The sequence below is a fragment of the Chryseobacterium hilariae genome, from assembly GCF_051400735.1.
Classification (GTDB): Bacteria; Bacteroidota; Bacteroidia; order Flavobacteriales; family Weeksellaceae; genus Chryseobacterium.
In genome coordinates this window covers 512,761-570,431 of the sequence record NZ_JBLFFJ010000001.1, presented here as the reverse complement: position 1 = coordinate 570,431, position 57,671 = coordinate 512,761, and the positions used below count along the sequence as shown (strand labels likewise).

At 37.2% G+C, this 57,671-nt stretch carries 58 protein-coding genes and 1 pseudogene (2 of these 59 only partly in view); 30 read left to right on the top strand and 29 right to left on the bottom strand.

What is annotated here, in order from left to right; genetic code table 11:
• Together ACMGDK_RS02765 and ACMGDK_RS02760 are read left to right on the top strand one after the other, a co-directional pair.
• A protein-coding gene (locus tag ACMGDK_RS02765) for a tetratricopeptide repeat-containing sensor histidine kinase (protein ID WP_436806525.1) crosses the window boundary here: on the top strand, positions 1-1,542 show its 3' portion. Its footprint begins 666 nt before the window's first position; 1,542 of the gene's 2,208 nt are visible here — the last part of the coding sequence; its start codon lies off the left edge, out of view; it ends in the stop codon at positions 1,540-1,542.
• A 1-nt stretch (position 1,543) separates the two neighbouring features.
• The gene (locus ACMGDK_RS02760) at positions 1,544-2,173 is read left to right on the top strand and encodes a response regulator (protein WP_436806524.1); all 630 of its coding nucleotides are present in this window, start codon (positions 1,544-1,546) and stop codon (positions 2,171-2,173) included.
• Between the two features lie 265 nt (positions 2,174-2,438).
• Here the strand turns inward: ACMGDK_RS02760 and ACMGDK_RS02755 are convergent, their stop codons facing one another.
• On the bottom strand, positions 2,439-3,005 hold the full coding sequence (locus ACMGDK_RS02755; protein ID WP_436806523.1) for a hypothetical protein: 567 nt from the start codon (positions 3,003-3,005) through the stop codon (positions 2,439-2,441).
• Positions 3,006-3,231: 226 nt separating this feature from the next.
• Between ACMGDK_RS02755 and ACMGDK_RS02750 the strand changes: the two genes are divergently transcribed.
• Entirely contained in the window at positions 3,232-3,792 is a 561-nt protein-coding gene (locus ACMGDK_RS02750; protein WP_436806522.1) for a hypothetical protein, read from the top strand.
• A gap of 325 nt (positions 3,793-4,117) precedes the next feature.
• Here ACMGDK_RS02750 and infC read toward each other — a convergent pair whose 3' ends face one another.
• A complete protein-coding gene (gene infC / locus ACMGDK_RS02745) occupies positions 4,118-4,618 on the bottom strand; it encodes a translation initiation factor IF-3 (protein WP_172617123.1) in 501 nt (166 codons plus the stop codon).
• A 140-nt stretch (positions 4,619-4,758) separates the two neighbouring features.
• Positions 4,759-6,678: a threonine--tRNA ligase gene (gene thrS, locus ACMGDK_RS02740; RefSeq protein ID WP_223559538.1), complete on the bottom strand. Its 1,920-nt coding sequence runs from the start codon at positions 6,676-6,678 to the stop codon at positions 4,759-4,761.
• A gap of 263 nt (positions 6,679-6,941) precedes the next feature.
• Between thrS and ACMGDK_RS02735 the strand changes: the two genes are divergently transcribed.
• Complete coding sequence (locus ACMGDK_RS02735; RefSeq protein ID WP_436806521.1) at positions 6,942-7,916, top strand: dipeptidase; 975 nt, start codon at positions 6,942-6,944, stop codon at positions 7,914-7,916.
• 186 nt (positions 7,917-8,102) lie between these two features.
• Here the strand turns inward: ACMGDK_RS02735 and ACMGDK_RS02730 are convergent, their stop codons facing one another.
• Positions 8,103-9,647: a hypothetical protein gene (locus tag ACMGDK_RS02730; RefSeq protein WP_436806520.1), complete on the bottom strand. Its 1,545-nt coding sequence runs from the start codon at positions 9,645-9,647 to the stop codon at positions 8,103-8,105.
• A 146-nt stretch (positions 9,648-9,793) separates the two neighbouring features.
• On the opposite strand from ACMGDK_RS02730, the gene ACMGDK_RS02725 reads away from it, so the two are divergent.
• From ACMGDK_RS02725 to leuB, 4 genes are read left to right on the top strand one after another with little or no spacing between them, the layout of a single operon-like run.
• Complete coding sequence (locus ACMGDK_RS02725; protein ID WP_436806519.1) at positions 9,794-10,957, top strand: 2-isopropylmalate synthase; 1,164 nt, start codon at positions 9,794-9,796, stop codon at positions 10,955-10,957.
• A gap of 29 nt (positions 10,958-10,986) precedes the next feature.
• Entirely contained in the window at positions 10,987-12,375 is a 1,389-nt protein-coding gene (gene leuC / locus ACMGDK_RS02720; RefSeq protein WP_436806518.1) for a 3-isopropylmalate dehydratase large subunit, read from the top strand.
• Positions 12,376-12,386: 11 nt separating this feature from the next.
• Positions 12,387-12,992 (top strand): 3-isopropylmalate dehydratase small subunit, encoded by a 606-nt coding sequence (leuD, locus tag ACMGDK_RS02715; RefSeq protein WP_436806517.1) that lies wholly within the window; start codon positions 12,387-12,389, stop codon positions 12,990-12,992.
• On the top strand, positions 12,973-14,097 hold the full coding sequence (gene leuB, locus ACMGDK_RS02710) for a 3-isopropylmalate dehydrogenase (protein WP_436806516.1): 1,125 nt from the start codon (positions 12,973-12,975) through the stop codon (positions 14,095-14,097). The genes leuD and leuB overlap by 20 nt, the downstream gene beginning before the upstream one ends.
• A 374-nt stretch (positions 14,098-14,471) precedes the next feature.
• Here leuB and ACMGDK_RS02705 read toward each other — a convergent pair whose 3' ends face one another.
• From ACMGDK_RS02705 to ACMGDK_RS02660, 10 genes are all read right to left on the bottom strand, one after another.
• Complete coding sequence (locus ACMGDK_RS02705) at positions 14,472-14,654, bottom strand: hypothetical protein (RefSeq protein ID WP_034730159.1); 183 nt, start codon at positions 14,652-14,654, stop codon at positions 14,472-14,474.
• A 12-nt stretch (positions 14,655-14,666) separates the two neighbouring features.
• Positions 14,667-15,272: a DUF4230 domain-containing protein gene (locus ACMGDK_RS02700; protein WP_436806515.1), complete on the bottom strand. Its 606-nt coding sequence runs from the start codon at positions 15,270-15,272 to the stop codon at positions 14,667-14,669.
• A 2-nt stretch (positions 15,273-15,274) separates the two neighbouring features.
• Complete coding sequence (locus ACMGDK_RS02695) at positions 15,275-15,841, bottom strand: TlpA family protein disulfide reductase (RefSeq protein ID WP_436806514.1); 567 nt, start codon at positions 15,839-15,841, stop codon at positions 15,275-15,277.
• Position 15,842: 1 nt separating this feature from the next.
• Positions 15,843-16,310, bottom strand: a complete 468-nt coding sequence (locus tag ACMGDK_RS02690) for a pyrophosphohydrolase domain-containing protein (protein WP_116011702.1) — start codon at positions 16,308-16,310, stop codon at positions 15,843-15,845.
• A gap of 329 nt (positions 16,311-16,639) precedes the next feature.
• The gene (locus ACMGDK_RS02685) at positions 16,640-17,059 is read right to left on the bottom strand and encodes a hypothetical protein (protein WP_436806513.1); all 420 of its coding nucleotides are present in this window, start codon (positions 17,057-17,059) and stop codon (positions 16,640-16,642) included.
• Positions 17,060-17,069: 10 nt separating this feature from the next.
• The gene (locus ACMGDK_RS02680) at positions 17,070-17,783 is read right to left on the bottom strand and encodes a hypothetical protein (RefSeq protein WP_436806512.1); all 714 of its coding nucleotides are present in this window, start codon (positions 17,781-17,783) and stop codon (positions 17,070-17,072) included.
• A 451-nt stretch (positions 17,784-18,234) separates the two neighbouring features.
• Positions 18,235-21,162 (bottom strand): reprolysin-like metallopeptidase, encoded by a 2,928-nt coding sequence (locus ACMGDK_RS02675; protein WP_436806511.1) that lies wholly within the window; start codon positions 21,160-21,162, stop codon positions 18,235-18,237.
• A gap of 192 nt (positions 21,163-21,354) precedes the next feature.
• On the bottom strand, positions 21,355-21,426 hold the full coding sequence (locus ACMGDK_RS02670) for a hypothetical protein (protein ID WP_436807245.1): 72 nt from the start codon (positions 21,424-21,426) through the stop codon (positions 21,355-21,357).
• Positions 21,414-21,851, bottom strand: a complete 438-nt coding sequence (locus tag ACMGDK_RS02665; RefSeq protein ID WP_436806510.1) for a DinB family protein — start codon at positions 21,849-21,851, stop codon at positions 21,414-21,416. The genes ACMGDK_RS02670 and ACMGDK_RS02665 overlap by 13 nt, the downstream gene beginning before the upstream one ends.
• 16 nt (positions 21,852-21,867) lie before the next feature.
• A complete protein-coding gene (locus tag ACMGDK_RS02660; protein ID WP_436806509.1) occupies positions 21,868-23,007 on the bottom strand; it encodes an acyl-CoA dehydrogenase family protein in 1,140 nt (379 codons plus the stop codon).
• A gap of 193 nt (positions 23,008-23,200) precedes the next feature.
• Here ACMGDK_RS02660 and ACMGDK_RS02655 point away from each other — a divergent pair, with 193 nt between their 5' ends.
• From ACMGDK_RS02655 to ACMGDK_RS02630, 6 genes are all read left to right on the top strand, one after another.
• On the top strand, positions 23,201-25,063 hold the full coding sequence (locus ACMGDK_RS02655) for an endonuclease (RefSeq protein WP_436806508.1): 1,863 nt from the start codon (positions 23,201-23,203) through the stop codon (positions 25,061-25,063).
• Between the two features lie 210 nt (positions 25,064-25,273).
• On the top strand, positions 25,274-25,879 hold the full coding sequence (locus ACMGDK_RS02650; protein WP_436806507.1) for a SatD family protein: 606 nt from the start codon (positions 25,274-25,276) through the stop codon (positions 25,877-25,879).
• 2 nt (positions 25,880-25,881) lie between these two features.
• Positions 25,882-26,577 carry a DUF3307 domain-containing protein gene (locus tag ACMGDK_RS02645; protein WP_436806506.1) on the top strand — a complete coding sequence of 232 codons (696 nt, stop codon included), beginning with the start codon at positions 25,882-25,884 and terminating at the stop codon, positions 26,575-26,577.
• Between the two features lie 33 nt (positions 26,578-26,610).
• Complete coding sequence (purC, locus tag ACMGDK_RS02640) at positions 26,611-27,330, top strand: phosphoribosylaminoimidazolesuccinocarboxamide synthase (RefSeq protein WP_223559523.1); 720 nt, start codon at positions 26,611-26,613, stop codon at positions 27,328-27,330.
• Positions 27,331-27,435: 105 nt separating this feature from the next.
• On the top strand, positions 27,436-28,935 hold the full coding sequence (gene purF, locus ACMGDK_RS02635) for an amidophosphoribosyltransferase (protein ID WP_436806505.1): 1,500 nt from the start codon (positions 27,436-27,438) through the stop codon (positions 28,933-28,935).
• Between the two features lie 139 nt (positions 28,936-29,074).
• Positions 29,075-30,022 carry a glycerophosphodiester phosphodiesterase family protein gene (locus ACMGDK_RS02630; RefSeq protein WP_436806504.1) on the top strand — a complete coding sequence of 316 codons (948 nt, stop codon included), beginning with the start codon at positions 29,075-29,077 and terminating at the stop codon, positions 30,020-30,022.
• Positions 30,023-30,224: 202 nt separating this feature from the next.
• Here ACMGDK_RS02630 and ACMGDK_RS02625 read toward each other — a convergent pair whose 3' ends face one another.
• From ACMGDK_RS02625 to aroB, 5 genes are all read right to left on the bottom strand, one after another.
• Positions 30,225-30,932 (bottom strand): porin family protein, encoded by a 708-nt coding sequence (locus ACMGDK_RS02625; protein WP_436806503.1) that lies wholly within the window; start codon positions 30,930-30,932, stop codon positions 30,225-30,227.
• Positions 30,933-31,297: 365 nt separating this feature from the next.
• Positions 31,298-31,990: a porin family protein gene (locus ACMGDK_RS02620; protein ID WP_436806502.1), complete on the bottom strand. Its 693-nt coding sequence runs from the start codon at positions 31,988-31,990 to the stop codon at positions 31,298-31,300.
• Between the two features lie 4 nt (positions 31,991-31,994).
• On the bottom strand, positions 31,995-32,678 hold the full coding sequence (locus ACMGDK_RS02615) for a porin family protein (protein ID WP_436806501.1): 684 nt from the start codon (positions 32,676-32,678) through the stop codon (positions 31,995-31,997).
• A 257-nt stretch (positions 32,679-32,935) separates the two neighbouring features.
• Positions 32,936-33,568: a porin family protein gene (locus ACMGDK_RS02610; protein WP_436806500.1), complete on the bottom strand. Its 633-nt coding sequence runs from the start codon at positions 33,566-33,568 to the stop codon at positions 32,936-32,938.
• A gap of 280 nt (positions 33,569-33,848) precedes the next feature.
• Positions 33,849-34,895 carry a 3-dehydroquinate synthase gene (gene aroB / locus ACMGDK_RS02605; protein ID WP_436806499.1) on the bottom strand — a complete coding sequence of 349 codons (1,047 nt, stop codon included), beginning with the start codon at positions 34,893-34,895 and terminating at the stop codon, positions 33,849-33,851.
• Between the two features lie 101 nt (positions 34,896-34,996).
• Between aroB and ACMGDK_RS02600 the strand changes: the two genes are divergently transcribed.
• Positions 34,997-36,181 (top strand): pseudouridine synthase, encoded by a 1,185-nt coding sequence (locus tag ACMGDK_RS02600; protein ID WP_436806498.1) that lies wholly within the window; start codon positions 34,997-34,999, stop codon positions 36,179-36,181.
• A gap of 204 nt (positions 36,182-36,385) precedes the next feature.
• On the opposite strand, the gene pncA is transcribed toward ACMGDK_RS02600, so the two are convergent.
• Positions 36,386-36,991: a bifunctional nicotinamidase/pyrazinamidase gene (gene pncA, locus ACMGDK_RS02595; protein WP_436806497.1), complete on the bottom strand. Its 606-nt coding sequence runs from the start codon at positions 36,989-36,991 to the stop codon at positions 36,386-36,388.
• Positions 36,992-37,193: 202 nt separating this feature from the next.
• On the opposite strand from pncA, the gene ACMGDK_RS02590 reads away from it, so the two are divergent.
• The 5 genes from ACMGDK_RS02590 (at position 37,194) to ACMGDK_RS02570 (ending at position 40,453) form a co-directional block, all read left to right on the top strand.
• The gene (locus ACMGDK_RS02590) at positions 37,194-38,336 is read left to right on the top strand and encodes a DEAD/DEAH box helicase (protein ID WP_436806496.1); all 1,143 of its coding nucleotides are present in this window, start codon (positions 37,194-37,196) and stop codon (positions 38,334-38,336) included.
• Between the two features lie 158 nt (positions 38,337-38,494).
• Positions 38,495-39,031 (top strand): YfiT family bacillithiol transferase, encoded by a 537-nt coding sequence (locus tag ACMGDK_RS02585; protein WP_436806495.1) that lies wholly within the window; start codon positions 38,495-38,497, stop codon positions 39,029-39,031.
• Positions 39,025-39,486 carry a DUF1569 domain-containing protein gene (locus ACMGDK_RS02580; RefSeq protein WP_436806494.1) on the top strand — a complete coding sequence of 154 codons (462 nt, stop codon included), beginning with the start codon at positions 39,025-39,027 and terminating at the stop codon, positions 39,484-39,486. The genes ACMGDK_RS02585 and ACMGDK_RS02580 overlap by 7 nt, the downstream gene beginning before the upstream one ends.
• Complete coding sequence (ytxJ, locus tag ACMGDK_RS02575) at positions 39,483-39,860, top strand: bacillithiol system redox-active protein YtxJ (RefSeq protein ID WP_436806493.1); 378 nt, start codon at positions 39,483-39,485, stop codon at positions 39,858-39,860. The genes ACMGDK_RS02580 and ytxJ overlap by 4 nt, the downstream gene beginning before the upstream one ends.
• Positions 39,860-40,453: a Crp/Fnr family transcriptional regulator gene (locus ACMGDK_RS02570; RefSeq protein ID WP_436806492.1), complete on the top strand. Its 594-nt coding sequence runs from the start codon at positions 39,860-39,862 to the stop codon at positions 40,451-40,453. The genes ytxJ and ACMGDK_RS02570 overlap by 1 nt, the downstream gene beginning before the upstream one ends.
• Before the next feature lies 1 nt (position 40,454).
• Here the strand turns inward: ACMGDK_RS02570 and ACMGDK_RS02565 are convergent, their stop codons facing one another.
• Positions 40,455-41,867, bottom strand: a complete 1,413-nt coding sequence (locus ACMGDK_RS02565) for an aminotransferase-like domain-containing protein (RefSeq protein WP_436806491.1) — start codon at positions 41,865-41,867, stop codon at positions 40,455-40,457.
• 93 nt (positions 41,868-41,960) lie between these two features.
• Between ACMGDK_RS02565 and ACMGDK_RS02560 the strand changes: the two genes are divergently transcribed.
• From ACMGDK_RS02560 to ACMGDK_RS02520, 9 genes are all read left to right on the top strand, one after another.
• Positions 41,961-42,845: a DMT family transporter gene (locus tag ACMGDK_RS02560; protein WP_436806490.1), complete on the top strand. Its 885-nt coding sequence runs from the start codon at positions 41,961-41,963 to the stop codon at positions 42,843-42,845.
• 85 nt (positions 42,846-42,930) lie between these two features.
• Positions 42,931-43,125, top strand: coding sequence for a hypothetical protein (locus ACMGDK_RS02555; RefSeq protein WP_436806489.1), 195 nt, complete (start codon positions 42,931-42,933; stop codon positions 43,123-43,125).
• 410 nt (positions 43,126-43,535) lie between these two features.
• Positions 43,536-44,150, top strand: coding sequence for a Crp/Fnr family transcriptional regulator (locus ACMGDK_RS02550; RefSeq protein ID WP_436806488.1), 615 nt, complete (start codon positions 43,536-43,538; stop codon positions 44,148-44,150).
• A gap of 283 nt (positions 44,151-44,433) precedes the next feature.
• Entirely contained in the window at positions 44,434-44,736 is a 303-nt protein-coding gene (locus tag ACMGDK_RS02545; protein ID WP_436806487.1) for a hypothetical protein, read from the top strand.
• 14 nt (positions 44,737-44,750) lie between these two features.
• Positions 44,751-45,137 carry a hypothetical protein gene (locus ACMGDK_RS02540; RefSeq protein WP_436806486.1) on the top strand — a complete coding sequence of 129 codons (387 nt, stop codon included), beginning with the start codon at positions 44,751-44,753 and terminating at the stop codon, positions 45,135-45,137.
• Between the two features lie 59 nt (positions 45,138-45,196).
• The gene (locus ACMGDK_RS02535) at positions 45,197-47,329 is read left to right on the top strand and encodes a catalase (RefSeq protein WP_436806485.1); all 2,133 of its coding nucleotides are present in this window, start codon (positions 45,197-45,199) and stop codon (positions 47,327-47,329) included.
• 41 nt (positions 47,330-47,370) lie between these two features.
• Positions 47,371-47,871 (top strand): CinA family protein, encoded by a 501-nt coding sequence (locus ACMGDK_RS02530; RefSeq protein WP_436806484.1) that lies wholly within the window; start codon positions 47,371-47,373, stop codon positions 47,869-47,871.
• Between the two features lie 7 nt (positions 47,872-47,878).
• Positions 47,879-48,625, top strand: coding sequence for an SDR family oxidoreductase (locus ACMGDK_RS02525; protein ID WP_436806483.1), 747 nt, complete (start codon positions 47,879-47,881; stop codon positions 48,623-48,625).
• 51 nt (positions 48,626-48,676) lie between these two features.
• Complete coding sequence (locus tag ACMGDK_RS02520; protein WP_436806482.1) at positions 48,677-49,333, top strand: DUF6766 family protein; 657 nt, start codon at positions 48,677-48,679, stop codon at positions 49,331-49,333.
• Here ACMGDK_RS02520 and ACMGDK_RS02515 read toward each other — a convergent pair.
• Positions 49,330-50,135 (bottom strand): annotated as a pseudogene (locus ACMGDK_RS02515) (helix-turn-helix domain-containing protein). The gene ACMGDK_RS02520 and the pseudogene ACMGDK_RS02515 sit on opposite strands and share 4 nt — an antisense overlap.
• Before the next feature lie 68 nt (positions 50,136-50,203).
• On the opposite strand from ACMGDK_RS02515, the gene ACMGDK_RS02510 reads away from it, so the two are divergent.
• Positions 50,204-51,349 carry an Atu1372/SO_1960 family protein gene (locus tag ACMGDK_RS02510; protein ID WP_436806481.1) on the top strand — a complete coding sequence of 382 codons (1,146 nt, stop codon included), beginning with the start codon at positions 50,204-50,206 and terminating at the stop codon, positions 51,347-51,349.
• Positions 51,350-51,572: 223 nt separating this feature from the next.
• Here ACMGDK_RS02510 and ACMGDK_RS02505 read toward each other — a convergent pair whose 3' ends face one another.
• The 7 genes from ACMGDK_RS02505 to ACMGDK_RS02475 form a co-directional block, all read right to left on the bottom strand.
• On the bottom strand, positions 51,573-52,079 hold the full coding sequence (locus ACMGDK_RS02505; RefSeq protein WP_436806480.1) for a pyridoxamine 5'-phosphate oxidase family protein: 507 nt from the start codon (positions 52,077-52,079) through the stop codon (positions 51,573-51,575).
• Between the two features lie 185 nt (positions 52,080-52,264).
• Entirely contained in the window at positions 52,265-52,567 is a 303-nt protein-coding gene (locus ACMGDK_RS02500; protein WP_436806479.1) for a DUF3817 domain-containing protein, read from the bottom strand.
• A 2-nt stretch (positions 52,568-52,569) separates the two neighbouring features.
• The gene (locus ACMGDK_RS02495; RefSeq protein ID WP_436806478.1) at positions 52,570-53,028 is read right to left on the bottom strand and encodes a hypothetical protein; all 459 of its coding nucleotides are present in this window, start codon (positions 53,026-53,028) and stop codon (positions 52,570-52,572) included.
• A 69-nt stretch (positions 53,029-53,097) separates the two neighbouring features.
• Positions 53,098-53,688 (bottom strand): TetR/AcrR family transcriptional regulator, encoded by a 591-nt coding sequence (locus ACMGDK_RS02490; protein ID WP_436806477.1) that lies wholly within the window; start codon positions 53,686-53,688, stop codon positions 53,098-53,100.
• Between the two features lie 294 nt (positions 53,689-53,982).
• On the bottom strand, positions 53,983-54,627 hold the full coding sequence (gene pdeM, locus ACMGDK_RS02485) for a ligase-associated DNA damage response endonuclease PdeM (RefSeq protein ID WP_436806476.1): 645 nt from the start codon (positions 54,625-54,627) through the stop codon (positions 53,983-53,985).
• Positions 54,628-54,752: 125 nt separating this feature from the next.
• The gene (locus tag ACMGDK_RS02480) at positions 54,753-57,200 is read right to left on the bottom strand and encodes a ligase-associated DNA damage response DEXH box helicase (protein WP_436806475.1); all 2,448 of its coding nucleotides are present in this window, start codon (positions 57,198-57,200) and stop codon (positions 54,753-54,755) included.
• Position 57,201: 1 nt separating this feature from the next.
• Positions 57,202-57,671, bottom strand: the final stretch of a protein-coding gene (locus tag ACMGDK_RS02475; protein WP_436806474.1) for an ATP-dependent DNA ligase. It continues 1,111 nt past the right edge of the window; 470 of the gene's 1,581 nt are visible here — the last part of the coding sequence; its start codon lies off the right edge, out of view; its stop codon occupies positions 57,202-57,204.

Here is a 57,671-nt window from a genome sequence, read left to right as displayed (position 1 = left end):
CCATCGGATACCGCGTTGAGAAATAAGGCAGAACAGTATTATTTACAGTCTATTGCAACTTTCAACAAAAATAAAGAGGCTATGCTCAACAGGAGCAGTCTTTCATATGCCGCCATCAATTTAGCAAATTTGTATACTGAGTTTGATAGAGATAAGGCGATGCAATATGCGCAATTAGCCAATAGTGTGAGCCTGGAAACCGGTGATGCCATTCATATTGCTTCTTCATTTGGGATTTTGGCAGAACTGGCCCTGCAGAGTAAAAATTATGATTTAGCCAAGTCTTACTTTCTAAAAGCCTCTATGGAAATTGAGAAAAGCCCGGTCAGAGATCATAATATAGAATTATCTATTCTTGAATCTTTATCCCGAATTAGCGAAGAGCAAGGCAATTACCAAGAAGCGCTGACATACTATAAAAGCTATGTAGATAAATACAAAAGTATTTACGATCAGGAAAAACTGGATATTACTAAAAGGCTGGAATCGCAGTTTGATAAAGAACGACAGGAACAGAAGTACATAAAGCTGCAGCTGGAAAGTGATAAAAAAGCACAAGAAATCAGGCTGATCAATATTCTTCGGGCACAGCGTGAACAGGTTTACAACAATTTAAAACTGGTGGAAGAAAATCAGCGGGAACGACTGAAGTTTTCAGAGCTTGAATCGGAGAAAAAAGAGCAGCAGCTCCGGTTGGCAAAATTAGAAACCAAGCAAAAAAACAATGACATCAGCAACTATAAAAAGCTTTTGACATTCAAGGAAAAGATCAATACCTATTACATTATTTTTATCTTTATTTTCATCGTTTTGATCATCTTATTGCTGTATGCCTATAAGCAACGTGCAAAATCGATGAAGCAAAGAGACGAGCTGCATGCCTTAGCCATGGAAAAAGAGAAACAGAATTCAAAAATATCTACGCTGACTGCATTGTTGGAAGGGCAGGAGCAGGAGAGAGGCCGTTTAGCCCGTGATCTTCATGACGGATTGGGTGGTCTGCTTTCTGGAACTAAACTTCAGCTGTCTTCTTTAGATCCCCATCAATCCAAAAATATAGAGGATGGAATTTCAAAATCAATTAACCAGATTGATGGTGCTGTGGAAGAGCTGAGACGTGTAGCACATAATTTAATGCCTGATTTATTAATAAAATACGGTTTAGAAGCAGCTATCCAGGAATTTGCCACCCGCATGCCCAACAGCGCATTAGACATCCATACCGAATTTATTAATTACAGTAACTCCATATCAGAAGACAAGCAACTGATCTTATACAGGATCATTCAGGAATTGGTCAATAATGCCATAAAACATGCCGATACTTCCGAAATTATTATTCAGATAAGTGAAGAAGAAAATGTATTACATCTTACGGTAGAGGATAACGGTAAAGGTTTTGACCCTGCAAGCTTAGACGTAAGAAAAACGGCAGGTTTTCATAATATAGAATCAAGGGTCCAGTTTTTAAAAGGAACGATGAACATCACCTCCGAATTGAATATCGGGACCAGTATAGAACTTCAAATTCCTATTCATTAACATGATAAAAGTAGCCATAACAGACGATCATCCACTTCTATTGGAAGGATTAAAGAATATTTTAGGAAACAGCGATACGATAGATGTAGTAGATTGTTTCAAAAGCGTTTCAGAAATGAATGCAGGCCTGGCAAAACAGGCTGTCGATATTTTGTTGCTGGATATTAACCTGGTAGATACCAACAGCATCGAACTCATAAAACCTTTAAAGAAAAAGTACGGCAATCTCCAGATTATTATGCTTAGCGTTCATAATGAGCTGCCTGTGATTAACAGTACTCTGGCTGAAGGCGCTTTGGGATACATCCAGAAGAATGCTTCGGTTTCCGAAATTCTTGAAGGTATTAATGCTGTATATGCAGGTAACCAGTTTTTATGCTCGCAAACCAAGTCTGTTTTGGAGAAAAAATCCCCGGATGGGCTACATCAGGTTCCGAAACTCACGAGAAGAGAAAAAGAAATTTTAGCCGAAGCGGCGAAAGGACTTACGACCAATCAAATGGCAGAAAAGCTTTTCATCAGCCCGCACACCGTAGAAAGTCACCGGAAAAACCTTATTGAAAAATTTCAGACTTCTAATCTTAGTTCAGCCATTAAACTGGCCATAGAATACGGCTTGATTATCGAATAGATAAGGCTCTTGTGAACTGCAATCCGGAATTTTTATAAAAACGCAAGATAAGGTTCGATCAATTATTAATATGGGAGCTAAGAAAACGACAAAGTCGCTGATGAAGCTGTAAGGATATGCGTACGCTTAGAAATCAATGAAGTTGATATCGTCATTGTTTCCTTAAAAATATAACATCAGTTACTGAAATACTTATCAAAAAGGCCTGCTTACATCGTAAAAGCAGACCTTTTTTATATAAATCAAATAATTAGGTGTGTAATAATTAATCTTTGAATCTCAATACAGCTTGAAATAGGTTTTTCTTTCCTGTTAGGTCATATTCATCATTATATATAGGCTCATACATAAATAGATAAGCATTTCCGTCAAAATCTTTTAAATTGATTGCCTGGTCCGCCATAATGTCATAAAACCTTGTAATGGTACGCGTAGCCGTCCATTGTTTTAAATTGCCTTTAGGGTTTTTATCGAATCTATGATCTTTAGCATCGGTATAATACCAATAGGATGGCGCCGTATCCATCAAAAACAGTTCTTTGTCTTTGTTATATAATTCCTCCGCCATTCCCGTATTCTGAAACCATGAAACCTCGGGGTTATAAAGACCTGCAGCAGCCGTATAGATATCCTTATCCGTAGTGGCTCCAATTAAAAAACCTTCCAGATTGGCAGAGGTAATTTCGAACAGGAAAGCAGTTTTTTTCAGTTCGTAAACATCATTTACAGGTTCAATTACTTTGCCGTCCTGTTTAATAACTACTTTTAACGCTTGTGCAAAAACCAAACAGCTTAGTAAACAAAAAAGGAGGGCTAAACTTACTTTTTTCATTATATCTCTTTAAATAACTGCAGCAAAGATATTGGACTTCAGCTCCATAAACACTGGCTGGTTTCAGGGGTTTTTATCTTATCTTTTACCTTTTAATATTCAAAACATCGGCCGGCAAAACGGCTTAAGATAGAGTATAAATGGCTGAAAGCAGGGATATGTTAAATGGTATATTTTAGAGAATTTTACAAAAGATAAACTAAGTATTGTAAATTATTGTAGACACATGAAAAATGTAATAATCAACTTTTCACTTGTGATAGCTTTGCTGGCTTCTTGTTCACCTTCTACGGAAAAAAAAATAGACCACGTAGCTTCTACAACGGTAAAAAAAGATACTGTTCAGACGTCCGGTCCGGTAAAGGATCCTATTTCAAAAGCTGATATGCCGGCTGATTTTTCAGCGTTGGTTCCTATTGATGTATTAAACAGCAAAAGTACAAATACATATGAAAAATATGGTATAGAATTCTCCGGCAATTGTTATTCATGCGATTTGGCAAGCTTATCCATCACTAAGGATAAAATGATATGGACCAATGTCTGTGATGAGAATGATACTTTTAAAATTAATGAGTTCTCATTCTCTATCGAAGGAAGCAAAACTATTTTAAAAACATCAGAAAGAACATATATTTTAACCCAGGTAGATAAAGCACCTGTTTACGAGCTGATTATAGAAGGTCAAAAGCTGGAATTAAATAATAAAAGAATATCCAGATATTTTACAACCCACAAAGCTTTGTCTCTTTTCAAAGAGCATGATTGTGGGGATTTTGAAGGATAATACAATCTTATAAATTATTTTGAAAATAAGCGGTTGACTCATACAGTACAGTGTATGGATCAACAGATCAGTCTTAAAAGTTGAGGGAGAATCTTTAGTTATTCAAAGAAATTTACATTAAAATGATCTACTTATATAAAAACACAATACTATATAATCATTTTATTCGTAAGTAAATTTAGCTTCCTCAACTTTAACGATTGATCCGGATCAACTATTTTTTCTATATCTTTTAAAACTTTTCCCTGAAAACTTTAATATAAAAAAACCTCAAAGTAATTTGAGGTTTTTATATGATAGAAGACAGACATTCAGTCTGTTAAAACTATTTGGCTGGTTTTTTAGGACTCATCATCATAATCATTCTTTTTCCTTCAAGTTTTGGAAGCTGGTCTACTTTTCCAACGTGCTCCAATTCCTGAGCAAGTTTTAGAAGCAAAATTTCTCCCTGGTCTTTAAAGATAATTGAACGTCCTTTAAAAAATACGTAGGTTTTTAATTTTGAACCTTCTTCAAGAAACTTTTCAGCATGCTTCTTCTTAAATTCATAATCGTGATCATCAGTCTGAGGTCCGAAACGGATCTCTTTTACAACCACTTTTACCTGCTTAGCTTTTAGTTCCTTCTGCTTTTTCTTTTGCTCGTATAAAAACTTTTTATAGTCTAATATCCTTGCAATGAAAGGCTCAGCCTTATCGGAGATTACTACCAGATCAAGTTCCTGCTCTGTGGCAAGTTGTCTTGCTTTGTCAATCGGATAAACTCCCGGCTCTACGTTATCGCCCACTAAACGAAGCTCTCTCACACGAATTTTATCGTTGATCAAGTGTAAGTCCTCCTGTACCGGACGTCTCTGTGGGCCCCTGTTGTTAAATCTTTGTGCTATTGTATTATAATTTTATTGGTTAATTACTAATTTTAATTGAAACATTTTAAATCTTTAAATCTTTAATATTTAAATGTTTCTTAGATTGCCGCCTCCTTTTTAAAGTAAGAAACAAAATCTTCCATATTCATGACTCCAAGATCACCTTCGCCACGTCTTCTTACAGAAATTGTGCCGTCATTCTCCTCATTTTCACCTACAACCAGCATGAATGGAATCTTTTTCAATTCTGCATCACGGATCTTTTTCCCTGTCTTCTCATTCCTGTCGTCAATCAGACCGCTAATATCGTGATTTTCCAAAAATTGTGAAACTTTTTTTGCATAATCTACATATTTTTCACTGATCGGCAGAATAATGAACTGATCAGGACTTAGCCACAACGGGAAATCACCTGCAGTATTCTCTAAAAGGATCGCGATAAAACGTTCCATGGAACCGAATGGCGCTCTATGAATCATCACCGGTCTGTGCTTCTCATTATCGTTTCCGATGTAGTGAAGATCAAATCTTTCCGGTAAGTTATAATCCACCTGAATGGTTCCCAGCTGCCATTTTCTTCCTAAGGCATCCTTTACCATGAAATCCAGCTTTGGACCGTAAAATGCAGCTTCACCATATTCTACAATCGTTTTCAAACCTTTTTTCTCTGCTGCATTGATGATTGCGTTTTCGGCCTTTTCCCAATTTTCATCAGAGCCGATATATTTTTCTCTGTTATCAGGATCTCTTAAAGATACCTGAGTTACAAAATCTTCAAAACCTAATGATTTGAACACATAAAGTGTTAAATCAATTACTTTTTCAAACTCTTCTGAAAGCTGATCCGGAGTACAGAAAAGGTGGGCATCATCCTGAGTAAATCCACGAACTCTTGTCAACCCGTGAAGCTCTCCACTTTGCTCATATCTGTAAACAGTCCCGAATTCTGCATATCTCTTCGGAAGATCCCTGTAGCTCCATTGCGAAGTTTTGTAGATCTCACAGTGGTGAGGGCAGTTCATAGGCTTCAGCATGAATTCCTCTCCTTCATTTGGAGTTTTGATCGGCTGGAAGCTGTCTGCACCATATTTATCCCAGTGTCCGGAAGTTACATACAGTTCTTTTGATCCGATATGCGGTGACATTACGAACTCATAACCTCCTTTTTTCTGAGCATCAGAAAGGAAATTTTCCAATTTTCTTCTTAAAGCAGTCCCTTTTGGCAACCATAACGGAAGACCTGCACCCACTTTTTCAGAGAATGCAAAAATGCCAAGCTCTTTACCTAGTTTTCTGTGGTCTCTTCTCTTGGCTTCTTCCAGTTTTTCAAGATACTCAGTAAGCTCTTTCTGTTTAGGGAAAGAAATACCATAAACTCTTGTTAATTGAGGATTTTTTTCATTTCCTCTCCAGTAAGCTCCCGCTGCATTTAAAATCTTAACAGCTTTTACAATACTTGTATTGGGAATATGTCCTCCACGACATAAATCTGTGAAATCATCGTGTGTTACAAAAGTGATTTCTCCGTCATTAAGATTCGTAATAAGCTCAACTTTGTAAGGGTTATCTGCATATGTTTTTAATGCTTCCTCTTTGGAAACAGGATATAAAGAGAATGTTGAACCTTTCTTGGCATTTTCCAAAACTTTCTTTTCAATCTTCTCAAAATCCTTTTCAGATAAACTCTCGTCCCCGAAATCCACATCATAATAGAATCCGCTTTCAATGGCAGGTCCGATCGTTAGCTTAGCATCAGGATAAAATTCAAGGATAGCCTGCGCCAATAGGTGGGCAGAAGAATGCCAGAATGCTTTCTTTCCGAGATCATCATTCCAAGTCAACAATTGTACCGTTGAATCCGTGGTTATAGGTGTGGTTGTTTCTACTTGTTTGCCATTTACAACTGCGGAGATGGTATTTCTAGCCAATCCCTCGCTTATAGATTTTGCCACATCTAAAGGAGTAACTTCTCCTTCGAATTCTTTGACACTATTGTCTGGAAGTGTAATTTTTATCATTGTTTACTAAGAAATTTTAAGTTGCAAAAATACGCATTTTTTAAATAATATGCTATTTTTAAAGTATATTTGAAATAAGAATTACTATTGAATCTTTAAATTCTCACTCGTGATTTTAAATGTATTGATTCCCGACCTAAATATTCCGTATAAAAAGACTCTGGTAATTTCAGTTATTTTCGGTAATAATGCTGTGGAAATGAGGTTTCTCTCTTATAATCTCATCTAAATTCGAGTGAAACAATTAATAATATTACAATAAAATGAAAAACTTTACGATTGACCTACACTGTGATTTACTATGCTATTTATTAAAAGCAGGGTCAGCAATTGATGACAAAGAATTGGGCTGTTCCCTTCCTTATTTACAAGAAGGCAATGTAAAACTTCAGGTGATGGCCATCTACTCAGCTACAGGAGCCAACAGCACCGCTGAAGGGGCCAAACAGAGCGAACTGTTTTCTGACCTGATTAAAAATGAAAATTTCTTCTTATTTAATGGTGAAAACTATAAAAATCCTGAGAATGAAAACAGGGTGGGAGTTATTGCATCTATTGAGAATGCATCAGGGTTTTGCAGTGAAGATGATACCTTAGAATCCGGATTTAAAAATCTGGAAGCAATTATTGAGAAGACCCAGAAAATTCTTTATTTAGGAATAACCCATCATACTGAAAACCGTTTTGGAGGCGGGAATAATTCTGAAGCCGGACTGAAAGAGGATGGAAAAGTCCTTATCGATTATATTGCAGACAGAAAAATTGCCATTGATTTCTCCCATACAAGTGACCAGCTGGCATATGGCATTCTTAATTATATCGACCAAAAGAACTATAGCATTCCTATTCTGGCGAGCCATTCCAACTACCGGAATATTCAGGATAAAAACAGAAATCTTCCGGATGAACTTGCAAAAGAAATAATTAAGAGAAAAGGCCTGATCGGACTTAATTTTATCCGAAACTGTGTTGATGAAACAAACCCTGAAAAATTATATGAGCACATTCAGTATGGACTTGATTTAGGTGCAGAAAATGCAATTGCCTATGGTGCAGACTTCTTCTATTGTAAAGACCATCCGGATAAATCCCGCTTTCCTTTTTTCTTTGAAGGATATGATGATGCATCAGCTTTTAATGCTATCAACAGCAGAATTGAAAAAGATTTCTCTTCTGAAATTATGGAAAAGATCAGTTATAAGAATGCGTTGAATTTTATAGAAAGAATCGAGGGATAAGGTGGCTTTGAGTTCCTCAGCTACCAATTGTCATATTGGTTATCAGTTGAAATATTCAATGAAGGATCGCATCACATAGGCTGAGGAACTTGAAGCAACATCTACAATAACCAACCTATAAGATTGATCAAAAATAGAAAAATCAGGGTCGGTGACTGAGGCTTCCAGAGTCACCGACCCTGATTTTTAATTTTTTCTCTTATACCTTACTTTCTGCTTGATAATTTCTATCACATCCACATTTCTCACTTTAGATTGTACCCAACCATGGATATCAATGTAAAGCAAAGATCTTCTGTAATATTCATTCTTGGAAAAACCTTCCAATATCTCATCAAAAGCTTTAAATGATTCCTGTTGTTTATTTAAAACCAGGTTATTAATGTTTTTAAAAAACTCTATACTTTCAAAATGAAACGCTTCCGGTTTTTTCATTTTGCGGGCAAATTTTAAAGTAGAGTTTATAAACTCATCATAATCTTCATCGTTTCCGGATTCATATTTGGCCATTAAGATCAAGATCCTTGTGTGGAAAAGAAGATCCTCCTGGACATTTCCTTTACACTCGACGACCTTCATAGCATATTCAATAGATTTTTTAAACTTTTTGCTTCCGAAAAACATCGCGGCCATTTTCAGATACAGAATCATAAAATGGTGTTCATCAATCTTTTCCCTGAGCCTTTCCATTTTCAGCTCAATTTCAGGAATAAGCTTTGTTCCTGTAAAAAACTCACCTTTTACAAAATGAATATTCATTAAAGTGTTATAATGGGTAAGAAAAATTAAAGCCTGCAGATTTTCATTCTGGATAAAATTCTGGGAATTCACCATCGTATTGAAATGCTCAAAATGTTCTTCCAGAATATCAATATTTCCGTACAGGAATAAAATTTTAAGCAGATAAGTATTTCCTTTGATGTACCACACCGGATGGCTGATGATCATCTCCGGGTTTTTATGAAAAAGGTCAACCCACTGATAGGCATATTTCAGGGTATATTTATAATCCTGCAGCAACTGGTTTTTCCATACATGAGCTTTGAAATACCATAATTTCTCTGTAAAGTTCAGTTTCTCCAACTTTTTATTTTGAATCTGCTCATTGAAAAGTTTCATCACTTTTTCCCGGTCTGTATCATTTTTAACATACCCGTGTGTCAGCATTTCACTGTATAATTTCAGTGACAGATTAGAAAGTTCCGTTGCATATTGATTCTGCCTGCTGATTTCTGTGGACTGTTTTATAAGTTCATCTGCACGCCCTTCAATACTTCTTGTAATAAACTGTGACTCAATTACTTTTTCAAGGTCAATAATTTCAGAGACAATAATTTTTTCATCCAGTTCCAGCGCAGACTGTTTGGTTTTATCCAATATTTTCAAAGCTTGCTTATAAAGCCCTTTTTGATATAGAATATTAGCAAAGATTAGCTGTTCACGAAGCTGTATCCTATAATTCTGATGGATTGGGTTTGTACGGAGGCTCACCAGAATTTGTTTATAAAGATTGGCTTTCATATTGGAAAGCTGCTGTTTTGTAGAAATTTTTTTCTCGATGATGATCTGCTCATCGTATTCCTTCATCTTATCCAGCTCCGAAAAAAGGAGCAGAAATTTAGCATCAACATTAATTCCGAGGCGGTTCACATACAGCTTGAACTGACGTTTTTCAGAAGTGGTTAATGACTTAATCAGTACAAACAAAAAATCTTTCTGCAATTCTGCCATTGTAAATTTATAAAATGTAATAAATTGATTAGTAGGTAAATGTGGTTATTTTTCCGGCTGTTGAATATTGTAATTTTCATAAAAGATGAAAATGTAAAAATATCGTAAGCAGTAGTTTTGATCAAAATTAAGTAAAAAACTTCATTATGAATTCCGAAAAGATTGAAATTTTTGATACGACGCTGAGGGATGGGGAACAGGTTCCCGGATGTAAACTGAATACGAAACAAAAGCTGATCATCGCTGAAAAGCTCGATAAGCTAGGGATTGACGTAATTGAGGCTGGTTTTCCGATTTCAAGCCCCGGAGATTTTGAATCGGTTTCCGAAATTTCAAAACTGGTAAAAAATGCCAAAGTCTGCGGATTGACAAGAGCCAATAAAAAAGATATTGACACCGCCGCTGAAGCTTTAAAATATGCAAAAAGGCCCCGTATTCATACCGGAATCGGAACTTCTGATTCTCATATTAAGTATAAATTCAATTCAAACCGGGAAGATATTCTTGAAAGAGCCTCAGAGGCCGTAAAATACGCTAAAAGCTATGTAGAAGATGTAGAATTTTATGCAGAAGATGCCGGAAGAACAGACAATGCCTTCCTGGCAAGAGTCTGTGAAGAAGTAATTAAGGCGGGTGCTACTGTTTTGAATATCCCGGATACAACAGGCTACTGCCTTCCTGAAGAATACGGTCAGAAAATAAAATACCTGAAAGAGAATGTAAAAGGTATTGAAAAAGCAATTCTGTCTTGCCATTGCCATAATGATTTAGGTCTTGCTACAGCCAATTCAATTGCCGGAGCTATCAACGGGGCTCGCCAGATTGAATGTACAATCAACGGATTGGGAGAAAGAGCCGGAAATACAGCTTTGGAAGAAGTAGTCATGATCTTAAAACAGCATAAAGACTTAAATTTTCATACAGATATCAATTCAACAATGCTTAATGAAATGAGTTTAATGGTTTCAGATCTTATGGGAATGCCGGTACAGCCGAATAAAGCTATTGTAGGAGCTAATGCTTTTGCGCACAGTTCAGGAATCCATCAGGATGGAGTCATTAAAAACCGTGAAACATATGAGATTATAGACCCTGCAGAAGTAGGCGTTAATGCTTCATCCATTATTCTTACAGCGAGAAGCGGACGTTCCGCATTGGCATACAGATTTAAACATATCGGTTATGATATCACTAAGAATGAACTTGACTTCCTGTATCAGGAATTTTTAAAAATTGCCGACCGAAAGAAGGAAGTAAAAAATGATGATCTGTACATGATCATGGAAACATGCAGCAGAAAAATAGGATAGTGCTGATTTAAAATCAAGGAAAATTGAATATGGACAACAATAAAAAGACTCTTTTTGACAAAGTTTGGGATGCTCACGTGGTAGAAACTATTCCCGACGGCCCTCAAATCATTTATATAGATAAACATCTGATCCATGAGGTAACCAGCCCTCAGGCTTTTGCAGAACTTGAAACCAGAAATCTTGAAGTTTTCAGGCCAAAGCAGATTGTAGCTACGGCAGATCACAATGTTCCTACCCTTAACCAGGAACAGCCTATTCGGGACAAACTGTCCAGAAACCAGGTAGAACAGCTTACTGAGAACTGTAAGAAAAATAATATCGAATTATTCGGATTGGGACATCAGTATCAGGGAATTGTACACATCATAGCCCCGGAATTAGGGATTACCCAACCGGGAATGAGCATTGTATGTGGCGATAGTCATACCTCTACACACGGTGCTTTTGGTGCCATCGCCTTCGGGATCGGAACCAGCCAGGTTGCACAGGTTTTTGCCAGCCAGTGCCTGCTGCTCAATAAACCCAAATCAATGAGGATTACAGTCAATGGAAAACTCAATGATAATGTTCAGGCAAAAGATGTCATCCTTTATATTATTTCCAAAATCGGGACTGATGGAGGAACAGGATATTTCTGTGAATATGCCGGAAATGTTTTTGAAGAAATGTCCATGGAGGGAAGAATGACCGTCTGCAATATGAGCATTGAAATGGGAGCCCGGGGAGGAATGATCGCACCTGATCAAACCACTTTCGATTATGTAAAAGGAAAAACATTTGCCCCTGAAGGAGAAGAATGGAAAGATAAACAGGCCTATTGGGAAACCTTGAAAACGGATGAAGGTGCTGTTTTCGATAAAGAGCTGGCATTTGATGCTTCAGATATTTCCCCAATGATCACTTATGGAACTAATCCTGGGATGGGAATTCCTGTGCATGAAGTCATTCCGGTTCCTCAGACTGAATCTGAAGAAAAAGCTCTGAAATACATGGGATTGAAAGCCGGACAGGAAGTATCGGGAATTAAAGTACAGCATGTATTTATTGGAAGCTGCACCAATGCAAGAATAGAAGATTTCCGTTCAGCAGCAGCGTATATCAAAGGAAAAAATAAGTCCAAAAATGTAAAAGCCTTAATTGTTCCCGGTTCTCAGCAGGTTGTAAAGCAGATCTATGAAGAAGGTCTGGATAAGATTTTCAATGATGCGGGATTCCAGATCCGCCAGCCGGGATGTTCTGCCTGTCTGGCAATGAATGATGATAAAATTCCTGAAGGAGAATACTGCGTTTCAACTTCAAACAGAAATTTTGAAGGCAGGCAGGGACAGGGTGCCAGAACTATTCTGGCAAGTCCGCTCACTGCTGCCAAAGCGGCTATAGAAGGAAGAATTTTAGCTTTTGAGAATTTAAATTAAACAGATTAACGATGCAAAAATTAACCTATATACAATCAACTGCAGTACCATTGCCTGCAGAGAATATAGATACAGACCAGATCATTCCTGCCAGATTTCTTAAAAGTATTGATAGGAAAGGTTTTGGAGACAACCTGTTCCGAGACTGGAGATTTAATGCTCACACAGGAGAACCTAATCCAGATTTTGTGCTGAATAATACTAAATATAAAGGTGAGATCTTAGTAGCCGGGAATAATTTCGGATGTGGAAGCAGCAGGGAACATGCCGCATGGTCTTTGACGGATTATGGCTTTAAAGTGATCGTATCCAGCTATTTCGCTGATATTTTTAAAGGAAATGCCCTGAACAACGGACTTCTTCCTGTCAAAGTTTCTGAAGATTTTTTGAAAGATATTTTAATAAATATTACGGAAAATCCTGGTTTGGAAATTGCTGTAGATGTAGAGGAACAGACCATCAGTTTTAATGGAAAAAAAGAAACTTTTGAACTCGATTCTTATAAAAAAATATGCCTCATCAATGGCTATGATGATATTGATTTTTTAATCAGCAAAAAACAGGTGATAAAACAATTTGAACTAAAAACACAAAAGTATGAGCAACAGTTATTTTAAAATAGCAGTTCTTCCCGGAGACGGGATTGGGCCGGAAGTGGTCGGTGAAAGTATAAAAGTATTGGATGCTGTGGCGGAAACCTTCAAATGCAAGTTCCAGTATTCCTATGGATTAATGGGCGCTGAAGCCATTTTTAAAACTGGCGATCCTCTTCCCGAAGAAACATTAAAAATATGCAAAGATTCGGATGCCGTTCTTTTTGGAGCAATCGGAGATCCGGTTTTCGATAACAATCCTGAAGCAAAAGTAAGACCTGAGCAAGGGTTGTTGAAGCTCCGTAAAGAATTGGGATTATATGCCAATATCAGACCTCTGAAAACCTATGCCTCACTGATTGATAAAAGCCCTTTGAAAAGAGAAATTATTGAAGGAACGGATATTCAGATCTTCAGAGAGCTGGTGAGTGGTATTTATTTCGGTGAAAAATTTACAGATCCAGATGGCAAATATGCCTACGATGTCTGTAAGTACAGCACGGAGGATATTATTCCTATTGCCCATATGGCATTTAAAGAAGCTGAAAAAAGAAAAAAGAAGCTTACACTGATCGATAAGGCCAATGTTTTGGATACTTCAAGACTTTGGAGAAAGACCTGCCAGAAAATTGCCACTCAATACCCTGATGTGCAGCTGGATTATATATTTGTTGATAATGCAGCCATGCAGTTGGTCCTGAACCCCAAACAGTTTGACGTTATTCTTACCGAAAATATGTTCGGAGATATTATTTCCGATGAGGCCAGCGTTATTGGCGGTTCCATCGGGCTTTTGCCATCGGCATCGATTGGTGAAGAAAACGCATTGTTTGAGCCTATACATGGCTCTTATCCGCGGGCGAAAGGGAAAGGCATTGCCAATCCTGTGGCCTCTATCCTGAGTACAGCCATGATGCTTGATTATCTTGATCTTCCTGAAGCGGCTGACAAATTGAGAAGGGCAGTGGAGCATGCCATTGAGAACAGGTATGTTACGGTAGACCTTAATGCTGAGCAGCATTATTCCACAAGTGAGGTTGGAAGCTTTATTGCGGATTATATCAAGTATTCTGAGAAATCGTATTACAATTTTGAAAATATTAAGATCGGAAAATCTACAATCGTATAGTTTACATAGTTCACATAAATAATAGATTAGTTAGAAAGGTTCTGTCCCGTTAGGGCGGAATCTTTCGTTTTTATTTTAGTTTAACCTGAATCGGGGTAAGGATTAAATTAAACGAAGGATAGACAAAGCTTTCAAAGCATTCATTAAATTTTAAGATAGACTGAGCCGTTTACTTATTGGTAAGCAATACAGGAAAATAAATTGGTCTTACTTTGCTGAATGTAATTCCCTTGTTTTCCTTATTAGCATGTCAAAAAAATCTACTTTGTTTGCCTTTGCGATAAACTTTGAATTTTAAGTATAATTTCTTTTGTGACTAGAAACTTTTAATTCAATAAAAAAGGTTCCACTCAAGCGAGCAGAACCTTTCGGTTTTATTTTTTAGTGTTATCCGTTTTTCCCGATTTGTTTTTGGAAGATTTCTGAACATCTTCTTTATCAATATCTGGTGGATTGCTTTTTTCTGATGAAGCAGGAATGTTTTGAAAATCCTGGTTCTGTTTTTTCGTTTCTGCTGAATTGGCAGATTCCTTTTTTTTGTTGTCTTCTGAATTCATAGCTTTACATTTTTAGAGTCCTAAAACACCGAGCTTGCCGGTTTCATCTTCTATGGTATAATCCAAAGCTTTTGCCAAAACGAAAATATTATTGAGATTTTCCATTAATTGTTTGCGGCCTTCCGTTCTCAACTGATTCTCATTAATAGATTTAACCGCAGCTTCCTTAGCTTTCTGGGTCACATTTTTAATATCTTTTTCGGAAATCCTGTTGAAAAAAGAATCGTCCAGCGACTGGATCTCAACGCTTGGTGTAATTCTTATTTCCGCATCAGGAAGTTCAGTAATAACCAGCTTTTTGTTGATAGAATCTACTTCTATCTTCATTTTGTTAAGATCATAAGAAACCTGTGCATTGGTTTTGGTGTAGGTAATAATGCTGTTGTTTGACACTTCTTTTCCAAACACCTCATAGCCCATCTTGGTTTTCTGCATGCTGGATACATTCTGCTCCATGACTACCATTTTATTCATTTTGGAAATCTGGTTGGTCAGAATATAATAATCCGACTTCTCCGTCTTTTCACCAAGATTAAAACACGATTTAAGCCCGAAGAACAGGATCAGCATAACGAGAATTCCCGCTGCAAATGATATGATTACTTTGTAATTTCTCAATTTTATTTGTTAAAAATTTCTTTAATTACAGAACTGTCGTCTTTTTTCAGAATTTCAGCCAAATCCCTTTCAATATATCCTGTTTTAGGCATTTCTATGATCCTTCCGATTTCTTTACCATATCTTTCTACAATAATGGTTGGAACTTTCTGGATGTTATAACGGACTTCGTCTCCGGTAGGAGATTCTTTTTTGCGGTTAACAGCAATAATCGTCAGCTTATTGTCCGGATATTTTAATTCCTCCAAAATCTTCATCAGCCTTGGAAAATCTCTGTGGCTGTCTTCACACCACGTTCCTATAAAAACAACAAGAGAATAGGTATTGAATTTGGCTTTCTTTAGTTCGCCAATTGCTTTTTGGTCAACAGCATATTCGTCATGCTCTTTCACATACCAGTCTGCATACGGAGCTTTTAAGAACTGCTCTTTGAACTGGTTTCCTAAAAGCATTTTGCCATCATTCTGAGTGTCTACTTCACGGTTCATCACCACTTTTTGGGCACTGAACTGCTGGGAAGCCAACACAAAGCTTGAAACAGCAACAATATGGGTAATAAATTTTTTCATATTATTTTTCGATAATTGTTTTTAAATCTGCAGGGGAGTAGTACTTATTCTTAAGAACTTTATGGTCTGCTTTTCTGTAGACGTTAAATTTCTCTCCTGATTTCTCATAAAAAGATTCTACCTCTTTTTCTTTATAAAATGCTACGGTTTCCTCTGCCTGCTCTGCAGTATCGCAAGCTTTAGACATATTGGAACGCTGCACTTCGTTGAATAGCTCTACAAATTTATTGCCAAGTCCGAATTCCAGTACAGCTCCGCTTAAAACATATTGAAGATCACACAGGGCATCAGCTATTTCTACGATATCATTATCAGCGATAGCCTGCTTTAATTCATTTAATTCTTCCTGAAGAAGTTCAACTCTGAGGTTGCATCTTTCCTGGGAAGGAATTTGTGGTGTATCTAAAATAGGGGCTTTAAAAGTGGTGTGGAATTCTGCAACTTGGTTCAGACTGTCAATTTTATCCATGAATTTTATTATTTACTACAAAGATAGAAAACGATTTTGGAAAATTTGTAATACCCATTAGATATCTCTTCTGATAAAAAGTTAAATAATCGTTGGCTGCAAACATGTTTTCATTAAAAATCCACAGCTTAAAACTGTGGATTATTTTTTTAAGTTTTGAAATAATTATTAATTTGTTCAGCTTTTATTTTTTGAACCATTAAGATTTAATAATTAAGAAATTCTCTCAGAGCCTTAAAATCAGAATGATTTATCTTAATTATACTTTGTTCTTTAAATTCTCCTTGGTGGTTTAAGAAGAGTAGAAGTTTTTAATAAGTTTAAGCAGATTATTCCAATTCTTCATACTTCCATATGCCTGAGATATTTAAGAGCGTTAAGCCTGGCTGCTTTTCACCATAGCTGAATACACAGATATATTTTGAATGACAAACCTGGCAGTCGGTGCCAAAATACAAGGTCGGTAAATCGTTTACTGTTAAGTTACCAAAATGACCCATTCTTTGTGAGGTTTCAGTAACAATTTTGTTTTGTAATAATTCATTTTTAGATAAGACTTTATCTTCATTATAAATCTGGAAGATCGGAAACCCGGTTTCATACGGGAAAATTTCAACTGTATTTTCATGGCCGCAATCGCAGCAGGTAAATTTTGTTGCGGCAGAAGGAATTATTTCATTATTGCTGAAATGGTTTTTTACAATAGAAGCCTGTTTGCTGACTTTAATTTTTTTTGATATTGAATACATCTGAGCTTATTTATTGCTGAATCACGGTTCCTACCAGGTTATTATACTTTCCGCTTGGACTTTTTTTAATGGTAATTTTCACATAGCCTTCCTGTGCCAGTTTATTCCATGTTTTCTGATAACCTGTTGCTACATCAATCGGGATTTTCCACATTGTCTGTTTTCCTCCGCCAATCTGATTAAACCAGGGAATAACATCAGCGGTTTGAGACTTGAAAGGTAGTAAATTATTCAGAACATCTATTTCATAATAGAAATCGTATTTATTTTCAGGCTGGTTTAAAGCTCTTTGCGAAAAAGTATAAACGTACCCGTTGATTATAGGACTTGTGAAACTTCCTCCTAAAGTTGGATCCCCATTTCCATTATAGTTCCCAATGGCCCCGCTGTATCTGTCGAATTTTTGTCCCGCCTGAAACGGAACATCGTCAACGATATTATATCCACCGTTAGCAGGCGGCCAGCCACCATTCAGGTTATTAGTATTAAATAATGCTTCCAGTTCGCTCCATTTTCCGAGTTTATATAAGTCAAACGCCTGGTTTCTGATGGTCTGGTTTACAGTTCCGGCTGGGTCATAGGTTAAAGCAAACTCATCCGCATTTTTATAGAATACATGCGTAACGATTCCTGTTGGATTATCATTGTCTTCATTGTCTGAACTACATGATATTGAAAAGAAAGCGGTTGTGAGAAAAAAGATGTACTTAAATAAATGTTTCATGATAAAAGTTTTAATGGTTTAGTTTTTTAATAGTACAGAGGTTCTGTTATTTTTATGATTTATGACATGAGATAAGACTGTCTTCTGATGATATGAAAAGACATTCCTGTAACCTGACATGGCTTGATAGTAAAAAGTTGTATTCTTAAGAAACAGAATCAATTGTATCACCATCAGCCAAAAAATCCGGTCTCGGATTTATATCGAATACTGATTGGGGAAACGGTACAGTGGAAATAGTTTTGAGTGATAAATTTAGATTAAAAATTTTAAATATTGATTAATTTTTCAATAATAAAACTTTATGAATTATTTTTATATATTAATAAATTGATTTGATGATATTTTAGAGATGTTAAACTTCTTAAGCTATCAGAAACCTGTCATTTTATTTTCAAATAAAAAAGACTGCCCGGAAAGGCAGTCTTCAAAGTGTACTTAATAATGGTTATTAATTTTTAATGAATCTCTTGGCAGCTTCTCCAACCTGGATCATATAAGCTCCTTTAATAAGTCCGCTTACATTCACACTGCCTCTTTCCAGTTTTCCTGAATTGATTAGTTTCCCACCCATATCGAAGATCTTATAATCTTCTGATGCTGTATTTGAAATATGTAACATATCTTTTACAGGGTTTGGATACAGCTTGATATCAGTGATCAGATCTTTAGTATCAAGAAGTTCTCCTTTTCCTGAAGAAACGATATTCAGGGTATAGTCTTCAACCTGGCCGTAAGTATAAGATCCGCATGAAGAAGTTGGTGCAGAGCTGTACTTCATCATCACTCTCATTCTTGTAGAACCTATTGCCGCAGTTGCAGGAATAGTGATGCTTCCTGTTGCAGGAGTAGTGGTAGAGCCCGCTTTAGACCATGCTAATTCTCCGCTGTCTGTAAAGTCACCATCACCGTTATAATCAATATACACTGCATAAGCTTCGCTGTAAACCGTTGATGTCCATGTAGGAGTTACTGAGATGGTATAAGCGCTTCCTCTTGTTACATTGGTAGAAACAGAAGTGAAGTTTTCATATCCTGCAGTTCCTGTTGAAGTATTGTTAATGGTTCCGAATTTCACATTTCCGATTCTTTCATCTGCTGTATTGGTTGCAGAAGCCGTACAGTAAGTCACCGTACCTCCGGACAGTGTTGTAACGCTTACTGTATTGCTTGAAGGCGATACATTTCCTGCTGCATCTTTAGATTTAACACTAAAGCTGTACGTTGTAGAAGGCGTTAAGCTTGTTACCGTATATGTTGTAGATGCTGTAGAACCGATTAATGAAGCACCTTGATAAACATCGTACCCTGTAACCGCTACATTATCCGTAGCTCCGCTCCAGGAAAGATTAGTCGTGGTAGATGTAGTTCCGGAAGCTGCAAGGGTAGGAGCTGTAGGGGCTACCGTATCTGTACCTCCTGAGCCTGCATTTACAGTGATATTTGCGTTATTTACATCAAAGAAAATATGGTTAGACCCTTTTACCATAATTCTTCCTGTTGTAGTAGATGAATTTGGAATGGTTACCGCCTGAGTTCCATCGTTCGGAGTTCCGGCAAGAAGGGTAGTCCATGTATTTCCGCTGTCTGTTGACCAAAGAATATCTACATTGGCAGCATTCACACCATTAGCTGTTGTTCCTGCTACATTCCATGTAACGGTTTGTGAGCTTCCTCCTGAATAAGTAGTGGCTGAATTCTGTGATGAAACGCTGAAAGGCCCAGCTGTGCCGTTTACAGTGATCAGAGCATCATCAGAATTATTTCCTGAACCTCCGGCTCTGTTATCACGAACAGTAAATCTGAAATTTAAAGATCTTGCTACATTGGACAGTGCTTCCACCGTGATTTCTGAACCTGCAGTAGTAGTGCCTCCTGTTAAGATAGATGCCATTCTTGGGAAATACCTCGTTGGAGAAGTCGTAGGCGTCCAAGATCTGAAAGTAGGACCTGATGCCTTGGTAGCACTTGCCGCAGAGCTGGCTCCAGTTTGGGATGATGATGCATTATCCATCTGTTCCCAGATATAAGTTAATGAATCTCCGTTAGCATCAGTTCCTGTTCCTGTAAGCATGAACGGTGTGCCTTTCGGAATGGTATAATCAAGTCCGGCGTTGGCTGTAGGAATGGCATTTCCTGTAGAAGTGCTTACCGGACATGTTTTAGCTTTGATATTATTGGTGATTTGCTGGATGCTTACCGCATGGAAAAATGCATCCGAATGGGGCTGTACATCCTGGCCGGTAATGCCTGCATAGCCCATGATCGTTGATCCTGAGCCAGGCTCCATGTTAACGCCTGTACCCTCATTGCCGTGAGAGAAGGTATGGTTACCTCCGAATTGATGTCCCAATTCGTGGGCTACATAATCAATGTCAAAATTATCACCTGAAGGAATAGCATCAGCCGGAGAAGTGTACCCGCTTCCTTTTGAACCGTTTGTACAGATACAGCCGATACAGCCTGCATTTCCGCCTCCTCCGGAAGCTCCGAATAAATGCCCGACATCATAATTGGCTTCTCCGATCACAGAGGTCAGTGTACTTTGAAGCTGGGAGTTCCAGCTGCTCATTCCTGAAGCTGCAGAATAGGGGTCTGTAGAGGCGTTGGTATAAATGACAGCATCATTGTTGGAAATAAGAACCATTCTTGCCGCAAAATCTTTTTCAAAAACACCATTTACACGGGTCATTGTGTTATTAATGGCAGCAAGAGCATTCGCTTTAGTTCCTCCAAAATAAGTAGTATATTCTCCCGTAGTTGAAAGAGCAAGCCTGAATGTTCTCAACTTGGCATCATCTGCGTTCGGTCTTGCAGCAAGGGTATTGGATACTCCTTTCTGTGCTACGTCGATAACGGTACATTCGAATTTATTGAGGTTATCTTTTTTATCAGACTTTCTGTATACTACATAAGAAGAAAGATCTTTGGCATAAGGCTCAATAAAAACAGCAGACTTGTCACCATAGATCTCCATAGAGGAAAGACCAAGCGAAGAAATACTGAAATAAACTGTTGAATTAGAATCGGTGAGGCCTTCACCTACGTAAGATTTGATATCCGGATATTTCGCGGCAAGCTGAGGATCAAAATTTGAATTTTCTCTCACTTTAAAGTTCTCCATCTTTCCTTCAGAATTAGGAAAAGAAATGATAATTTCTGATTTTTCTCCCGGAGCCAGTCTTTTTGGGGCTCTGGCGAGAGCATTTTTTAATCCTTCAAAATCTAAACTATAGATTTTCGGATTGTTAATTGAGGTTTTGTTTTCAAAAATTTCTGAAGGTGCTTTTTTTGAACCTTCACTCCAGAGACGATCAGTCTGCGCGAAAGAAATGCCCGTAATAAGAAGCATTCCAATCATGGATAATTGTTTTTTCATAAATTAATTATTTAGATTGTGGAATATCAAAGCTAATAAAAAATATGTTATGAAAATCAAAACTATTTAAGAAAAATTTAGAATATGTGTGTAATTTATTATGCAATACATTGAAAATACATTATCTCAAAAAAAGAAAATAGCATACGCAAAATACGTATGCTATTCATTTATTGTAAGAATAATTCTTAATTACATTTTATCATCAGCAGTAGGTCCGTAAAGTCCCGGAACTTTATTTCCTGTTGATCTTAAATAAACCACAAGCTCTCCTCTGTGATGATACAGGTGGTTGTACAAAAATCCTCTGATAACCTGTATTTTCTGGGCAGGAGGAAAAAAAACGTTTCGTTCATTTCCATTCTCCACTCATTTAAATAGGTGTTTTCATCAGAATTTTCTAAAACTTTCTGAGCTCTGGCAACATTCTCTTCAAATTTTGCCACAATATTTTCAGCTTTTGAAATGTTACCCTTATCATACTGGTAGGTTCCCATATCGAAAACATCCTGATTAAAGGTAGAATCATACCAATTATACACTTCAGCAATGTGGGAAGCAAGCTGCCCGGTCGTCCAGTTTTTCTCAGACGGCTGCCAGTTTAAAGCACTGTCTGGAATTGCATTTAAAATTTTTCTGGTATTTTCTGCTTCATGCAGAAATTCACCTAAGAGAGCCTGCTTAATCATTTGTGTAATTTTTAAATTATTTTGTAATATCTCTTCCGATTACCATTCTCTGGATCTCTGAAGTTCCTTCACCAATGGTACATAATTTAGAGTCTCTGTAGAATTTCTCAGCAGGGAAGTCTTTTGTATATCCGTAACCTCCAAAAATCTGAACTGCATTGTTAGAAATTCTTACACAAGCTTCGGATGCATACAATTTTGCCATTGCTCCTTCTTTGGTCATTTTTTGTTTGGCATTTTTCAGAGTCGAAGCTCTTTGGATCAAAAGTTCCGCAGCATCAATTTCAGTAGCCATATCAGCCAGCATAAAGTTGATAGCCTGGAATTCAGCGATTGCTTTTCCGAACTGATGCCTTTCTTTAGCATATTTTAAAGCCGCTTTATAAGCTCCTCTTGCAGTTCCTAAACTTAAGGCTGCAATAGAAATTCTACCTCCGTCCAGAATTTTCATAGCCTGCTTGAATCCTTCACCCACTTCGCCTAAACGGTGTGAATCCGGTACACGAACGTTATCAAAGATAAGCTCAGCTGTTTCAGAAGCACGCATTCCCAGCTTGTTTTCTTTCTTTCCTGAACTAAAGCCTGGCATTCCTTTTTCCAAGACAAAAGCAGTAGAGTTGTTTTTAGCTCCTATTTCACCCGTTCTCGTCATTACTACGGCAATATCTCCCGAAATAGCATGAGTGATAAAGTTTTTGGCTCCGTTGATGATCCATTCATCACCGTCTTTTACAGCAGTAGTAGACATACCTCCTGAATCAGAACCTGTATTATGCTCTGTTAATCCCCAAGCTCCAATCACTTTTCCTGAAGCCAGCTGCGGAAGCCACTTATTTCTCTGCTCTTCATTTCCAAATTCATAGATATGATTGGTACAAAGCGAATTGTGTGCAGCCACAGAAAGACCAATAGACGGGTCTACCTGAGAGATCTCATCCAGAATAGTAACATATTCATGATAACCTAAACCGGAACCTCCATATTGCTCAGGAACTACAATTCCCATAAATCCCATTTCTCCTAACTGGTGAAATAAATCTTTTGGAAATGTCTGGCTCTCGTCCCACTCCATAATATTTGGTCTGATATTTTTCTCAGCAAACTCTCTTGCTGTTTCTGCTATCATTTTAATGTTGTCAATAGTCTCTGTGTTCATATAGATAAAATAGTTAGTTCCCAAAGATAATTAAATTGACGGAAAGCCAAAAATAATTATTTAGCTCATAGGACTATATGCTCAATATTTTAATAATCAATTTTTTATATTTTTATAATTAATGATTTTTTAATAAAAAATTCAGAACTTTAAGTGTTCTAATTTACTATTTTAGTCAACCAATTTTTAATGAATGAAAAAAGTTTTACTGCCTATTATTCTAATTTCGTCATTTGTTTCCGCCCAGGCCCCGACAGGATATTACGACGGAACAGCCGGACTTACAGGATATGCACTAAAGTCTAAACTTCACAATATTATTTCTGAGAAGAATGTCAACTGGCATTATGGTGATTTACCCAATCTATATAATCAAACAGATTTAGATAAATATTATGATTACGGACCGGGTAATACTACTATTTTGCTTGATATTTATTCTGAAATTCCTACCGGGGCTGATGCTTATGAGTACACTTCGGCAAATTTGATAAGTACTTCAGGTACTGAAGGATTGGGGTACAACAGGGAACATGTAGTTCCGCAAAGTACATTTGACAGTAATTATCCGATGTATTCAGATTTACACTTTGTAATCCCTACAGATGCAAGAATCAATCAGCTTAGAAATAATTATCCTTATGGTATTGGGAATTCCACAGTTCATTATACATTTACAAACACATCTAAAATTGCCAATAGTGCTATTCCAGGTTATATTTACACGAACAGGGTGTATGAGCCTGTGGATGAATTCAAAGGAGATATTGCGAGGATGCTGCTTTATTTTGCTGTAAGATATGAAGATAAACTGCCTTCATTTAATTATTCAACCAATATTAATCCTGCGATAGACCGCTCTCCTTTTGATGGAACTGCAGAACGGGCTTTTGACCCTGCTTATATTTCGATGCTTCTTCAATGGCATCTTCAGGATCCTGTATCTCAAAGGGAAACGGATCGGAATAACGCCATCTATACTATTCAGAAAAACAGAAACCCTTTTATTGATAACCCTCAATGGGTTAATTCTATTTGGGTGCAGACCCCTGATGCTATTGCGCCGCAGGCTCCTTTAAATTTAAACTCCATTCAATCCGGAGCTTACTACACTCATTTAGCATGGTCGCCAAGTACGAGTTCAGATGTTATCGGATATCATATTTATCAAAATGATGTTCTCGTAGCTACTACAAAATCTACGTCAATAGTTATTGATCATCTTACACCTTCCACCTCTTATTCATTTACAGTAAAAGCGTATGATCAAAGCTACCTGCAATCTCCTGACAGTAATATAATCACGCTGTCTACATCAGCAACTGACACCAATTCGAGAGATCTTTTTATCGTTAAATATATTGAAGGAACAGGTAATAATAAAGCTCTGGAAATTGTAAACAAAACAGGTCATGAAGTAGATTTAAACAATTACAGCATAAGAGTACAATACTATAATAGTTCAAGTAGCTCTTATTACTATGGCAACAGTTTTGAACTTGAAGGAAAAATACCCAATAATGAAAATTTCGTCATCCTGAACCCTAAATCTGCATTATCATGTTACACCAATAATGACGCACGGTTTCTTACAGCAGGTGATGCCCTGACTTTTGCAGGAACCCAATATGTAGAGCTGGCTTATAAATCAGCAACGGTTGATGCTATAGGAAGTAAGTTTGTAAGTAATTCCTATGGTGATGTTTCTCTTTACAGAAAGGCTACGGTAAGCCAGCCAACCACTACTTTTACAATTGGTGAATGGGATTCTTACTCTGCTGATTACTGCCAGAACCTTGGAACATTGTCTACAACCGACCTGATAACTTCCAACAAAGAATTTAAAATCTACCCGAATCCTGTTAGTGACAATCTTTTCGTAAGCGGAGAAACTCAGGATATAAAAACAGCTCAGGTATTGGATCTTTCAGGAAAAATAATTTATACAGAAAAAGATCCGTTCAGAAATAAGAAAAATATTTCCGTACAACATCTTTCAACAGGTTTTTATTTCTTAAAACTTGATGATAAAGCCTATCAGTTTATCAAAAAATAATAAGTAACTATCATTGCGATCGGAGCAGAGCAATCAATATAAGATTTTCAACTTTATTAATAGGGAGATTGCTTCGCTCCGCTCGCAATGACTTCACTAATGCTCATGTTTAAAGCATCATTGATATAAGCAGATTCACTAATAATCAATATCTATAAGGGTTTCTGCTTATATTTTTTATTTATAAGTAATTATGCTTATATTTGCATAATGATAGCGGTCATAACCGGTGATATTATAAATTCACAGCATGCAGACACAGAAGTTTGGATTACCAGACTCAAGAATCTCCTGGAAAACTGGGGAAGTTCACCGCTCGCATGGGAAATCTACAGAGGAGACGAATTTCAGCTCAAGTGTAATATTGATGAAGTATTCTGGCGTTTTCTAGCCATTAAGTCCCTTATAAGAAGTCAGGAAAACTTAGATGTAAGAATTGCCATAGGCATTGGTGAAGAAAATTTTTCCTCTGAGAAGATCACCGAATCCAACGGAACAGCATATGTGCACTCCGGAAGACTGCTGAATGATCTTAAAAGCGACGGCCACACCGTTTCTATAAAAACCTCAAACGAGGCCGTAGACAGAGATCTGAATATCCTTCTGAAATGGTCTTCAAAAGATTTCGACAGCTGGACGGTAGCTACGGCAGAGATCATTCACGAAATGATCATGAACCAGGATATCACACAGGAAGATCTCGCTAAGAAATTTGCTATTTCACAGTCCTCGGTAAGCCAGAGACTGAAACGCGCCAACTACGACCTTATCGTAGAAACTAATCAATATTTTAGAAAGAAAATTTCAGAACTGTAAGCATGATCTTTACTAAACTCATATTGGCACATTTACTCGGAGATTTTATTCTTCAGCCAAATTCTTGGGTTGCAGATAAGGAACGCCGTAAGCTGAAAAGCCCGTATTTGTATCTTCATGTTCTGATTCACACTGTTTTAAGCTTTGTATTTCTTTGGAATACAGATTTGTGGTGGGTTTCATTGCTTGTCGGGATCACCCATTTTATAATTGATGCCTCAAAACTGATCTTTCAAACTGTAAAGAACAAGAAAAGATGGTTCTTTATTGATCAGTTACTGCACATCCTTGTCATTGCCGGAATCTCCTTCTATTGCAAAGAATTCAGTTTTGATTTTCTGCAGAATCCGCAATTTTTGAAAGTTTTGATGGCTGCATTGTTCCTGACAACACCGGCTTCAATTTTTATTAAGATAATATTGTCTTCCTGGACTCCGGCCCCGGAAGCACAAAGCAGTATACAGACCGAATCTTTGTCGAGTGCAGGGAAATATATAGGAATCCTGGAACGTCTTCTGGTTTTCACTTTTATTATGGTGAACCATTGGGAAGGTGTGGGATTTATGGTCGCCGCCAAATCCGTTTTCAGATTCAGTGATCTGGTACAAGCTAAGCAGAGAAAACTGACAGAATATGTGCTCATTGGCACATTGTTGAGTTTTGGATTGGCTGTTTTAACAGGAATTTTAATTAAGTAATATAAAATAAATCTAACTAATACGAATTTAGAAATGGAAAAGAAAGAAATGTTGTACGAAGGTAAAGCAAAACAAGTATTTGCTACCGATAATCCTGATCAAGTAGTAGTACGTTTTAAAGACGACGCTACAGCATTTAATGCTCAAAAAAGAGGATCTGTTGATTTGAAAGGTGAAATGAACAACGCTATCACAACTTTGATTTTTGAATATTTAAATGAAAAAGGGATTAAGACTCATTTCATTAAACAATTGAACGAAAGAGAGCAATTGGTAAGAAAAGTATCCATCATTCCTTTGGAAATGGTAGTAAGAAACTATTCTGCAGGAAGCATGGCTCAAAGATTAGGAGTGGAAGAAGGAATTAAATCTCCGGTTACCATTTTCGATATCTGCTACAAAAAAGACGAATTGGGAGATCCGCTTATCAACGATCATCATGCCGTTTTCTTAGGTGCTGCAACCTATGAAGAGCTTGATGAAATGTATGAGCTTACTTCTGACATCAACGAAATCCTGATTGATCTTTTCGACAAAATGAATATTATCCTGGTCGATTTTAAGATTGAATTAGGAAAAACTTCTGACGGTGAAATCATCCTGGCAGACGAAATATCTCCTGACACTTGCAGACTTTGGGACAAAGACACCATGAAAAAGCTGGATAAAGACAGATTCAGAAGAGACTTAGGAGAAGTTACTGAAGCGTATGTAGAAATCTACAATCGTCTTAAAACTCTTCTTCAGAAATAAGATTTTAGATAAAAATTAGATGTTAAGTTTTGTATTTAACATAATATTTAATTTTTCATCTAATTAAAATCTATCAAAATAAAATCTAGATTAGAAAAAATAGAAATGAAAAGTTTAGACATTCATAAAAGTGAATATTTAAAACAGTTTGAAACTCAAACTTACGGAAGAAATCTTTTCAGAACGCAGGAAGAAGAAAGACTGGATGCCCCCAATGAGGAGTGTGGTATCTTCGGAATGTATTCTGATAACGATCTTGATACGTTTTCTCTTTCACAGTTCGGGCTTTTTGCTTTACAGCACAGAGGCCAGGAAGCATGTGGTATTTCTGTTTTAAAAGACGGAAAAATCACCAATATGAAAGATGAAGGTTTGGTTTTGGATGTTTATAAAGAGATCCAGGATCCTGAAGCTTTTATGGGAAATTCTGCAATCGGTCATACTCGTTATACGACTGCAGGAGACAAAAAGAAGTATAATTTTCAGCCATTTTTCGCGAAAAACGAATATGACCAGATTATTCTTTCTATAGCGCATAACGGTAACCTTACCAATGCAAAAGAATTAAAAGCTGAATTGGAAGCTGAAGGCGTAGTTTTCAGAGCGACTTCCGATTCTGAGGTCATTTTAAGATTGATCCAGAAAAATCTTGATTTAGGGCTTCGTGGAGCTATTAAAGCGACCATGGAGAAAATTGAAGGCGCCTATTCCGTAGTTGGAATGACGAGAAATAAATTCTTTGCTTTCAGGGATTTTAATGGGATCCGTCCTTTGGTTTTAGGAGCTGTTGACGAAAAAACTTACGTGGTGGCTTCCGAATCTGTTGCATTGGATGCCGTAGGTGCCCAATATGTACGTGATATTTTACCGGGTGAAATCATTTATACGAATGAAAACGAACCGGGTAAGCTAAATTCTTACATGGTCAATGAAGCAAGAGGCAAGCAAAGGATTTGTTCTTTTGAATACATCTATTTCGCAAGACCGGACTCCACTTTAGAAAATATCAATGTATACGAGATCAGGGAGAAATCCGGTGAAAAGATCTGGGAACAGGCCCCTGTAGAAGCTGATGTAGTAATTGGAGTTCCGGATTCAGGAGTTCCGGCAGCTATTGGTTTTTCCAAGGCTTCAGGCATACCTTTCCGCCCGGTTCTGATTAAAAACAGATATATCGGAAGAAGTTTCATTGTTCCGACACAGGAAATGAGAGAAAGAGTAGTGAACCTTAAGCTTAACCCGATCATTTCTGAGATCAAAGACAAGAGAGTAGTAATCATAGACGATTCTATTGTAAGAGGAACTACTTCCAAAAGACTGGTGAAAATATTGAAAGATGCAGGCGTAAAAGAGATTCACTTCAGAAGTGTTTCTCCACCTATTATTGCCCCATGCTACTTAGGAATAGATACACCTTCAAAAGATGATCTGATTTCGGCCAATATGACTACTGAAGAGCTTAGAAATTATCTGGGTGTAGATTCACTCGAATTTTTAAGTACAGACAGCCTGAAAGAAATTTTAGGATCTTCCAATCATTGTTTCGGATGTTTTACAGAAGAATATCCGGTAGGAAAAGGAGAGGAGGTAGAATTGTTCAATTAATATTCTATCGATTTAAATAAATGAAAGAGCCAGGTTTGTACATCTGGCTCTTTTGTTTGTATAAATATATCAAAAGTTTAATATTCCTGTATCATACAATATAGAACCAGGCTTTAATTTTGTACCATTAAAACTTTATATGAAAAACGTATTTTTAACAGGTTTTTTTCTGGTATTTGCTCAATTCTATTCCTCTCAGGCGTTCGATAAGCAGGCGCACCGCGGAGGAAAGTCTTTATATCCCGAAAATACTGTTCAGGCGATGAAGAACGCTTTAAAAATGGATATTACAACATTGGAGATGGATCTGGCTATCACGAAAGACAAAAAAGTAATCCTCTCCCATGATGCTTTTCTTTCTCCTGAACTGGTAACAAAGCCGGATGGAACTTATATTCCCAAAGACTCAGGATTTTACTATAAAATCTATGATATGCCTTATGCCAAAATTCAAACATTTGACGTAGGCTTAAAGAAACTTGATAATTATCCTGATCAAAAAAAGATAAAAGCCCAAAAACCACTTTTTTCAGAAGTAATAGATGCTTGCGAGGCTTACTCCCATGAACTGAAAAGACCTTTACCTTTTTATAATATAGAAACTAAAACACGGCCTTTTTCTGACCATATATTTCATCCTGAACCAAAGGAGTTTGTAAATCTTATGATGAACATTATTCTAGAAAAGGGAATTCAGGACCGTGTAATTATCCAGTCGTTTGATCCTCGAACATTGGAAATCATCCATAAAGAATATCCTAAGATCATGACCGCTTTATTGGTAGAAAAGGTTGATGATAAAAAGCTGGCACAGCAGCAGACTCATTTTGAAAATATACCTGCCGAAAAATTCAGACAGTATCCCAATCACCTGAATGGTGTAGCCGGAGATTTGAAATTCCTTAGTTTTATCCCCAACATTTACAGTCCTGATCATAGACTTGTTACTTCAAAACTTGTACAGGAATGCCATGCATTGGGAATGAAAGTTGTACCATGGACAGTCAACACTAAAGAAAGATTAAGAGAATTAAAGGATATGGGAATAGATGGAGTAATCAGCGATGATCCGAGAATATTTGAATAGCTCCTTTATTCCTTTGTTAAATATAATCAGATAGAGGAAACATTTATAGCAATGCCATCCAGCAACAACTCTAAAACTCCTGATTCCCTTTCCTGATATCTAGTATCTAGAAATCTTTCTTCATATCAATAAAAACGAAAGCCCGGACTTAAAAATTTTAAGCCCGGACTTTACTATAGGTTAAATAATTGATTGTCTTCTATTAGAATTTATAATTCAAGCCTAACTGGAACGCTCTGTGGTTCAATGGCTCAGTACCCTCAGGCTTTTGGTTTCTCATATCCGTAAGACTGTTGATATATCTTGCATTAATCCCAATGTTTTGAGTGATATCGTATCCAAGACCTAAACCAAGACCTAGGTTAAATTTGTTAACGTTATCTTTATTAATGTCTTCAGAGCTAGATGCTGACTGGGTTGTAGTAACACCTCCTTTAGTCGTAGAAATAGTACTGTTTCCAGAATTTTTTCCGTTGATGAAATAACTGAACTCAGGACCTGCTTCTACATAAAATTTCTCTGTAGGTCTCATTTGTACCATTAAAGGAACTGAAATATAGTTCATGGTAGTTTTATAATCGTTTTTCGTTTTAATGTTAGTATCACCAACAGTTACATCCGTAGAAGAGATTACACTTTTCGCTCCTAACTGGTTGTATAAAACTTCCGGCTGTAAGCTGAATTTCTGAGAAAGTGGAATGTTAACTAAAACTCCGGCATGGAAACCTATTTTCTGGTTGTTAAGGCTTAATTTCTGCTCACTTAAATAAGATGAGTTTCCTCCCGCTTTAATACCAAATCTGATAGGCTGTTTTTCTTGTTTGATTGGTTCTGTGCTTACTGTTTTTGTTTCCTGAGCAAATGTCATCATGCCAGCAGCAACTGCCAACCCTAGAAATAACTTCTTCATAATTTTATTTTTTAATTTTACTATTTACTTTCTTATCCGATTTTTCAATCAGACTTGATTTATTTTGCAAAATGCTTGCCAAACTTTGAAAATCCTTATTTAAAGGGCTTCTACGAGGGTTTTCCATATTGCATGGTTTATGTTTTTAACTGTTTTTTAAGAAAAATTATATTATGAAAATTTGTTTTATAAACATGATTTTAAGTAAAATTGACTTTATGTTGATAATTTAACATAGGAGTTAAAGTTAAAAAAATGAAGAAGCAACAATTGTAATATTGAATTATTGTAACCTTGTCAGTATGCACAGAATAAAAAATGTCGGACCAAAAAGGATCCGACATTAACTTGAAAATAGTATATTTCTATTTGAATTTATAAGCTAAACCAACCTGTAATGCATTATTTCTAACAGCATCATGTGTATTGTACTTATAGATATCTGTTAATCCGGCTGTAAACCTGGCTGTAACTGCAAGATTTTGAGTGAAATAATATCCTGCTCCGATACCTATTCCAAAATTGAATTTATTGAATAAGTCCATGGCAATTTTATCAGAATAACTCTGCGTACTGCTGGCTCCGTCCTGATTACTGATTTGAGTAAGGTCACCTTTAGATCTCCCACCCAGAAGGAATCCGAATTCAGGCCCTGCTTCTACATATAATTCAGGCAACAGATTATACTGAAGCATTAATGGTACCGAAAGATAGCTTAAAGAAAAAGTTTCTTTATTGTTCATTCTGGCGTCAGGAATATCAAAGTTTATGGTGCTTTCTATTTTTGAACCCAGCCCGTTATACAATATTTCCGGCTGAACACTGAATTTACCCGAAACCGGGATATTGACGAAGGCTCCTGCATTAAAACCAATTTTTGCCTTTCGTTCATAATTTGACCAATAATAAGTATCCTCATTTCCATCAGTATGAGAAGAAACATTCATTCCTCCTTTTACTCCAAAAGTAATGGGAGATTTAGATTTGGTTTCTGTTTTTTCCTGTGCAAATACCAATGAGCCTACTGTAATGGCTAATCCTAAAAATAATTTTCTCATATTATTATTTGAATTTATAAGCTACACCTACTTGGAATGCATTGTTTCTAACGGTATCTGCACTGTTTTCTTTAAAGATATCTGTAATACCCGCAGTAAATCTGGCTGTTACCCCAAAATTCTGTGTAAAATAATATCCGGCTCCAATACCGATTCCGAAATTGAATTTATTATATAAATCTTTAACAATTTTTTCTGAAAATGTTATTGTCTGCGTGTTCGTAGTATTTCCGGAAGTTTTGGTTGTGGTGATATCTCCTTTGTCTTTTCCGCCTAACAGAAATCCGAATTCCGGGCCTGCTTCTACATAAAGCTGAGGAAGGATATTATATTGTACCATTACAGGCACGGCAAGATAGTTCAGTGTTTTTTTATAATCTACTTCTCTGCTGTATCTGTCAGAATTTAAGTAATACACTTCTCTTTCTTCAGTTTTTGAACCTAATTGGTTAAAAAGAAGTTCCGGCTGGATGCTGAATTTCTCTGCAACCGGAATATTGGCAAATACTCCTGCGTTAAAACCAGGCTTCAGTTTCTGATCATTATCATACTGATCCACTTTACTTAGCGTTGAAGCGTTGAATCCAGCTTTAACCCCGAACGTAACGGGTGAAGAAGATTTAGTTTTTTCCTGAGCATTAACCGAAAGACTTGCTGCAATTGCTAATCCTAAAATTAGTTTTTTCATGATTATAAAGTTTTAATTTATTTTTCCCCTACTGCAGCAAAATTCCCGCCAAAGGGAGTAAACTTGATAAGAATCATGTTTAAAGCGAAAAGGTCAGGCTTAAATAAACCTGATCTTTTCTATTTGAAATCAATTTATATATATGAATAAACTTTCGTATGAAGACAAATTAAGAATTACATCATAAAAAACCGAATTAAATAAATTAATCCGGCTTTCTATTGAATATAAAATTTGTTTCTGAATGTTAAAGCTTACTATTTGAATTTATAAGCTAATCCTACCTGGAATACATTGTTTTTTACTGCATCAGATCCGTTAGGTCTGTCTTTAGCAACGTCTGTAAGACCTGCAACATATCTTGCTGTAAGACCGAAGTTCGGAGTGAAGTAATATCCTGCACCGATACCAATACCAAAGTTGAATGTTTTCAAATCATCTTTGTAGTTATCGGAAGTAGAAGAGTCTCCGTTATTCTCATTTTTTATTTTATTTTTTGCACTTACCAGGAATCCGAATTCTGGACCTGCTTCTAAATAAAGATTAGGGATCAGGTTATACTGGAACATTACCGGTACTGCGATATAATCTAATTTAGTTGAAGAAGAATATTTAGTTCCTAACAAAGTGTAATCTGCTTTTGCACCATACTGAGAATATAATACCTCAGGCTGAACACTGAATGATTCTGCTACTGGAATATTAGCAAATACACCTGCGTTGAAACCAATTTTAGATTTTTGATCATCCAAACCTTCGTCTTTAGAAAGAGAAGATACGTTCATTCCACCTTTTACACCAAATGTTACCGGGTTAGAAGAAGATGGAGTCTGTTGAGCAAATGCTAGTGAACTTGCAGTTACTGCTATTCCTAAAATTAACTTTTTCATAACTTTAATTTTTTTAATATTTTACTATTTCTAATTTTAAATTTTACTACTGTCAAAAACTTACTACTGAGTTTGACGCAGAGTATCTTTCAAATTGCTTGCCAAAAACAAATAATATGATAAAAGTCAGCAAAAAAATCAGCTTAAAATACAGACTAATTTTTTTTAATATGCTGATTATTAGATGTTTAGTAAAATAATTAAACGTTTGTTTAGATAGAATCTAAATTATTCATTCATTTAAAATAATAAAGAAAAATGACTCTTTTATATAAATCATTTAAGCATTATTCAGTTTTCTGTAAAAATCCAAAGATTTTAAAATGTTTTCCTGACTGCATTGGTGGTCATATGTACATGAGCCTATTCCTGAAAGCAATGAGAAATTAATTTTGCTGTCAGTATTCTTTTTATCGTTCAACAGAAGCGCAGTAATACTCTCATCCGTAAAATCGCTTATATCAAGATAAGGATAGTACCTCTGAATATTTTCAATAATAGCAGCTGCATCCTGTTGAGTAATAAGATCTTCAAGATAAGCCAGATGTGCCTCACAGATCATTCCCATGGCAACGGCTTCACCGTGAAGAATAGGGTTTCCCTGACTAAGGCAGAGACTTTCTACGGAATGTCCGATTGTATGTCCGAAATTCAAGGTCTTTCTAATGTTTCTTTCATGAAAATCTTTTTCCACGACGTCCTGCTTAATATCCATTGAAGTCTGGATGTGAGGAACTACAGCTTCTACATCAAGTTTATGAATCTGAATAAGACTTTCCCAATGCGCTTTGTCGGCAATAAGGCCATGCTTCAGCATTTCTGCAAAACCACTACGCAATTCTTTAAACGGAAGTGTTTCCAGAAATTTAGGGTAAATAAAGATTTGTTCAGGAAATGCAAAAGTTCCTACCATATTTTTATAATGCATAAGGTCTATTCCTGTTTTTCCTCCGATAGAGGCATCACACATTGATAAAAGGGTAGTAGGGATATTAATGAACTGAACTCCTCTTTTATAGGTAGAAGCCACAAACCCACCCATATCAGTAATCACACCGCCACCAAGGTTAATAACAAGCGCTTTTCTGTCTGCCTGCATTTCGGTAAGAATCTCCCATAGTTGGTTGGCCGTCTGAATGTTTTTCATTTCTTCACCAGCCTCAATTTCTAAAATTTCGAAATTTAAGTCTGTTTCCATGTTGCCTAATAGAACCGGAAGACAATATTCATGGGTATTTTCATCAACTAAAATAAAGATCTTACTGAAAGATTTTTCGTGCAGGAAAGTATTTAATTGAGAAAAATCATCGTTTAATATTGTTATCATTACTGGAGTTTCTTTAAAATTAAAATAAAACTATTCTGCAAAGTTATGATTCTTAATTTTTAACTCGTAACTAAATTACTATCTTTGCAGAAATTTTTAGAATGAGCAGAGATAACAATAATTCAGAAAGACCAAAAAGACCAAGAACTTCAACAAGAAACAATTCTGATGATTCTCGTGCTTCTAGATCTGGAAATTCTTCAGGATCAAAACCTTTTAAGAAGCCTTTTCCAAAAGCCGGAGAAAGAAATTCCGACTATAAAGGAAGCAGTTCGAAATTTGAGCCTAAACCTTTTAAGAAAAGCGGAGACAACCCTACGAACAGAGATGAGGACTCCGGGGCAAAAACTGAGAGCAGAGCCTACATTACCAATTCAAGTGAAGGACGTGAGAGAAAAACTTTTGGTAAATCAGCTCCCAAAAAAGGCGGAAAAAGTTTTGATACCAGAGACAAGTATGAAAGAGGCAGCCTGAAATACGGAAGAAGACCATCAGGAGGAGATGGCAAAAATGATGATAAGGCAAGATCTTTTGTACAGAAAAGAAGGTTAAACAAAATTGAGAAAGATGTTCATAAGGACACCATCCGTCTGAACAAGTATATTGCCAATTCCGGGATCTGCAGCAGAAGAGAGGCTGACGAACTGATTACGCAGGGACTTGTGGAAGTAAACGGACAGGTGGTAACTGAAATGGGATATCAGGTCCAGAAGACCGATAAAGTAGTTTTTGACGGACAGGGTATTACCCCGGAAAAACCGGTATATGTGCTTTTAAACAAGCCAAAGGGTTATATTTCTACAACTAAGGACGACAAAGCCAGAAAAACAGTAATGGATCTGGTTGCTAATGCATCGCCATACCGTTTGTTTCCTGTAGGAAGACTGGATCGTTCTACAACCGGAGTTATTCTTTTGACGAATGACGGGCATATGACGAAAAAATTGACTCACCCTTCTTTTGACGCCAAAAAAATCTATCACGTAACCCTGGATAAGAAACTGACCCATGAAGATATGAAACTGATTGTGGAAGGGATCCGCCTTGATGAAGGGGTAGCTGTTGTAGACCAGATTTCTTTTATTGAAGGAAAACCGAAAAATGAGATAGGAATCGAAATTCATATTGGATGGAACCGTGTGATCAGAAGAATTTTCCAAAGACTTGGATACGAAGTGGAAGCTTTGGACAGAGTGATGTTTGCAGGTCTTACGAAAAAGAATATCAAACGTGGACACTGGAGAATCCTTACAGATCTGGAAGTTAATAATCTTAAAATGCTTTAATAGTTTTGAGTTATAAATTATGATTGACGAATCTATAGATTCCGGATCATAATTGAATGCTCAGGCTAAATCATTTAAGAAAATTATACGTATTAAAAAGGCGCAGAAATAAAATTTCTGCGCCTTTTCTTTATTCTTATTGGTTTATTTATAATTGAAAGCAATTTCCAGAGCTTTCAAAAACTCATTATTTATACTAAAATCCTATCCGAGAACTGTAACTCCTTTCTGGATCATTTCATAAATAGCATCTCTGCCATTATCCGGTTTTACATTAACGGCTTTCGTTCCATTGAAATGAAGACATGTAATATATCCGTTTGCAATGGCATCCGTACACGTAAACTTTACACAATAATCCATCGCAAGACCAACGACTTCAAGCAACTGAATCTCGTGATACTTTAAAAAATCATCCAGCCCAGTTTTCATAAAGTGATTGTTATCCTGAAAACCGCTGTAGCTGTCAATTTCTGTATTTTTCCCCTTTTGGATAATGTGGGTTACTTTATCTCTGTTCAGATCTTTATGGAATTCTGCTCCGAAAGTACCCTGGATACAATGATCCGGCCACATAAACTGTGGTACGCCGTTCAGGATAATACTTTCGCCAACTTTTCTGTTGTTGTTGCTGGCAAAACTTTTATGGTCAGCAGGATGCCAGTCCTGTGTAAGAACGATCTGGTCATATTCATTTTCTTCCATCAGAAGATTGATGTATGGAATAATCTCATTGGCTTCCGGAACTGCTAAGGCGCCGCCTTCACAGAAATCATTCTGTACATCTACGATTATTAACGCTTTTTTCATATTTAGATTTCTCGAATTTTGATAAAATTACTCAAAAAATTGTCCAAAACTGAATTATCGGACAAATCGGCAATATAATTTTAAAAAAACAGATAGAGCAAGTCTTGGAAATTAAAATAATTAATCTTTTGCTTATAGGAGATACAATTTCGGGCTATCTGTCAAATATCAATAGCTTATCTTTGCCGTAAATAAGTATTTTATGTCATTTGAGTCTTTAGGATTATCACACAATATTATTCGTTCTGTCAACAAATTAGGTTATCTGAAGCCATTTCCGATTCAGGAGCAGGCTGTTCCTGTCATTCTTCAGGGAAAAGACCTGATGGGAATTGCGCAGACAGGTTCCGGAAAAACAGCTTGTTTTGTGATGCCTATTTTAGAAAAATTACAGAATTCAGAGGTTAAAAAAGACCGTAATGTTCAGGTTTTAATATTGGTTCCTACCCGTGAGCTGGCGATTCAGATTGATGAAGTTTTCAGGGCTTTCACAGAAAATTTAAAACGTGAAGTCCGTACTATGGCTGTTTATGGTGGTGTTTCTATCAACCCGCAGATGAAAGGAATGTTTGGCGTAGAAATTCTTATTGCAACGCCCGGCCGTTTATTAGATTTAATTGATCATAATGCGTTGAGTATTTCAGGAATCCAGCATTTAGTGATTGATGAGGCAGATAAAATGTTTCAGTTAGGTTTTGGTGAAGAAATGAATAAGCTTTTCGCGCTGATGCCTGTAGTGAAACAAACAACCTTGTTTTCAGCAACTTTAAATGATAAGGTTTCTGAAATGAAGGAACGTTTATCCATTAATCCCACGATTATTGAAATTAAAAAAGAAGAAGTAGAAATTGATAATATCGAGCAGCTGGCGTATCATGTTTCTCCGGAAAATAAAGGTCCGTTTTTACGGTATCTCATCAAAGAAAAAAAAGTTGAAAAAGCTCTGATATTGGTTTCGTCTACAAGATCTGCTGATAATTTAGTGGAAAAGCTTAAAAAGAATAAAATTAAAGCCGTAGCCATTCACAGTCAGAAATCACAGGGTGCCCGTAGAAATAATTTAGAAGAATTTAAAGTAAATGGAGCCCAGATTTTAGTCGCTACAGACCTTATTGGCCGTGGTATCCATATTGAATCTTTACCTTGTGTGATCAATTATGAATTGCCGCGCTCGCCTTTAGATTACATTCACAGAATTGGTAGAACGGGAAGAGCGGGCGAAAAAGGAACTGCCATTACTATTCTGACGGATGACGAACTGCAGCATTTCAGGGTGATTCAAAAGAAGATGGGCAGGAAAGTGACCTTACAGAGAACAGAGGGAATTGATCTGCATGGTTATTAGCAGATGAATTAATTACATAGGCTTCAATTTTAGAATTGAGGCTTTTTTATTTTTTCATTCAGTATACTTTTGAATTTTTTTTATTGGCTTTCTGCTTTTCTTGTAGTAATTTTATCACAACAAAAAACTCACTAAACATACCACCAAGAAAATTAAAAATGAACGATTTAGAGCAAAAAAGATTTCCTATAGGTCAGTTTCAGCAGTCTGAAAACATCTGTGACACCAAGCTCGATGAGCATATTAAAGTCATCAAGAATTTTCCGGGGAAACTGAAAGACCTGATTGAGAACTTTACCGATGAGCAATTAGATATCCCTTACAGAGAAGGAGGGTGGACGGTCCGGCAACTTGTTAATCACATTGCAGACAGCCATATCAACAGTTTTATACGTTTTAAGCTGGCCCTTACAGAAGACAATCCCGTGATCAAGCCTTATGATGAAGCCAAATGGGCAGAACTTCAGGATAGTGTCAACATGCCCATAAAGCCTGCAATGAGAATGATTAAAGGAACACATCAGAGATGGACAGTCCTGCTTAATACTCTTACCAATAAACAGTTCGAAAGAACCTTCCAGCACCCTGAACAGAATGCAAATTATGATCTGAGGCATTATCTTGCTTTTTATGTATGGCACTGTAATCATCATTTTGCTCACATTGAAAATCTGAAGAGAGAAAAAGGGTGGTAAAAAAAAGTCTGCATAATCCGGTTTATTTTGAAGAAATTGTTTACAGGATTTCCCTCCTTACTAAAAATACTCAACAAAGATGGGGGAAAATGAGCGTTTCCCAGATGCTGAGACACTGTGATTTTGTTCTTCAGGTAGCTTTAGGAAAAATTGAACTTTCAAAGATTAACATCTTCTTTGAAGCCATAGGAGTTATAACCAAAATAGAAATGCAGATCTTTAACAACGGAATTCCCCGAAACATGCCTACTTTTCAAAAACTAATCGTTAATTTTGAATGTGATTTTGATGAATCAAAAACCAATCTGCTGAATACACTGAAAGATTTCCGGGCAGCATCTGAAAATAAAGATCTTCCGGACCATCACAGATTATTCGGGAAAATGACTGAAAAAGACTGGGGATTTTTAGAATACAAACATCTTGATCATCATTTAAAACAATTTAATGTATGAGTTTTTTTGATAAAATATTCGGAGGAAAAGAAAGCAACCCTGAGCATCAATCCTTCTGGAAAAAAATAGAATCTGAGGAAGACCTGGCCAAAGCCATTGAAGCTTCCCATCACCATAGAATTGCTATTTTCAAACATTCAACACGCTGCTTCATCAGCAAAACAGTATTGAAAAATTTTGAAAAAGAAATAGATAGTTTAGATAATAAGCTGGATTTATATTTCTTAGATTTGCTGGAATACAGATCCATTTCCAATAAAATTTCCGAAGACTTTGGAATCAGGCATGAAAGCCCGCAGCTGATTGTAATTGAAGATGGAAAGGTCATTAACAGTGCGTCGCATGAAGATATATCCGCAAGCCAGATTTCATAATGAAGAATATTAACACATATTTAGCCAAAGTATTAAATGTTCCTTTAGAAAAAGTGAACACGTGTAGCTTACACTATGAAGTAAAGAAAATACCTAAAAATCAATTTCTTTTACAGTACGGTGAGGTCTGCAGGCATATATTCTTCGTAGAAAAAGGGCTGTTGAAAATGTACTCCATTGACAAGAACGGGAAAGAACATATTATACAGTTCGCCCCGGAAAGCTGGCTGATTTCTGACCGAAGCAGTCTTTACTTCAACGAAAAATCAATTTACTATATAGAAGCAGTGGAAGATACAGAGGTTCTGTTTCTGCACCCCGATTTCTTCAACAATCTCGTAGAACAGTTCCCAAACAGTATCGAAAGAAGTGACTTTCTTTTACAGAAGCACATCAGAAGCCTGCAGAACAGGATCAATTCTTTATTGGGTGAAACTGCAGAAGAAAGATACATGAAATTCATTAAAATGTATCCCGATCTTCTTTTGAGAGTTCCACAGTGGATGATCGCGTCTTACCTTGGAATCACGCCTGAAAGTCTTAGCAGGGTAAGAAAAGAGCTGGCGCGGAAAAATTTTGTTCCGGACAGATAAATCAGATCTTTTTTGCAAGAGTTCCAACCTGCTGAAGACATAGCTTGGTTTCTTCCGTCCACGGGAGACCTATACACAGACGCATGCAGTTTTCAAACTGATCCTGCAGGGTAAACATCCTGCCCGGAGCAATACTGATATTCTGTTTAATGGCCAGGTCATAGAGTTCAGTAGTACGGATATTTTTATCAAACTCCACCCACAGGGAAAGACCTCCTTGCGGGCGGCTTGTTTTTGTGCCTTCAGGGAAATAGTCTGCGATGGTCTGTACATAATTCTGATAATTATTCTGAAGGGCTCTCCGCATTTGCTGAAGGTGCTTTTCATACTTCCCGGACTTGAGGAAATTAGCTACCGCTTCATTAACAATAGAAATAGATGAAGTGGAGTGGAGCAGTTTAAGCTTCATTATTTTATCCTTATATCTTCCCGGTGCAATCCATCCTACGCGGTATCCCGGAGCCAGTGTCTTTGAAATTGAGCTGCAGTATAGCACATTTCCGTCTTTGTCGAACGACTTGCAGCATTTCGGGCGGCCAGGTCCAAAATAAAGATCACCGTATACATCATCTTCTATCAGGGGAATCCCGTTTTCAGAAAGAATTTTTACGATCTCTTTTTTATTTTCGTCCGGCATACAGCTTCCCAGCGGCGAATTGAAATTAGGAATTAACAAACATAGATTAATCTGTGGAATCACTTTTCGAAGAGCTTCTATTTCAATACCAGTCGTCGGGTGGGTAGGAAGTTCAAGCACATTTAATCCCAGTCCGTTCGCCAGCTGTAAAATACCCGGATAGCAGGGGCTTTCAATGGCTATTGTATCGCCGGGCTTGCCTAAAGCCATCAGGCAGAAAGACAGTGCATTCATGCCGCCGTTTGTGGTAACGAGATCGTTTTCGCTGAGATTTCCGCCCCATTGCAGGGAACGCACCGCAATCATTCTCCGCAGCTTTAAATTCCCCTGAAGTTCCTCATACTCCGTTCCGCCGTCTTTTAATTCACGGGTTGCATTAATGATCTCCTTCTTTAATTTGGCCTGTGGCAGAAGATCTCCCGAAGGAATTCCTATAGAAAAAAATGTCAGCCCTTTTTTACCCATATTTTCATAAACCTTGCTGATCAGTTCGTCCGGTTCATCATTATTGGCAATCAGAGAAGGCCGGCTTACTTCAGGAAGAGGAAGCTTCACAGACATTAATCTGCTGACAAAATAACCTGATTGGGGTTTGGATTCAATTAAAGACTGTGACTCAAGTTCAAGGAAAACACGTTTTGCCGTATTCATACTTACCTGATGCTCCTGACACATCATTCTTACGGAAGGAAGCCTGTCTCCTGCCTTCAGTACACCATTCCTGATCTGGGAAGCAATCCTGTCAGCAATTTCTGTATAGATAAATTCTTTGCTCATTTTTTATAACTGTGCTCATGCAAATGTACAAAACTGAGACTGTGTTTATTCATTTTTGAGCTTTAATTTTGGATTATCAAAAAAATATAGAAAATGATGACAGATAAAATTTCTAAAGATGAAAATATAAGCGGATGGATCAACGGTTTTATAGGAGTAGTATTATTTAGCGGAGGACTGCCTGCTACCAAATTGGCCGTGATGGAAATGAGCCCGATTTTTGTAACAATAGTCCGCGCTGCGATTGCGGGCATACTGGCTTTTATCGTCTTATGGATAGGCAGAGAAAAACGCCCAGTTAAAAAACAGCTGATTCCTTTGCTTTTGGTTTCCCTTGGCTGTGTGATAGGTTTTCCCCTTCTTTCCGCACTGGCACTTCAATATCTTACTTCGGCACATTCCATTGTATTCTTGGGAATGCTGCCTCTGGCAACTGCTGTATTCGGAGTTTTCCGTGGCGGAGAAAGACCGCATCCTATATTTTGGTTTTTCTCTGTTATCGGGAGCCTTTTGGTAATAGGATACGCTGTTTCGCAGGGAATATCTGCTTCACCTGTTGGCGACATCCTTATGCTTCTTGCGGTTATCCTTTGCGGTATGGGATATGCCGAAGGGGCAAAGCTTTCAAAAACATTAGGTGGATGGCAGGTGATTTCCTGGGCTCTGGTACTGGCTTTGCCGGTCATGATTCCTTTATTTTTCATTTACTTTCCGGATCATATTGAGACCGTAAGTTTCCAGGGATGGTTTGGGATGGCTTACATTTCCCTTTTCAGTATGTTCATTGGGTTTATATTCTGGTATAAAGGTCTGGCACAGGGAGGTATTGCTACGGTAGGACAGCTGCAGCTGTTACAGCCTTTTTTCGGACTGGCCCTTGCCGCCTACTTTCTTCATGAACAGGTGAGCATAGGAATGGTGGGAGTCACCATTGGAGTTATTTTATGTGTTGCAGGAACTAAAAAATTTGCAAAATAATCAAGAATAAAACATTATGATCAAGGTCATAAAGGACGTTTTATAAATGAGTTATCTTTGAAACACATTACAAAATATATCTATTATGAAATTTACCATCGTATTAATGCTATTAGGCCTAACTGTATTGAGCTGCAAAAAGGAAACAAAAGTAGAAACTTCTACCACAACAACAGACAGTGTAATAATTGATACCGAACCAGCAAACACAGCTGTTACTACGACCCCGGTGCCTTCTGATACTATCCGTACTACAGATACTGCAACTGTGAAAAAATAGACAGCGAAGGCCATCAAAAAATAATTTACACTTACAGACCCATAAACCCGTCTTAAAAAACGGGTTTTTATTATCCTTCAGTTATCTGCAAGGGTTATTTTATTGTATATATAATTTAATTTATTAATATTTTAAATAATAAATTATTTTTATATTAAATAATCAACATATAATTTAATTATAATGTAATTTAACAAATATTTTAACTTAACTTAACAATTTAGTCAATCAATAAGGTTCAATATTTGCATATGATTTAGAGAAGCTGATTTTCAATAGAATTTTTTGATATCAGGATTGGAGAAGGAAAATAAAAAGTTCAGAATAATATGATTGAATTTTTTTTATTAAAAAAGCGGTTTCAATAATAAATTTCACTATTTTTTATTGAAAATATTTTACAAAAAACTATGAAAACAATTAGCTGCATGAATATAGCCGCAGAAGTGCTATACTCATATGGAGGAGAAACCAAACAATACAAAAAAGGTGAGATTATATACAGAGAAGGAGACCATTCTCTTTATTATTTACAGATCATAGAGGGAAACGTGAAGCTGAACAATTATGATGAAGAAGGTAAAGAATTTATACATAACATTCTCGGAAAAAATCAGAGCTTTGGAGATTCAATGCTCTTTTTAGATAAATTTTATCCTATGAATGCCATTTGTATCAATCCTTTGGAAATTATAAGAGTCCCGAAAGATCAGTTTCTTAAGTTAATAAAGACAGACCCAAAGCTTTCTTTGGAAATGAATGCATGTCTTTCTCACAGGCTTTATTTCAAAGCGATTATGCTTCAGAATATGGCATCCCTGAACCCTGCTTCCAGACTTACAGGGCTTCTTGATTATCTCAAAAGCTATCATGATGACAGCTGCGGAAGCTGCTTTCAGGTACAGCTTACAAGACAGCAGATCGCCAATCTGGTAGGTTTGCGTGTAGAGACAGTGATCAGAGCATTAAAAAAGATGGAGAAAGAAGGAAACGTTACTATAGAAAACAGGAAAATTATTTATTAATGCGGGTTTAATATGACTGAGGTCATAAAAAAGTGAATTATTCTGGCGTACATTTGAAATATAAGTTTCAATACAATTCTTAAAACCGGGAAGAACAGCTGAAAACTTCAGGCTTTTCAGATGATTAAAAAATCCGGTTATTGCTCTACAGCATGAGGCAGAAGATTGCCATATGCCATTCATATTGATTTATAAAACTCAGTAGGAATACTGAAAATAACAGCAGTTCAGAGAAATTGATGTTGAAGCTTTCACCAAAGAATATAACCACAATTACTCAAATATGGATTGTCAGAAAATAGTAAAGACTTTGAAGCATAAAGACTTCGTTAAAGTTTCCAATAAAGGGAATTGGTTTGAAGATGGCGCAGCTATCTATGCTAAAGAAATAAAAGATAATATTTTTTTATTGTTTGTAATCCTTAAAGATATTGAGATTGAAAATATCCAGGCTCTGATTGCACATTTTGACTGTTTCGGCAGTATAGGGTTGAAAGAACCTGAGCAGATCATGTTCTATCTTTCCGTTAAAGATAAGGAAGATCTTCATTATTTTGAGAAATATTTAAAAATTTCCGATAACTAATAACCGCTACGAATATGATATTTGAAAATGACACTTTAAAACATTCCGGATTGTATGATAAAAACAATATGATAGAGAATGAATCTCTGTTCCCAAGTGCTATCAATTCTTACGGAGTTACCGCTTTTCTGATTAAATCATTAGAAAAGATAAAAAATAATGCAAAATGTGATATTCTGAAAAATGTAATCGACACTTATATTAAAGAATATATTCTGAATATCCGCGAATATCATGGTAAAAGAACTATTTCTCCGGAAAATCTGAATACAGAGATAAATATTGAAAATTCACACTTTACGCTTTATGCCAAAACAGCATATTATAAAGTATTGAAAGAAGAGGAATACCTCAATAAACTGCTAAACACTTTAGAAAAAGATGGGACAGAAACAAAATGATCCCATAAAATATTTTAGTTTGACTTTTAACCTTCACACCACATTAAAGATATATTGATATGAAAAATGATACCCAAAACAACAAGAAGTTAGGCCAGCTTGAAGCACACAGCACTTCTAATGAAAACGAAAAACTAACCACTAACCAAGGGCTGAAAATCAACAATAACCAGGATTCGTTAAAATCCGGAGACAGAGGTCCTACCTTGTTGGAAGACTTCATTTTAAGAGAAAAGATAACCCATTTCGATCACGAAAGAATTCCCGAAAGAATCGTTCATGCAAGAGGTTCGGGAGCACATGGTGTTTTTAAACTGAATAAAAGCCTTAGCGCTTATACTAAAGCAAAATTTTTATCAGAAGTAGGAAAGGAAACTCCTGTTTTTGTAAGATTTTCAACCGTAGCCGGAAGCAAAGGAAGTACTGATCTGGCGAGAGATGTAAGAGGTTTTGCCATAAAATTTTATACCGAAGAAGGAAATTATGACCTTGTAGCGAATAATATGCCTGTCTTTTTCATCCAGGATGCCATTAAATTCCCTGATCTGGTTCATGCTGTGAAACCTGAGCCGGATAATGAGATTCCGCAGGCTGCTTCTGCACATGACACATTTTGGGATTTCATTTCGCTGATGCCGGAAAGTATGCACATGATTATGTGGCTCATGAGCGACAGAGCAATTCCAAGAAGTTTAAGAATGATGGAAGGTTTTGGAGTTCATTCCTTTAAATTTATCAATGAAGAAGGAAAAGCTCATTTCGTTAAATTCCATTTTAAACCTAAACTGGGAGTACATTCTGTGGCCTGGGACGAAGCTCAGAGAATCTCCGGGGTAGATCCTGATTTCCATAAAAGAGATTTATGGGAAGCTATTGAAAACGGCGCTTATCCGGAATGGGACTTCGGCGTGCAGCTGATTCCGGAAGAGAACGAACATCAATTTGATTTTGACCTTCTGGACCCTACAAAGCTGATTCCCGAAGAAGAAGTTCCCGTAGAGATCATCGGAACCTTAACCCTCAATAAAAATCCGGATAATTTCTTTGCAGAAACAGAGCAGGTAGCTTTTCACCCGGGACATTTGGTTCCCGGAATAGATTTCAGCAATGATCCTTTGCTTCAGGGAAGACTATTTTCATATACAGATACCCAGTTGTCAAGATTAGGATCGCCCAATTTTCATGAAATACCAATCAACAGGTCTATCAATACAGTCCATAACAACCAGCGTGACGGACATATGAGACAGCAGATAGTCAAAGGAAAAGTAAGCTATGAGCCTAATTCCATCGGAGGCGGATGTCCCTTTCAGGCCATGATGTCAGAAGGCGGATTTACTTCCCATCAGGAAAGAGTTTCGGGTGAAAAGATCAGAAAAAGAAGCCAGAGCTTTGTAGACCATTATTCACAGGCAAAATTATTTTATAACAGCCAGTCGGTTCCCGAGCAGACCCATCTTCAGAACGCCCTTGTGTTCGAACTGTCGAAGGTAACAATTCCGGAGATCAGAGAAAGAATGGTAGGACAGCTGAATTTTATTGATATAACACTTGCCAAAAAAGTTGCTGAAAAATTAGGGGTAACCGTCAAAAAATTAAAACAGCCTAACCAGAGCATTCCTGCTGATGCTAATATCGCAGAGCTTCAGAGTGAAGAAAGAGAGCCTAATACGAAAGTATCTCAGGCGCTAAGCATGAAAGATACCGTTAAGGACACTATCAAAAGCAGAAAGATCGGGTTTATTATTGCCAATGGCGCAGATGGAGCCGCTCTTAATAGTCTGAAGACAAAACTTGAAAAAGAAGGAGCAAAAGTAGAAATTATCGCACCGAGTTTGGCACCCGTTACAACCGATGCCGGCCCATTAACACCAAAACATTCTCTTACAAGTACGGCCAGTGTCTGCTTTGATGCTTTGTACATCGGTGCCGGAGAAAAGTCTGCAGCCGAATTGATGGCTCCCGAAAACAGGCATCTTGCTCTTCGTTTCATCAATGAAGCCTATAAACATTGTAAGGCCATTTATTTCGGGGCAGGCACAGAAGAATTATACATGAGCAGTAATATAGCCATGAAACAACATGAAGATCGTGCTGTAATTATTTCAAAAGACGGTGGTTCCGATAAACAGTTTATTACAGCAATAGCCGGACACAGAGTCTGGGATCTTGAAATAGAAAGAAATATGTAGACATATACAACACACCTTCACACCACTAAATATTTAAAATTATGGAATTTCAAAAAAGTCTTTTAGAATATATAAGCCAGTCCCTCATGACTGCTGATGAAACCATTTCAATTGCAGAAAGCGTTACATCAGGATGTTTGCAGCTGGCTTTTTCGCAGATGCCGAATGCCTCCCTGTTTTACAAAGGGGGCATGACAGCCTACACACTGCCTCAGAAAGTAAAACTGCTGAATGTAGACAGGCAGGAAGCTGAAGAATGCGACTGTGTATCAGAAAACATTGCACGAACCATGGCTCTTAATGTAGCCAAGGTATTTGAATCCGACTGGTCAATTGCCACCACAGGGTATTGTACGCCCATCAGAAGCTCATCTTATAAGATATTTGCTTACTTTGCTTTTTCTTATAAAGGTGAAATTATTCTTACCAAAAAATTGGAGCTGCATCCTAAAACCCAAGCTCTGAATGCACAGTTATATTATACAGAATTTATTCTGGGATGCTTTAAAAGTGAAATTAACCAACTTTTAATTTTAAAGTAATTTTCAGATGGAGGAACTAAAAGATAAATCCGTTCTTATTACAGGTGCAGACAGTGGAATTGGTAAGGCAACAGCATTACTTTTTGCAAAGGAAGGGGCCAATATTGCCATCATTTATTATAAAGATGATAATGATGCCAAAAAAACAAAAGAACAGATTGAGCAGCTGGGCAGAAAATGCATTATTTTTAGTGGTGATATCAATGATTACGATTTTTGTGAAGATGCCACGAAGAAAGTAGTTTCCGCATTTGGAGGCATTGATATCCTCATCAACAATGCAGGCGTACAGTTCCCGGCAGAAAACATAGAAGATCTCGAAGAAAAAAATATCAGGAAAACTTTTGATTCCAATATCATAGGAATGATCCTGCTGACAAAAGTCGTTTTTCCTTACCTGAAAGAGGGAAGTAGTGTAATTAATACTACTTCTGCGGCTGCTTATCAGGGACATCCCGAACTTCTGGACTATGCTGCAACAAAAGGTGCTATTGTATCTTTTACACGTTCTCTGGCGTTGCAGGCAAAACCGAACGGAATCCGCATTAATGCAGTCGCTCCGGGGCCAGTGGCAACACCACTTACCCAAAAAACCTTTGGAGAGGAGAAAGAAGACCCTAACAAACCTCCTTTCGAAAGAAATGCTACTCCGGAAGAAGTTGCAGCCAGCTTTTTATTCCTTGCCGGCAGTGGTGCCGCCCAGATCACGGGACAGGTTCTTCACCCGAACGGCGGTCTGATTGTCAACGGATAAAATTCTGAGCCATCCAGCTTTGGGATTATTTAAACCTTTAAACTGCTGATCATGCCTAAAAAAAGTTTCTTTTACCGTAACAGCTTAAGTATTGTTTTACTTTCATTAATGTTTTTAAGTCTTATAGCGCAATTTTTTACAGGCTGGAAAGTGCTGAATAAAGAACTGGCAGAGCAGGGAAGCACAATGCTCAGCCTGGGAGCCTACGTCCGGAGCGGACATTTTATACAGGCTACCTTCGAAAACTGGGAAAGTGAATTTCTCCAGATGATGCTGTATGTTGTACTCACGGTTTCGCTGAGGCAGAAAGGTTCCAGTGAATCAAAATCCCTGGAAGAAAAAGAAGATGTAGACAGGGAACCGAAAGTCCATGCCAATGCTCCGTGGCCGGTAAAAAAAGGCGGAATATGGCTGAGTATTTATAAGCATTCCTTATCCTTAGCCTTTGCTATTTTATTTATTCTCAGCTTCGCAATGCACTTCTATGGAAGTATGAAAGAATTCAATGAAGAACAGGTCATAAAAAAAGAACCCACCATTACTGCAATACAGTATATATCAGAGTCCAGATTCTGGTTTGAGTCTTTTCAGAACTGGCAGAGCGAATTTTTGGCTGTTGCCTCTTTAGTCATTCTTTCTATATGGCTCCGTGAAAAAGGGTCACCGGAATCCAAACCGGTAGATATGGCTCATGATGAGACCCCTTAACTTAGTTTTTTTACTTTAGGTTTGGCTTTCATGATCGAATGATAAGAAGATGTAAAAGCAGACAGACTTTGATAACCCACCTTATAAGCAATCTGGCTTAAAGTATACTGTCCTGTATCAATCAGTTCTATGCTTTTTAATATTCTGACAAGCTGCAGGTATTTCTGAAGGGTAATTCCTGTTTCATTCTTAAAAATTCTCTGTAAACTCCTTACGGACATCTGTGCTTTTTCTGCCAGTTCATCAGCATTCAGACTGTATTTAAAATTTGAATTGATAGAAGTGCAGACCGGAATAAGACGGGCATCGATGGAACCGGAATCTGAAGATAACTGTTTTCTCTGCAGAAGTTGGGAAGACTTTTTAAAATGGCTTTAAAAAATAAATCCTGTTCCTCGTCTTCTTTGATCAGCTGGTTCCATTTGGAAGCATATAAAAGCATTTCCTTCAAAACAGCAGGAACCGCAAAAACGTGAACATTTTGATAAAAATCGTCTTCAAAAACAGTTTTGAACAGAAAAACCATTAAATTAACTGTTTGTGCTTCTGAAGTTATTCTATGCGCTTTTCCTGAAGGAATCCAGATCACATGATACTGCGGCACAAGATAGATTTTCTGGTCTATATGGAAATACTGATATCCTTCTTCCACAAAAGTAAGCTGGGAACGCTGATGAGCATGCTCATGATCATCATGTTTCCAGTCTTTTTCACACCAGACATAAGCTTCTTTTTCAATGGTGTCCACAAAGCGGCTGTCGCTCTGTTCTGTTAAACCGCATTTTAAGATGTCGTTCTGCATAGAATTTTTGGCAAATTTAATAAAAACGACAATACTAATTTTGTATTGTAATTATTATTCCATCAAAAATGAAAAAGCTAAGTACGGTTTTTGTATTAATTCTCTTATTAAAAATCACCTCAGTCATGGCACAAGACAATAAAGCTAAAATATTGGTTCTTATTCACTCGGACAACGGTGGAACCTATGAACTGGCCAAAGAAATAGCATCCGGTATTGAAAGCAGTAAAAATGCAGCGGCAGTAATCAAGCAGGTTAAAGAATCTTCCAATCCTGAACTGAAGAATATTCCTGTAGCAACAGTGGATGAGCTGCCTTCTTATGATGGAATTGCTTTTGGATCACCGGTTTACTTTGGGAATATCAGTACCGGAATGAGTGAATTTTTATCCAAAACTGTTCAATTATGGACCAGTCATGCATTGGAAGGAATGCCTGCAACAGTTTTTATGTCTGCCGGAAGCGGAGCAGGAAAAGAACTGGCACTTCAGGCTTTCTGGAACAGTCTTGCCGTTCATGGAATGGTTCTGGTTTCCAACGGAATCAGAGGAGCGGATAATATCAATAAAGCTATTCCGCAGGGAAACACCGTTTTGGGTATAACAAGCATGGCATCACTGAAAGATGTTGAAAGACCTACAAAAGACGAGCGTGGTCTTGCAGAACTTCAGGGAAGAAATTTTGCCAAAACAGCCTTAGCTTTGAAAGGCACATTCTCTAAAAAACTGGCAGCAGTAGCAATTCCAGAAAAATCTCAGGATATCAATGATCTTTTGAAGCAGAAAAACATTATTTTGCCACAGGTTCCGCAGCCTGCCGGAAATTACAAGCCGTTTGTACGCTCGGGAAACCTTGTATTCATCAACCAGGTTGCTCTGAAAGAAGGAAAGATTTTAAATCCCGGCAAATTAGGCGTTGACGTTACCGAACAGCAGGTAAAAGAGGCTACAAAAGCTACCATGCTCAATGTTATAGCTGTTTTGAAAGAAGCCGTAGGCGGCGATCTCAATAAAGTAAAACAATGTGTGCAGCTGACAGGAATTTTCAATACAAAAGACGATTACACAAAACATGCAGACCTGATGAATGTAGCTTCAGATCTTACCGTAGAAGTTTTTGGAGAAAAAGGAAAACATGCCAGAGCCACTTTGGGAGCTTCCTCTATTCCTGTGAATTCTTCCGTAGAGATACAGGCTGTTTTTGAAGTAGAGTAGATCAAACAGAAATGTTCTGCATGCTAATTTCTAAGCATCAAGAATGGAAAGAAATAAAACACTGGTGGCTGAGATACTCGGTCACCAGTGTTTTTATGTTGTAAAGTAGCGTGGCTTCGAGAGCCTCAGCCACCAGTAATTTTTCAGATCAATGCTAAAATTAGTTATAGTAAATATTTTGTACTGTGAAAAATTGCTGAATGACCTAAGGGCACTGTTATTTTTAAACAGTCGCATTTCCTTCCACACCGTCAGCATTATTGGTTTTAATGCCGGTAATTGCAGCGGTTACAAAGCTGAACAGGCTGACAAGTTTCCCGGCTTTTGTATCCCAATAGTAGGTTTCTTTGGGCTCTACACGGATAATCGTTACATCCGGATCATCCTTTCCGTCAAACCATGCCTTGGCCAGTGGCGACCACTTTTCTTCAATGGTGGCTTTATCCTTATAAACAGAGGCTTCACCATAAACAGAAAGATACTGCGAATCGCTATTGTTCATAAAGAAAAGCTGTACTCTCCGGTCTTCTTTTATTTCAAAATTTTTATTACTTGTTCCGTTGCTTATAAACCATAAATTTCCGCTGTCATCTGTTTCCTGCAGTGTCATGGGACGGGAATTGACAGGAACCGTTTCAAGCTCGGTACAGAACATGCATATTCTTGCATTTTCCGACAGTTCTTTGATCTTTTTAATGGCTTCTAGATGGGTTAAATTTTGTGTTGACATAATATTATAATTTAGTGATTGGTATTGAATTATAAATTAAAATTGATTTCTCAAGGGCTGGAATCAATAACTTTTTATTTCTTTAAACATTCAAATACCTGACCAAGCAACACTTTTTTGTGGTAGTAATGGTTAAAAAAATCTTTCAAATCATAATAAAGATCTCACCAAAATCAATATACTTTTCATAGCCGGCTCAGAATTTTGCTGTCAATATAAAAGGTTCCGAAGGGAATAAAACAAGCCAGAATAACTTTCCAGGTAATTTTCTTAAATTTCCACTGCTGTTCAACCCCGACACTTAAGGTATTAAACAGGAAGAGCAGGAATAAGGTTCCGTGTACAGGTCCCATCACCCTTACAAGAGCTGGATTTCCCAGCCAGTATTTTAAAGGAACTGCTGCGAAAACTAAAATTAACAGAGATATTCCTTCCAAAATAGCCAGGATTCTCAGGCGTCCGATTTTTGTTTTTAATAAATGCATCATAATTATCTGAAATAAGGTCTGTTGACAAAAGGAGAGAAAGGCCACGGAATAGCAATAAAAATAATTGCCAGAGCAATCGTAAACCAGATGAGCATGGTTTTGAATTTTTCTCTGTCCGTAGCTTTTCGTTTAGCTAAAGCGGAGCCGACAGTGATGAGAACAATAGCCATGATCATAAGCAAAATATGGATCATCCCAAAGAAAAGAAGGTCTAAAGAAGCTTTGGCCTCGCCGAAGTTCTTCCAGAAATACTTTACAATTGGACTTTTTGTATAAAGAATGATCCCCAAAATCAATTGAATATGAGCAATCGTGGCTGTCGAATGCCTGACCAGATCTTCTTTTTTTGTAAATGTTCTATGATTAAAATATCCCCTAAAGGAAATCCATATGGCATAAATAAGACTTAATAAAACCACCCACCGGAATAAGGAATGCAGAAATGTAAGAGTCTGGTACATTTTGAATTTTTTATAACATTCCAAAGGTATACAAAAACATACTAATTAGTATGTTTTTTAATAAAAAAATTATTCAAGAGATTTAAAATAAGACTTAAGTCCTTTTAAATAAACAAGATACACTGATTTTGAATTTTCAAGTTTTCCTATATTCCTTACTCCCCAATAGCCGGACATTACAAAAACAGCTATTTCTCTGGCATCAACATCACTTTTTACTGCTCCTTCTTTTTTTCCGTTTTCAATACATGCTATTATTGCATCTTCCCATTGTTTGGAAAGCGAATTTAATGCTTTCGTAAAATCTATATGCCAGGGAGCCATTTCCTGGGTGAAATTAGAGGCAGGGCAGCCGTATTCGACCTTTAAAAACTCGTTTTTCATTAAGATACCATACATCAGATCATAAATGCTTTCCAATGGATGATTGCTGGTTTCCAGCGGTTTGATGAAAGTGCTTCTGAAATTATTGATCAAAAGTTCATTAATGATGGCCAGACCCATTTCATCCTTCGTTTTAAAATGATAATAGAAAGCCCCTTTTGTGACCTGAGTAGTCGCAATGATCTCATCAACGCTGGTGGTCTGATATCCTTTCATATAAATCAGCTCAAAGGCTTTCTGAAGAATATTCAATCGGGTTGCTTCTGATTTTTTCATTGAGATAGACTGGCTTTATTGCAAAGGAACGGAAATTTTAAAATACAAACTTTCATTTTTATACAAAATATGCTGTGAAAAGCAGTGGTATTCTGACAGTATTACAGATAATAAATTGTTTTATATGAACTTACCAGAGCCGGGAAGTCTTTTTTGGGTTAAATATTTGATTATTATTTTTTTAAACCCCAACGGTTGACTAGAGTAATAGATGCATAAATTTTTAAGGCAAACAAGGGCGCTTCGCTTATTTATTAAAATACAAATAAAGAGGAAATAATATTAACCGCAGTCCTAATATTCATGAATTTCAGAATCTGTAAATACAAAGAATTTTCCGCCTTTGGGAATATTTTTAGTGTCCAATCCGGTAAACTCACTGAATGCAGGAAGAAGAAGCTGATTTTTTGTCTGGACAAAACACGGAAGTCTTATTTTCCTCACCGCAGAATTCAATATAACACCGGGATGTATATGTCCTGTGATCTGAAATTCCTGCAATGTTTTATCAAAATCATGGACGAAAGTAAAACCATCAACCGTCAGAGAATCAGCACTGAAATTTAAACACAATTTTTTCTCCAACGCCGATGATAAACGGTCATGATTTCCTTTGATAAGATAAAAATGAAGATCCGGATACTGATTTCTCCAGCTGCAGAACTCGTCTACATCTGAGTTATCTCCTGCGTGAAGAAGGTCACCAACCACAATGAATTTTTCAGGCTGAAAATATTCAATAAGAACAGAAAGCCTTTCCAGATCGCTTTTCATGATATGATTGGCCAGGGCAATTCCGTTTTTCCGGAAATGGGCCGTTTTCCCTATGTGAAGATCAGATAAAATAAGGGCTTTCCCTTTTTTCCAAAAGGCTGCACGCTGATTGGTCAAAGTGAAAACGTCGTTGTTAAGGATAATATTTTTTACTGCAATATTCATTGTACCATGCACGTTGTAAAATGTATTAATGATTTTTTGAAAAAGGAAGCCAGAAGATGAAGATGCAAGCTTTATTTTATGGCAGATAATCTAACTATACAACTTCATTAATTATAATTTATAACCTAACCGCTCCTTCCAGCCTGTTCCACCATTTTCCTGATTCTCGCATCCAGAATTTCACTCGAAAGTGTCTGCCTCAGGCTGTCTACCTTGATCGGGAAACTCAGCGGGGTAAAGGTATTGGAATATTTTAAAATGACTTTTGATCTTTCAATTCTTTTAAAGGCTTCTACAAGACGCGGCTCCTGAAGCTGCATATTGAAAACTTCGGTATATGCCTGTCTGACAAGGAAATGATTAGGGTCATGATCTTCCAAAACTTTAAAGATTAAGCCTGCAGAGCTTTGAAGTGATTTATTTGACCGCTGTTTTCCTGCATAATTCTGGATGACCATTCCGGAGATCACGGCAATATCCCGGAATTTCCGTCGTGCCATTTCCGCAGAGTTGATGCTGGCTATCACATCATTCATCAGGTTTTCCCTGGTCAGGATTTTGTTCAGATTATCTTCGTTCAAAGGGATTTCTTTATCGCTGAACAGTTCAAAACCATAATCATTCATTGCCATAGAAAAAGAAATCGGAGTCAGTTTGGAAATCCGGTAAGCAATCAGTGCTGCCATCACTTCGTGTACAAGCCGACCTTCGAACGGATACATGAACAGGTGGTAGCCTTCACGATTTTTGATCAGCTCAACAAGAAATTCATCCTCTCTGGGAATGTGGGATTTTTTTTCCTGGTTGGCTAATAAAGGATGTAAGAATTTCAGTTCTTTTTCTGAAGCTTTAGGATTTAGGGCATGAGAGAGTTTTTCTCTTAGAAAATGTCCTAAGTTAGAGCTTAAAGGCAATCTTCCGCCTAGATAGCTCGGAGCCATTGCTTTTCCTTTTGCTGCACGTACATAAACCGTCATATCTTTGATCATAGCTACTTCAAGCGTTCTCCCGGCCAGGATGAATTTTTCTTCTTTTTTTAATTTTGAAATAAAATATTCTTCGACCATCCCGATATAACCGCCGGAGATAAATTTTACTTTCAGCATCGCATCGCTCACAATAACACCCATATTCATCCGGTGGAGCATAGCAATCTTTCTGGAGGTTACTCTGTAAAGACCGTCTTCCATAATCACTATTTTATGGAATTCTTCATAACTTTTTAAAACACTTCCGCCAATGGTCAGAAAATCAAGGATGCTTTTCCATTCTTCTCCGGTCATTTCCTGGAAAGCAAATACTTTTTTTATCCTTTTAAATGTTTCTTCAGGATAGAATCCGTCACCAACTGCCAGGGTCATGAGAAACTGTACCAGCACATCAAAGCATAAAACCTGCGGTTCACGGGGTTCTGTCACTTTCTGTTTTACGGCTTCCTTTAATGCAGCCACTTCGATCAGCTCAAGAGAATGGGTGGGAACGCAGTAAATTTTAGAAGTCTCAAAAGGAGAGTGGCCGCTTCGGCCGGCGCGCTGCAGAAACCTGGCAACACCTTTTGCCGAACCGATCTGAATCACAGTATCTACTGGTTTAAAATCAATTCCGAGATCTAACGATGAAGTGGATACAACGGCTTTAAGTTTTCCGGAACTTAAATTTTCTTCGATCCAGATGCGGAGATGAGCATCAATGGAGCTGTGGTGAATGGCAATCTGGCCTGCAAAATCAGGATAAGCATCCAGTAAAAGCTGATACCACATTTCACTCTGGCTCCGGGTATTGGTAAAAACAATGGTAGATTTTGAATCCAGAATAATGGGAACTATTTTATCGGCTAATTTAGCGCCTAAATGTCCTGCCCATGGAAGAATGTCAAGCTCATCCGGAATGACCGGAAGAATATCTATTTTTTTATGTTCTTTGGCTGTAATTTTTGTTTTTTTGACAGGATACGGAATTAAAACATCCATTGCCTCATCCAGATTTCCGATGGTAGCGGTGATTCCCCATATCTTTATTTTCGGAACATATTTTTTTAACTGAGAAATGGCAAGTTCCACCATAACACCCCGCTTTGAACCCAGTAATTCATGCCATTCATCAACAGCGACGCATTTCATATCCTGAAAAAAACGGGCATGGTTTTTCTGACCTAAAAGAAGGTGGAGACTTTCGGGGGTTACTACAAGAATTTCGGGCATATTCCGGACCTGCTGTTGCTTTATCTTCTGGTCTGTGTCCCCATTTCTGACACCAACGGTCCAGTCGAGGCCGATTTCATCCATTGCTTCCTGCATGGCTTTAGCGATATCTTTGGACAAGGAGCGGAGGGGAGTGACCCAGATCATTTTCAGCCCTTTTTTGTACTCTTCCGGACGGTTCATGAAATCTGAAATCAAAGCAAGGAATACAGAAAATGTTTTTCCGAATCCTGTAGGGGCCACGACCATTCCGCTGTATCCGCTTCCGAATTTCTGCCAAGTGTCAATCTGAAATTTGAAAGGGGAAATGCCTTTACCAGTCATCCATTGCTGAATGACGTTGAATCCGTTGCTGTTTTCAAATGCTTTCAAATTATTGGATGAGTTTTTTTATTTCTTCAAGTTCGTCAATTTCATCTACGGTTTTGTCTTTCCGCCACCGTACAATTCTTGGAAACCTTAGGGCAACACCGCTTTTGTGTCTGCTGCTGAAGCCAATGCCTTCAAATGCGATTTCAAAGACCAGTTCTGCTTTTACAGTACGTACAGGCCCGAATTTTTCTATGGCATTCTTATTGACAAATTTGCTGACTTCCATGATTTCTTTATCCGTAAGTCCGGAATAGGCTTTTGCAATGGTTACCAATGCATCTCCGTTTTTCACAGCAAATGTATAATCCGTGTAATAGGCACTTCGCCTTCCGCTTCCTTTTTGGGCATAAATTAATACGGCATCAATCGTCAGCGGACTTACTTTCCATTTCCACCAGTCGCCTTTTTTTCTTCCGGCATGATAAGGGGAATTTTTCTGCTTCAGCATCAGACCTTCACTGTTGATATCTC

What these genes read in the sequence shown, in the direction of transcription:
- ACMGDK_RS02760 (WP_436806524.1), top strand. Translation starts at nt 1,544, where the DNA reads ATGATAAAAGTAGCCATAACAGACGATCATCCACTTCTATTGGAAGGA.
- ACMGDK_RS02755 (WP_436806523.1), bottom strand. Translation starts at nt 3,005, where the DNA reads ATGAAAAAAGTAAGTTTAGCCCTCCTTTTTTGTTTACTAAGCTGTTTG.
- ACMGDK_RS02750 (WP_436806522.1), top strand. Translation starts at nt 3,232, where the DNA reads ATGAAAAATGTAATAATCAACTTTTCACTTGTGATAGCTTTGCTGGCT.
- thrS (WP_223559538.1), bottom strand. Translation starts at nt 6,678, where the DNA reads ATGATAAAAATTACACTTCCAGACAATAGTGTCAAAGAATTCGAAGGA.
- ACMGDK_RS02735 (WP_436806521.1), top strand. Translation starts at nt 6,942, where the DNA reads ATGAAAAACTTTACGATTGACCTACACTGTGATTTACTATGCTATTTA.
- ACMGDK_RS02730 (WP_436806520.1), bottom strand. Translation starts at nt 9,647, where the DNA reads ATGGCAGAATTGCAGAAAGATTTTTTGTTTGTACTGATTAAGTCATTA.
- ACMGDK_RS02725 (WP_436806519.1), top strand. Translation starts at nt 9,794, where the DNA reads ATGAATTCCGAAAAGATTGAAATTTTTGATACGACGCTGAGGGATGGG.
- leuC (WP_436806518.1), top strand. Translation starts at nt 10,987, where the DNA reads ATGGACAACAATAAAAAGACTCTTTTTGACAAAGTTTGGGATGCTCAC.
- leuD (WP_436806517.1), top strand. Translation starts at nt 12,387, where the DNA reads ATGCAAAAATTAACCTATATACAATCAACTGCAGTACCATTGCCTGCA.
- leuB (WP_436806516.1), top strand. Translation starts at nt 12,973, where the DNA reads ATGAGCAACAGTTATTTTAAAATAGCAGTTCTTCCCGGAGACGGGATT.
- ACMGDK_RS02705 (WP_034730159.1), bottom strand. Translation starts at nt 14,654, where the DNA reads ATGAATTCAGAAGACAACAAAAAAAAGGAATCTGCCAATTCAGCAGAA.
- ACMGDK_RS02695 (WP_436806514.1), bottom strand. Translation starts at nt 15,841, where the DNA reads ATGAAAAAATTTATTACCCATATTGTTGCTGTTTCAAGCTTTGTGTTG.
- ACMGDK_RS02690 (WP_116011702.1), bottom strand. Translation starts at nt 16,310, where the DNA reads ATGGATAAAATTGACAGTCTGAACCAAGTTGCAGAATTCCACACCACT.
- ACMGDK_RS02685 (WP_436806513.1), bottom strand. Translation starts at nt 17,059, where the DNA reads ATGTATTCAATATCAAAAAAAATTAAAGTCAGCAAACAGGCTTCTATT.
- ACMGDK_RS02680 (WP_436806512.1), bottom strand. Translation starts at nt 17,783, where the DNA reads ATGAAACATTTATTTAAGTACATCTTTTTTCTCACAACCGCTTTCTTT.
- ACMGDK_RS02675 (WP_436806511.1), bottom strand. Translation starts at nt 21,162, where the DNA reads ATGAAAAAACAATTATCCATGATTGGAATGCTTCTTATTACGGGCATT.
- ACMGDK_RS02665 (WP_436806510.1), bottom strand. Translation starts at nt 21,851, where the DNA reads ATGATTAAGCAGGCTCTCTTAGGTGAATTTCTGCATGAAGCAGAAAAT.
- ACMGDK_RS02660 (WP_436806509.1), bottom strand. Translation starts at nt 23,007, where the DNA reads ATGAACACAGAGACTATTGACAACATTAAAATGATAGCAGAAACAGCA.
- ACMGDK_RS02655 (WP_436806508.1), top strand. Translation starts at nt 23,201, where the DNA reads ATGAAAAAAGTTTTACTGCCTATTATTCTAATTTCGTCATTTGTTTCC.
- ACMGDK_RS02650 (WP_436806507.1), top strand. Translation starts at nt 25,274, where the DNA reads ATGATAGCGGTCATAACCGGTGATATTATAAATTCACAGCATGCAGAC.
- ACMGDK_RS02645 (WP_436806506.1), top strand. Translation starts at nt 25,882, where the DNA reads ATGATCTTTACTAAACTCATATTGGCACATTTACTCGGAGATTTTATT.
- purC (WP_223559523.1), top strand. Translation starts at nt 26,611, where the DNA reads ATGGAAAAGAAAGAAATGTTGTACGAAGGTAAAGCAAAACAAGTATTT.
- purF (WP_436806505.1), top strand. Translation starts at nt 27,436, where the DNA reads ATGAAAAGTTTAGACATTCATAAAAGTGAATATTTAAAACAGTTTGAA.
- ACMGDK_RS02630 (WP_436806504.1), top strand. Translation starts at nt 29,075, where the DNA reads ATGAAAAACGTATTTTTAACAGGTTTTTTTCTGGTATTTGCTCAATTC.
- ACMGDK_RS02625 (WP_436806503.1), bottom strand. Translation starts at nt 30,932, where the DNA reads ATGAAGAAGTTATTTCTAGGGTTGGCAGTTGCTGCTGGCATGATGACA.
- ACMGDK_RS02620 (WP_436806502.1), bottom strand. Translation starts at nt 31,990, where the DNA reads ATGAGAAAATTATTTTTAGGATTAGCCATTACAGTAGGCTCATTGGTA.
- ACMGDK_RS02615 (WP_436806501.1), bottom strand. Translation starts at nt 32,678, where the DNA reads ATGAAAAAACTAATTTTAGGATTAGCAATTGCAGCAAGTCTTTCGGTT.
- ACMGDK_RS02610 (WP_436806500.1), bottom strand. Translation starts at nt 33,568, where the DNA reads ATGAAAAAGTTAATTTTAGGAATAGCAGTAACTGCAAGTTCACTAGCA.
- aroB (WP_436806499.1), bottom strand. Translation starts at nt 34,895, where the DNA reads ATGATAACAATATTAAACGATGATTTTTCTCAATTAAATACTTTCCTG.
- ACMGDK_RS02600 (WP_436806498.1), top strand. Translation starts at nt 34,997, where the DNA reads ATGAGCAGAGATAACAATAATTCAGAAAGACCAAAAAGACCAAGAACT.
- pncA (WP_436806497.1), bottom strand. Translation starts at nt 36,991, where the DNA reads ATGAAAAAAGCGTTAATAATCGTAGATGTACAGAATGATTTCTGTGAA.
- ACMGDK_RS02590 (WP_436806496.1), top strand. Translation starts at nt 37,194, where the DNA reads ATGTCATTTGAGTCTTTAGGATTATCACACAATATTATTCGTTCTGTC.
- ACMGDK_RS02585 (WP_436806495.1), top strand. Translation starts at nt 38,495, where the DNA reads ATGAACGATTTAGAGCAAAAAAGATTTCCTATAGGTCAGTTTCAGCAG.
- ytxJ (WP_436806493.1), top strand. Translation starts at nt 39,483, where the DNA reads ATGAGTTTTTTTGATAAAATATTCGGAGGAAAAGAAAGCAACCCTGAG.
- ACMGDK_RS02570 (WP_436806492.1), top strand. Translation starts at nt 39,860, where the DNA reads ATGAAGAATATTAACACATATTTAGCCAAAGTATTAAATGTTCCTTTA.
- ACMGDK_RS02565 (WP_436806491.1), bottom strand. Translation starts at nt 41,867, where the DNA reads ATGAGCAAAGAATTTATCTATACAGAAATTGCTGACAGGATTGCTTCC.
- ACMGDK_RS02560 (WP_436806490.1), top strand. Translation starts at nt 41,961, where the DNA reads ATGATGACAGATAAAATTTCTAAAGATGAAAATATAAGCGGATGGATC.
- ACMGDK_RS02555 (WP_436806489.1), top strand. Translation starts at nt 42,931, where the DNA reads ATGAAATTTACCATCGTATTAATGCTATTAGGCCTAACTGTATTGAGC.
- ACMGDK_RS02550 (WP_436806488.1), top strand. Translation starts at nt 43,536, where the DNA reads ATGAAAACAATTAGCTGCATGAATATAGCCGCAGAAGTGCTATACTCA.
- ACMGDK_RS02545 (WP_436806487.1), top strand. Translation starts at nt 44,434, where the DNA reads ATGGATTGTCAGAAAATAGTAAAGACTTTGAAGCATAAAGACTTCGTT.
- ACMGDK_RS02540 (WP_436806486.1), top strand. Translation starts at nt 44,751, where the DNA reads ATGATATTTGAAAATGACACTTTAAAACATTCCGGATTGTATGATAAA.
- ACMGDK_RS02535 (WP_436806485.1), top strand. Translation starts at nt 45,197, where the DNA reads ATGAAAAATGATACCCAAAACAACAAGAAGTTAGGCCAGCTTGAAGCA.
- ACMGDK_RS02530 (WP_436806484.1), top strand. Translation starts at nt 47,371, where the DNA reads ATGGAATTTCAAAAAAGTCTTTTAGAATATATAAGCCAGTCCCTCATG.
- ACMGDK_RS02525 (WP_436806483.1), top strand. Translation starts at nt 47,879, where the DNA reads ATGGAGGAACTAAAAGATAAATCCGTTCTTATTACAGGTGCAGACAGT.
- ACMGDK_RS02520 (WP_436806482.1), top strand. Translation starts at nt 48,677, where the DNA reads ATGCCTAAAAAAAGTTTCTTTTACCGTAACAGCTTAAGTATTGTTTTA.
- ACMGDK_RS02510 (WP_436806481.1), top strand. Translation starts at nt 50,204, where the DNA reads ATGAAAAAGCTAAGTACGGTTTTTGTATTAATTCTCTTATTAAAAATC.
- ACMGDK_RS02505 (WP_436806480.1), bottom strand. Translation starts at nt 52,079, where the DNA reads ATGTCAACACAAAATTTAACCCATCTAGAAGCCATTAAAAAGATCAAA.
- ACMGDK_RS02500 (WP_436806479.1), bottom strand. Translation starts at nt 52,567, where the DNA reads ATGATGCATTTATTAAAAACAAAAATCGGACGCCTGAGAATCCTGGCT.
- ACMGDK_RS02495 (WP_436806478.1), bottom strand. Translation starts at nt 53,028, where the DNA reads ATGTACCAGACTCTTACATTTCTGCATTCCTTATTCCGGTGGGTGGTT.
- ACMGDK_RS02490 (WP_436806477.1), bottom strand. Translation starts at nt 53,688, where the DNA reads ATGAAAAAATCAGAAGCAACCCGATTGAATATTCTTCAGAAAGCCTTT.
- pdeM (WP_436806476.1), bottom strand. Translation starts at nt 54,627, where the DNA reads ATGAATATTGCAGTAAAAAATATTATCCTTAACAACGACGTTTTCACT.